At 32.9% G+C, this 57,200-nt stretch carries 72 protein-coding genes and 1 riboswitch (1 of these 73 running past the window's edge); of the genes, 70 read left to right on the top strand and 2 right to left on the bottom strand.

Annotation, left to right across the window (positions count from 1 at the left end; genetic code table 11):
* The 63 genes from rpoC to RYO54_RS11350 form a co-directional block, all read left to right on the top strand.
* Window positions 1–2,293, top strand: partial view of a DNA-directed RNA polymerase subunit beta' gene (rpoC, locus tag RYO54_RS11660; protein WP_315118799.1) — the 3' portion only. Its footprint begins 1,268 nt before the window's first position; 2,293 of the gene's 3,561 nt are visible here — the last part of the coding sequence; its start codon lies off the left edge, out of view; its stop codon occupies window positions 2,291–2,293.
* A 107-nt stretch (window positions 2,294–2,400) separates the two neighbouring features.
* Window positions 2,401–2,643, top strand: coding sequence for a ribosomal L7Ae/L30e/S12e/Gadd45 family protein (locus tag RYO54_RS11655; protein ID WP_315118798.1), 243 nt, complete (start codon window positions 2,401–2,403; stop codon window positions 2,641–2,643).
* A gap of 55 nt (window positions 2,644–2,698) precedes the next feature.
* Window positions 2,699–3,076 carry a 30S ribosomal protein S12 gene (gene rpsL / locus RYO54_RS11650; RefSeq protein ID WP_315118797.1) on the top strand — a complete coding sequence of 126 codons (378 nt, stop codon included), beginning with the start codon at window positions 2,699–2,701 and terminating at the stop codon, window positions 3,074–3,076.
* A 160-nt stretch (window positions 3,077–3,236) separates the two neighbouring features.
* The gene (gene rpsG / locus RYO54_RS11645; protein ID WP_315118795.1) at window positions 3,237–3,707 is read left to right on the top strand and encodes a 30S ribosomal protein S7; all 471 of its coding nucleotides are present in this window, start codon (window positions 3,237–3,239) and stop codon (window positions 3,705–3,707) included.
* Window positions 3,708–3,792: 85 nt separating this feature from the next.
* Window positions 3,793–5,856: an elongation factor G gene (fusA, locus tag RYO54_RS11640; RefSeq protein WP_315118794.1), complete on the top strand. Its 2,064-nt coding sequence runs from the start codon at window positions 3,793–3,795 to the stop codon at window positions 5,854–5,856.
* Between the two features lie 38 nt (window positions 5,857–5,894).
* Complete coding sequence (gene tuf, locus RYO54_RS11635; RefSeq protein WP_315118793.1) at window positions 5,895–7,088, top strand: elongation factor Tu; 1,194 nt, start codon at window positions 5,895–5,897, stop codon at window positions 7,086–7,088.
* 386 nt (window positions 7,089–7,474) lie between these two features.
* Window positions 7,475–7,783 (top strand): 30S ribosomal protein S10, encoded by a 309-nt coding sequence (gene rpsJ, locus RYO54_RS11630; RefSeq protein ID WP_315118791.1) that lies wholly within the window; start codon window positions 7,475–7,477, stop codon window positions 7,781–7,783.
* A gap of 81 nt (window positions 7,784–7,864) precedes the next feature.
* Window positions 7,865–8,494, top strand: coding sequence for a 50S ribosomal protein L3 (gene rplC, locus RYO54_RS11625; RefSeq protein WP_315118789.1), 630 nt, complete (start codon window positions 7,865–7,867; stop codon window positions 8,492–8,494).
* A 25-nt stretch (window positions 8,495–8,519) separates the two neighbouring features.
* Window positions 8,520–9,140 carry a 50S ribosomal protein L4 gene (rplD, locus tag RYO54_RS11620; protein WP_315118787.1) on the top strand — a complete coding sequence of 207 codons (621 nt, stop codon included), beginning with the start codon at window positions 8,520–8,522 and terminating at the stop codon, window positions 9,138–9,140.
* Entirely contained in the window at window positions 9,140–9,433 is a 294-nt protein-coding gene (gene rplW, locus RYO54_RS11615; RefSeq protein WP_315118785.1) for a 50S ribosomal protein L23, read from the top strand. Before rplD ends, rplW begins: the two co-directional genes overlap by 1 nt.
* A gap of 65 nt (window positions 9,434–9,498) precedes the next feature.
* Window positions 9,499–10,329, top strand: a complete 831-nt coding sequence (gene rplB / locus RYO54_RS11610) for a 50S ribosomal protein L2 (RefSeq protein ID WP_315118783.1) — start codon at window positions 9,499–9,501, stop codon at window positions 10,327–10,329.
* 65 nt (window positions 10,330–10,394) lie between these two features.
* Window positions 10,395–10,679: a 30S ribosomal protein S19 gene (rpsS, locus tag RYO54_RS11605; protein WP_315118781.1), complete on the top strand. Its 285-nt coding sequence runs from the start codon at window positions 10,395–10,397 to the stop codon at window positions 10,677–10,679.
* A 22-nt stretch (window positions 10,680–10,701) separates the two neighbouring features.
* Window positions 10,702–11,037, top strand: a complete 336-nt coding sequence (gene rplV / locus RYO54_RS11600) for a 50S ribosomal protein L22 (protein ID WP_315118780.1) — start codon at window positions 10,702–10,704, stop codon at window positions 11,035–11,037.
* Between the two features lie 20 nt (window positions 11,038–11,057).
* The gene (gene rpsC / locus RYO54_RS11595) at window positions 11,058–11,723 is read left to right on the top strand and encodes a 30S ribosomal protein S3 (protein ID WP_315118778.1); all 666 of its coding nucleotides are present in this window, start codon (window positions 11,058–11,060) and stop codon (window positions 11,721–11,723) included.
* Between the two features lie 17 nt (window positions 11,724–11,740).
* On the top strand, window positions 11,741–12,184 hold the full coding sequence (gene rplP / locus RYO54_RS11590) for a 50S ribosomal protein L16 (protein ID WP_315118776.1): 444 nt from the start codon (window positions 11,741–11,743) through the stop codon (window positions 12,182–12,184).
* Window positions 12,174–12,386, top strand: a complete 213-nt coding sequence (rpmC, locus tag RYO54_RS11585; RefSeq protein ID WP_315118774.1) for a 50S ribosomal protein L29 — start codon at window positions 12,174–12,176, stop codon at window positions 12,384–12,386. The genes rplP and rpmC overlap by 11 nt, the downstream gene beginning before the upstream one ends.
* A gap of 21 nt (window positions 12,387–12,407) precedes the next feature.
* On the top strand, window positions 12,408–12,662 hold the full coding sequence (gene rpsQ, locus RYO54_RS11580; protein WP_315118772.1) for a 30S ribosomal protein S17: 255 nt from the start codon (window positions 12,408–12,410) through the stop codon (window positions 12,660–12,662).
* Between the two features lie 27 nt (window positions 12,663–12,689).
* On the top strand, window positions 12,690–13,058 hold the full coding sequence (gene rplN / locus RYO54_RS11575; RefSeq protein ID WP_315118771.1) for a 50S ribosomal protein L14: 369 nt from the start codon (window positions 12,690–12,692) through the stop codon (window positions 13,056–13,058).
* An 18-nt stretch (window positions 13,059–13,076) separates the two neighbouring features.
* The gene (gene rplX, locus RYO54_RS11570; protein WP_315118769.1) at window positions 13,077–13,397 is read left to right on the top strand and encodes a 50S ribosomal protein L24; all 321 of its coding nucleotides are present in this window, start codon (window positions 13,077–13,079) and stop codon (window positions 13,395–13,397) included.
* A 21-nt stretch (window positions 13,398–13,418) separates the two neighbouring features.
* Window positions 13,419–13,961 carry a 50S ribosomal protein L5 gene (rplE, locus tag RYO54_RS11565; RefSeq protein ID WP_315118768.1) on the top strand — a complete coding sequence of 181 codons (543 nt, stop codon included), beginning with the start codon at window positions 13,419–13,421 and terminating at the stop codon, window positions 13,959–13,961.
* A gap of 15 nt (window positions 13,962–13,976) precedes the next feature.
* Window positions 13,977–14,162 carry a type Z 30S ribosomal protein S14 gene (locus tag RYO54_RS11560; RefSeq protein ID WP_315118766.1) on the top strand — a complete coding sequence of 62 codons (186 nt, stop codon included), beginning with the start codon at window positions 13,977–13,979 and terminating at the stop codon, window positions 14,160–14,162.
* A 27-nt stretch (window positions 14,163–14,189) separates the two neighbouring features.
* A complete protein-coding gene (gene rpsH, locus RYO54_RS11555) occupies window positions 14,190–14,588 on the top strand; it encodes a 30S ribosomal protein S8 (RefSeq protein ID WP_315118764.1) in 399 nt (132 codons plus the stop codon).
* 22 nt (window positions 14,589–14,610) lie between these two features.
* Window positions 14,611–15,153: a 50S ribosomal protein L6 gene (gene rplF / locus RYO54_RS11550; protein ID WP_315118762.1), complete on the top strand. Its 543-nt coding sequence runs from the start codon at window positions 14,611–14,613 to the stop codon at window positions 15,151–15,153.
* Window positions 15,154–15,175: 22 nt separating this feature from the next.
* A complete protein-coding gene (gene rplR, locus RYO54_RS11545) occupies window positions 15,176–15,535 on the top strand; it encodes a 50S ribosomal protein L18 (protein WP_315118760.1) in 360 nt (119 codons plus the stop codon).
* An 18-nt stretch (window positions 15,536–15,553) separates the two neighbouring features.
* A complete protein-coding gene (gene rpsE, locus RYO54_RS11540) occupies window positions 15,554–16,051 on the top strand; it encodes a 30S ribosomal protein S5 (RefSeq protein WP_315118758.1) in 498 nt (165 codons plus the stop codon).
* 11 nt (window positions 16,052–16,062) lie between these two features.
* Entirely contained in the window at window positions 16,063–16,245 is a 183-nt protein-coding gene (rpmD, locus tag RYO54_RS11535; protein WP_216439624.1) for a 50S ribosomal protein L30, read from the top strand.
* A 16-nt stretch (window positions 16,246–16,261) separates the two neighbouring features.
* Complete coding sequence (gene rplO, locus RYO54_RS11530) at window positions 16,262–16,702, top strand: 50S ribosomal protein L15 (protein ID WP_315118756.1); 441 nt, start codon at window positions 16,262–16,264, stop codon at window positions 16,700–16,702.
* Window position 16,703: 1 nt separating this feature from the next.
* On the top strand, window positions 16,704–17,981 hold the full coding sequence (secY, locus tag RYO54_RS11525; RefSeq protein WP_315118754.1) for a preprotein translocase subunit SecY: 1,278 nt from the start codon (window positions 16,704–16,706) through the stop codon (window positions 17,979–17,981).
* Window positions 17,982–18,004: 23 nt separating this feature from the next.
* On the top strand, window positions 18,005–18,655 hold the full coding sequence (locus tag RYO54_RS11520) for an adenylate kinase (protein WP_315118752.1): 651 nt from the start codon (window positions 18,005–18,007) through the stop codon (window positions 18,653–18,655).
* Window positions 18,655–19,407 carry a type I methionyl aminopeptidase gene (map, locus tag RYO54_RS11515; protein ID WP_315118750.1) on the top strand — a complete coding sequence of 251 codons (753 nt, stop codon included), beginning with the start codon at window positions 18,655–18,657 and terminating at the stop codon, window positions 19,405–19,407. The genes RYO54_RS11520 and map overlap by 1 nt, the downstream gene beginning before the upstream one ends.
* 11 nt (window positions 19,408–19,418) lie before the next feature.
* Complete coding sequence (locus tag RYO54_RS11510) at window positions 19,419–19,700, top strand: KOW domain-containing RNA-binding protein (protein WP_315118748.1); 282 nt, start codon at window positions 19,419–19,421, stop codon at window positions 19,698–19,700.
* Window positions 19,701–19,706: 6 nt separating this feature from the next.
* Entirely contained in the window at window positions 19,707–19,925 is a 219-nt protein-coding gene (gene infA, locus RYO54_RS11505) for a translation initiation factor IF-1 (RefSeq protein ID WP_035306489.1), read from the top strand.
* A gap of 15 nt (window positions 19,926–19,940) precedes the next feature.
* Window positions 19,941–20,054 (top strand): 50S ribosomal protein L36, encoded by a 114-nt coding sequence (gene rpmJ, locus RYO54_RS11500; protein WP_021122033.1) that lies wholly within the window; start codon window positions 19,941–19,943, stop codon window positions 20,052–20,054.
* A 126-nt stretch (window positions 20,055–20,180) separates the two neighbouring features.
* A complete protein-coding gene (gene rpsM, locus RYO54_RS11495; protein ID WP_315118743.1) occupies window positions 20,181–20,552 on the top strand; it encodes a 30S ribosomal protein S13 in 372 nt (123 codons plus the stop codon).
* Between the two features lie 43 nt (window positions 20,553–20,595).
* Window positions 20,596–20,991, top strand: a complete 396-nt coding sequence (gene rpsK, locus RYO54_RS11490) for a 30S ribosomal protein S11 (protein ID WP_315118742.1) — start codon at window positions 20,596–20,598, stop codon at window positions 20,989–20,991.
* A 27-nt stretch (window positions 20,992–21,018) separates the two neighbouring features.
* A complete protein-coding gene (gene rpsD, locus RYO54_RS11485) occupies window positions 21,019–21,639 on the top strand; it encodes a 30S ribosomal protein S4 (RefSeq protein ID WP_315118740.1) in 621 nt (206 codons plus the stop codon).
* 78 nt (window positions 21,640–21,717) lie between these two features.
* Window positions 21,718–22,665 (top strand): DNA-directed RNA polymerase subunit alpha, encoded by a 948-nt coding sequence (locus RYO54_RS11480; protein ID WP_315118738.1) that lies wholly within the window; start codon window positions 21,718–21,720, stop codon window positions 22,663–22,665.
* 30 nt (window positions 22,666–22,695) lie between these two features.
* Window positions 22,696–23,037 carry a 50S ribosomal protein L17 gene (rplQ, locus tag RYO54_RS11475; protein ID WP_315118737.1) on the top strand — a complete coding sequence of 114 codons (342 nt, stop codon included), beginning with the start codon at window positions 22,696–22,698 and terminating at the stop codon, window positions 23,035–23,037.
* A 76-nt stretch (window positions 23,038–23,113) separates the two neighbouring features.
* Window positions 23,114–23,959, top strand: a complete 846-nt coding sequence (locus tag RYO54_RS11470) for an energy-coupling factor transporter ATPase (protein ID WP_315118735.1) — start codon at window positions 23,114–23,116, stop codon at window positions 23,957–23,959.
* Entirely contained in the window at window positions 23,944–24,807 is an 864-nt protein-coding gene (locus RYO54_RS11465; RefSeq protein ID WP_315118733.1) for an energy-coupling factor transporter ATPase, read from the top strand. The genes RYO54_RS11470 and RYO54_RS11465 overlap by 16 nt, the downstream gene beginning before the upstream one ends.
* A 19-nt stretch (window positions 24,808–24,826) precedes the next feature.
* Window positions 24,827–25,624: an energy-coupling factor transporter transmembrane component T gene (locus tag RYO54_RS11460; protein WP_315118731.1), complete on the top strand. Its 798-nt coding sequence runs from the start codon at window positions 24,827–24,829 to the stop codon at window positions 25,622–25,624.
* Entirely contained in the window at window positions 25,625–26,365 is a 741-nt protein-coding gene (gene truA, locus RYO54_RS11455; protein WP_315118729.1) for a tRNA pseudouridine(38-40) synthase TruA, read from the top strand.
* Window positions 26,366–26,503: 138 nt separating this feature from the next.
* Entirely contained in the window at window positions 26,504–26,938 is a 435-nt protein-coding gene (gene rplM, locus RYO54_RS11450) for a 50S ribosomal protein L13 (RefSeq protein WP_315118727.1), read from the top strand.
* Window positions 26,939–26,969: 31 nt separating this feature from the next.
* A complete protein-coding gene (gene rpsI, locus RYO54_RS11445) occupies window positions 26,970–27,362 on the top strand; it encodes a 30S ribosomal protein S9 (RefSeq protein WP_315118725.1) in 393 nt (130 codons plus the stop codon).
* A gap of 115 nt (window positions 27,363–27,477) precedes the next feature.
* Window positions 27,478–28,170, top strand: a complete 693-nt coding sequence (gene cwlD, locus RYO54_RS11440) for an N-acetylmuramoyl-L-alanine amidase CwlD (RefSeq protein WP_315118723.1) — start codon at window positions 27,478–27,480, stop codon at window positions 28,168–28,170.
* A gap of 126 nt (window positions 28,171–28,296) precedes the next feature.
* A complete protein-coding gene (locus tag RYO54_RS11435; protein ID WP_315118868.1) occupies window positions 28,297–29,274 on the top strand; it encodes a GntR family transcriptional regulator in 978 nt (325 codons plus the stop codon).
* Between the two features lie 51 nt (window positions 29,275–29,325).
* Window positions 29,326–29,736: a methylaspartate mutase subunit S gene (gene mamA, locus RYO54_RS11430; RefSeq protein WP_315118722.1), complete on the top strand. Its 411-nt coding sequence runs from the start codon at window positions 29,326–29,328 to the stop codon at window positions 29,734–29,736.
* 47 nt (window positions 29,737–29,783) lie between these two features.
* Complete coding sequence (gene glmL, locus RYO54_RS11425; RefSeq protein ID WP_315118720.1) at window positions 29,784–31,172, top strand: methylaspartate mutase accessory protein GlmL; 1,389 nt, start codon at window positions 29,784–29,786, stop codon at window positions 31,170–31,172.
* Between the two features lie 23 nt (window positions 31,173–31,195).
* Complete coding sequence (locus tag RYO54_RS11420) at window positions 31,196–32,644, top strand: methylaspartate mutase subunit E (RefSeq protein ID WP_315118718.1); 1,449 nt, start codon at window positions 31,196–31,198, stop codon at window positions 32,642–32,644.
* A gap of 126 nt (window positions 32,645–32,770) precedes the next feature.
* Complete coding sequence (locus RYO54_RS11415; protein WP_315118717.1) at window positions 32,771–34,033, top strand: methylaspartate ammonia-lyase; 1,263 nt, start codon at window positions 32,771–32,773, stop codon at window positions 34,031–34,033.
* Window positions 34,034–34,179: 146 nt separating this feature from the next.
* Window positions 34,180–35,022, top strand: a complete 843-nt coding sequence (locus tag RYO54_RS11410; protein WP_315118715.1) for a fumarate hydratase — start codon at window positions 34,180–34,182, stop codon at window positions 35,020–35,022.
* Between the two features lie 14 nt (window positions 35,023–35,036).
* Complete coding sequence (locus tag RYO54_RS11405; protein ID WP_315118714.1) at window positions 35,037–35,594, top strand: Fe-S-containing hydro-lyase; 558 nt, start codon at window positions 35,037–35,039, stop codon at window positions 35,592–35,594.
* Window positions 35,595–35,678: 84 nt separating this feature from the next.
* Window positions 35,679–35,942: a citrate lyase acyl carrier protein gene (gene citD / locus RYO54_RS11400; protein ID WP_216439649.1), complete on the top strand. Its 264-nt coding sequence runs from the start codon at window positions 35,679–35,681 to the stop codon at window positions 35,940–35,942.
* A 27-nt stretch (window positions 35,943–35,969) separates the two neighbouring features.
* Entirely contained in the window at window positions 35,970–36,845 is an 876-nt protein-coding gene (locus tag RYO54_RS11395) for an aldolase/citrate lyase family protein (protein ID WP_315118708.1), read from the top strand.
* A 40-nt stretch (window positions 36,846–36,885) separates the two neighbouring features.
* Window positions 36,886–38,427: a citrate lyase subunit alpha gene (gene citF / locus RYO54_RS11390; RefSeq protein WP_315118706.1), complete on the top strand. Its 1,542-nt coding sequence runs from the start codon at window positions 36,886–36,888 to the stop codon at window positions 38,425–38,427.
* 103 nt (window positions 38,428–38,530) lie between these two features.
* Complete coding sequence (gene citC, locus RYO54_RS11385; RefSeq protein WP_315118704.1) at window positions 38,531–39,574, top strand: [citrate (pro-3S)-lyase] ligase; 1,044 nt, start codon at window positions 38,531–38,533, stop codon at window positions 39,572–39,574.
* A gap of 1 nt (window position 39,575) precedes the next feature.
* Window positions 39,576–40,091 (top strand): citrate lyase holo-[acyl-carrier protein] synthase, encoded by a 516-nt coding sequence (gene citX / locus RYO54_RS11380; protein WP_315118702.1) that lies wholly within the window; start codon window positions 39,576–39,578, stop codon window positions 40,089–40,091.
* A 14-nt stretch (window positions 40,092–40,105) separates the two neighbouring features.
* Window positions 40,106–41,011 (top strand): triphosphoribosyl-dephospho-CoA synthase CitG, encoded by a 906-nt coding sequence (citG, locus tag RYO54_RS11375; protein ID WP_315118700.1) that lies wholly within the window; start codon window positions 40,106–40,108, stop codon window positions 41,009–41,011.
* Between the two features lie 113 nt (window positions 41,012–41,124).
* Window positions 41,125–41,682, top strand: coding sequence for a sigma-70 family RNA polymerase sigma factor (locus tag RYO54_RS11370; RefSeq protein WP_315118698.1), 558 nt, complete (start codon window positions 41,125–41,127; stop codon window positions 41,680–41,682).
* Window positions 41,679–42,701 (top strand): DUF4652 domain-containing protein, encoded by a 1,023-nt coding sequence (locus RYO54_RS11365; RefSeq protein ID WP_315118696.1) that lies wholly within the window; start codon window positions 41,679–41,681, stop codon window positions 42,699–42,701. Before RYO54_RS11370 ends, RYO54_RS11365 begins: the two co-directional genes overlap by 4 nt.
* Window positions 42,702–42,773: 72 nt before the next feature.
* A complete protein-coding gene (locus RYO54_RS11360; protein ID WP_315118694.1) occupies window positions 42,774–44,009 on the top strand; it encodes a tetratricopeptide repeat protein in 1,236 nt (411 codons plus the stop codon).
* Window positions 44,010–44,090: 81 nt separating this feature from the next.
* A complete protein-coding gene (gene trxA / locus RYO54_RS11355; RefSeq protein ID WP_315118692.1) occupies window positions 44,091–44,408 on the top strand; it encodes a thioredoxin in 318 nt (105 codons plus the stop codon).
* A gap of 70 nt (window positions 44,409–44,478) precedes the next feature.
* Entirely contained in the window at window positions 44,479–45,339 is an 861-nt protein-coding gene (locus tag RYO54_RS11350) for an NAD(P)/FAD-dependent oxidoreductase (protein ID WP_315118689.1), read from the top strand.
* A 42-nt stretch (window positions 45,340–45,381) separates the two neighbouring features.
* Here the strand turns inward: RYO54_RS11350 and RYO54_RS11345 are convergent, their stop codons facing one another.
* Window positions 45,382–45,906, bottom strand: a complete 525-nt coding sequence (locus RYO54_RS11345; protein WP_315118688.1) for a cell wall hydrolase — start codon at window positions 45,904–45,906, stop codon at window positions 45,382–45,384.
* A gap of 5 nt (window positions 45,907–45,911) precedes the next feature.
* A riboswitch (cyclic di-AMP (ydaO/yuaA leader) is annotated at window positions 45,912–46,034 on the bottom strand.
* Window positions 46,035–46,069: 35 nt separating this feature from the next.
* A complete protein-coding gene (locus tag RYO54_RS11340) occupies window positions 46,070–47,020 on the bottom strand; it encodes a hypothetical protein (protein ID WP_315118686.1) in 951 nt (316 codons plus the stop codon).
* Between the two features lie 174 nt (window positions 47,021–47,194).
* Here RYO54_RS11340 and cdaA point away from each other — a divergent pair, with 174 nt between their 5' ends.
* The 7 genes from cdaA to glmS all read left to right on the top strand — a co-directional run bounded on the left by cdaA (window position 47,195) and on the right by glmS (window position 56,826).
* Window positions 47,195–48,046, top strand: a complete 852-nt coding sequence (cdaA, locus tag RYO54_RS11335; protein WP_315118865.1) for a diadenylate cyclase CdaA — start codon at window positions 47,195–47,197, stop codon at window positions 48,044–48,046.
* Complete coding sequence (locus tag RYO54_RS11330) at window positions 48,013–49,275, top strand: CdaR family protein (protein WP_315118684.1); 1,263 nt, start codon at window positions 48,013–48,015, stop codon at window positions 49,273–49,275. Before cdaA ends, RYO54_RS11330 begins: the two co-directional genes overlap by 34 nt.
* The gene (locus RYO54_RS11325) at window positions 49,265–50,863 is read left to right on the top strand and encodes an FAD-dependent protein (protein ID WP_315118681.1); all 1,599 of its coding nucleotides are present in this window, start codon (window positions 49,265–49,267) and stop codon (window positions 50,861–50,863) included. Before RYO54_RS11330 ends, RYO54_RS11325 begins: the two co-directional genes overlap by 11 nt.
* 124 nt (window positions 50,864–50,987) lie before the next feature.
* Window positions 50,988–51,905 (top strand): phosphate butyryltransferase, encoded by a 918-nt coding sequence (gene ptb, locus RYO54_RS11320; protein ID WP_315118680.1) that lies wholly within the window; start codon window positions 50,988–50,990, stop codon window positions 51,903–51,905.
* A 21-nt stretch (window positions 51,906–51,926) separates the two neighbouring features.
* Complete coding sequence (gene buk / locus RYO54_RS11315; RefSeq protein WP_315118678.1) at window positions 51,927–52,997, top strand: butyrate kinase; 1,071 nt, start codon at window positions 51,927–51,929, stop codon at window positions 52,995–52,997.
* A 222-nt stretch (window positions 52,998–53,219) separates the two neighbouring features.
* Window positions 53,220–54,581, top strand: a complete 1,362-nt coding sequence (glmM, locus tag RYO54_RS11310; RefSeq protein ID WP_315118676.1) for a phosphoglucosamine mutase — start codon at window positions 53,220–53,222, stop codon at window positions 54,579–54,581.
* A gap of 418 nt (window positions 54,582–54,999) precedes the next feature.
* Window positions 55,000–56,826 (top strand): glutamine--fructose-6-phosphate transaminase (isomerizing), encoded by a 1,827-nt coding sequence (gene glmS / locus RYO54_RS11305; protein ID WP_315118674.1) that lies wholly within the window; start codon window positions 55,000–55,002, stop codon window positions 56,824–56,826.
* Window positions 56,827–57,200: the final 374 nt, after the last annotated feature.

Genomic DNA, 57,200 nt, shown 5'->3' with positions numbered 1-57,200 from the left:
AATTCAAGCCTTCCAACCCGTATTGGTTGAAGGTAGAGCTATAAAGCTTCATCCATTATCATGTACTGCATATAACGCAGATTTTGATGGTGACCAGATGGCGGTACACGTACCACTATCCGTTGAAGCTCAAGCTGAAGCTAGATTTTTAATGCTAGCAGCTCACAATATTTTAAAGCCTTCGGATGGTAAGCCGGTTGTAGTTCCTACCCAGGATATGGTTTTGGGATCCTATTACTTAACCTTAGGTAAAGAATCAAATCCAGGGGAAAGAATTCCCGTATTTTCATCATCTGATGAAGCTATAATGGCATATCAAGTTGGTGCAGTTGCAATACATTCAAATATAAAAGTAAAAATTGTAAAAGAAAAAGATGGGGAAACTATATATGGAATAATTGATACTACCCCAGGAAAATTAATATTTAATGAATCAATACCTCAGGATTTAGGGTTTGTAGATAGAAGTAAACCTGAAAATGAATTTAAATTAGAAGTAGATTTTCTAGCTAACAAGTCAGCTTTAGGTAAGATAATTAACAAATGTTATATGAAACACGGTCCGACTAAGACATCTGTTATGTTGGATAATATAAAAGCTAAAGGATACCATTATTCTACGATAGGAGCTATAACAGTTGCTACTGAGGATATGGTAGTTCCGGAAGATAAAAAGAGATTATTATCAGAAGCTGATGAGGCAGTAAATAAAATTGAAAAGATGTATAGAAGAGGCTTTATTTCTGAAGATGAAAGATATGAAAGAGTTATAGAAAAATGGACTAAAACAACAGATGAAATTGCAGATGCGCTTATGACTAGTCTAGATAACTATAACCCAATATTTATGATGGCAGACTCTGGAGCCAGAGGTTCTAAGAGTCAGATTAAGCAGCTGGCAGGTATGAGAGGACTTATGGCAAATCCTTCTGGTAAAATTATAGAGTTGCCAATAAGATCATCCTTTAGAGAAGGTCTTGACGTTTTAGAGTACTTTATATCAACTCACGGAGCTAGAAAAGGAAATGCTGATACAGCGTTAAAGACTGCTGACTCTGGTTACTTAACAAGAAGACTAGTTGATGTTAGCCAAGATGTTATAGTTAGGGAAGAAGATTGTGGAACTAAAGATGGCTATGAAGTTTCTGTAATTAAAGAAGGAAATGAAGTTATTGAAACATTAGCTGAAAGATTACATGGAAGATATTCTGGAGAGGATATATTAAATCCTTCTACAGGAGAAGTTATTATAGAGAGAGATAAATATATTGATTCTAAGACAGCAGATGCTATAGAAGAAGCTGGCGTAACAAAAGTTTGGATAAGATCCGTGTTTACATGCAAATCTAAACATGGTGTTTGTTCTAAATGTTATGGAATGAATATGGCTAGTGCTGAAAAGATTAATATAGGAGAGTCTGTTGGTATAATAGCAGCACAAAGTATAGGAGAGCCTGGTACTCAGCTTACAATGAGAACTTTCCATACAGGGGGAGTTGCAGGTGCGGATATAACTCAAGGTCTTCCAAGAGTTGAAGAATTATTTGAAGCAAGAAAACCAAAAGGATTGGCTATAGTTTCAGAAATCGCAGGAACAGCGAGAATTGAAGAAACTAAGAAAAAGAGAACTGTAGTTGTAACTGGGGAATCAGGTGAAGAGGTAAGTTATGATATCCCATTTGGTTCAAGACTTAAGGTATCTAATGGAGACGTGATAAATGCTGGTGATGAAGTAACAGAAGGATCAGTTAATCCTCATGATATCATAAGAATAAAGGGAGTAAAGGGTGTTAAAAATTATCTTTTATCCGAGGTTCAAAAGGTTTATAGATTACAGGGTGTTGATATAAATGATAAGCATCTTGAAGTAGTTATAAGACAAATGACAAGAAAAGTTAAGATAGAAGAATCTGGTGATACTGATTTATTACCAGGAACTATGATTGATATTTTCGATTTTAATGAGGAAAATGAAAAAGTAGAAGCTATGGGTGGAGAATTGGCTAAAGGAAGAATAGCGTTGTTAGGAATAACGAAAGCTGCTTTAGCTACAGATTCTTTCTTATCCGCAGCATCTTTCCAAGAAACAACAAGAGTATTAACAGATGCAGCAATAAAAGGAAAAATTGATCCTTTATTAGGACTAAAAGAGAATGTAATCATAGGTAAACTGATTCCAGCAGGAACAGGTATGACTAGATATAGATCAATAAGGATTAACACAGAAAAAGATGAAGAAGTAGAAAATATTGAATCCTTAAATGCAGAATTAGATGAAGAAATAGAAGTTTAATTTATTGACAGGATAGCGTTAAGGTGATAAAATACTTCTGGGTGTTTATAAAATGAGACAGAGCCTTTGGCTTTGTCTCTCCACAATATTTATAGGGGGGAACAGAAGTGCTCGACAGACTTGAAGGAAAAAAGGTTGTGGGATTGAAGCAATCTTTAAAGGCTATAAAGAGTGGCAGTGGTAAAACTGTTTACATAGCAAAAGATGCAGATATAAAGATATATGACCAAATAAAAAGTGCTGCCGAAGAAAATTCCCTTGAAATTATATTTATAGATACCATGAAGGAATTAGGAAGACTTTGCGGTATTGATGTGGGATCAGCAACAGCTGTCATCATAAATGAATAAGCTTACAACAAATTTTATCAATAGATTTTTTATATTATACTGAGGAGGTGTAAATATGCCAACTATTAGCCAATTAGTAAGAAAAGGCAGAAAGACAATTAAGGAGCAATCCACAGCACCAGCATTAAAACAGTGTCCTCAAAAAAGAGGAGTATGTACAGTAGTAAAAACTAGTACACCAAAGAAGCCAAACTCTGCGTTAAGAAAAGTTGCCAGAGTAAGACTTACAAATGGTTACGAAGTATCTGCGTACATTCCAGGTATAGGACACAACTTACAAGAACATAGTGTTGTTCTAATAAGAGGTGGAAGAGTTAAAGACCTTCCAGGTGTTAGATATCACATCGTTAGAGGTGCGTTAGACTCAGCTGGAGTAGCTAACAGAATGCAGAGCAGATCAAAGTACGGTGCTAAGAGACCAAAGAAAAAATAATTAACTAATAATTTAACTTAAGGTTTGAAAATGGTGCTGTGTCTTCGGCATTTATATATATTCACTAGTATAATATTTTGCAGAAGTACAAAGCGCTTTGCGGTTGAAAAACCGAGTACCGATGAACTTAAATTTCAATTATGTTAAGGAGGGAAGAAAAGTGCCAAGAAAAGGACATATAGGTAAAAGAGATGTATTACCAGATCCAGTGTACAATAGTATAGTTGTAACTAAATTTATAAACAGTTTAATGATCGATGGTAAAAAAGGTGTAGCTCAAAAAGTTTGCTACAGCGCTTTTGACATAATATCAGAAAAGACTGGCAAAGATGCAATAGAAGTATTCGAAGAAGCTATGAACAATGTAATGCCATTACTTGAAGTAAAAGCAAGAAGAATTGGTGGTGCTACATATCAGGTGCCAATCGAAGTAAGACCAGAAAGAAGACAGACTCTTGGTATTAGATGGATGCTAGACGCTGCAAGAAAAAGAGGCGAAAAATACATGAGAGAAAGACTTGCAGGTGAACTCATGGATGCAGCCAATAATACAGGAACAGCTGTTAAGAAAAGAGAAGATACTCATAAGATGGCTGAAGCAAACAAAGCTTTTGCACATTACAGATATTAATATTAAAACTGTTTTGGTGTGTACCAAAACAGTTTTCTCAAATTTTATAATTAAACTATTCGTAGTTTGAGAGGAGGAAACATTAGTGGCAAGACAATATCCGTTAGAGAAGTTCCGTAATATAGGAATAATGGCACATATAGACGCAGGTAAAACTACTACAACAGAACGTATTCTATTCTATACAGGTAAAACGCACAAATTAGGAGAAGTGCATGAAGGTGCTGCTACAATGGACTGGATGGTTCAGGAACAAGAGAGAGGTATAACAATTACTTCAGCAGCAACAACATGTATGTGGAAAGATCACGTAATAAACGTTATCGACACGCCAGGACACGTAGACTTTACAGTTGAAGTTGAAAGATCACTAAGAGTATTAGATGGTGCTGTAACAGTATTAACAGCAAAAGGTGGGGTTGAACCTCAGACTGAAACAGTTTGGAGACAGGCAGACAAATACGGAGTTCCAAGAATGGCTTATGTAAATAAGATGGATATAGTAGGAGCTGACTTCTTCAGAGTTGTTAATATGATGAGAGAAAGATTAAAGACCAATGCAGTTCCAATTCAACTTCCTATAGGTAAAGAAGATTACTTCAAAGGATACGTTGATTTAATAAAAAATGAAGCAGTAATTTATGTAGATGATCTTGGAACTTCAACTAAAGCAACAGATATTCCAGAAGATATGGTAGATCAAGTTGAAGAATATAGAGCTGCTATGATAGAAGCTATAGTTGAATTAGACGAAGAATTAATGATGAAATATTTAGAAGGTGAAGAAATCACAGTTGATGAGCTAGATGCTGCATTAAGAAAAGGTGTTATAGCTAACAAAATAGTTCCAGTAATTTGTGGTTCCTCATATAAAAATAAAGGTGTTCAGGCAATGATTGATTCTATAATAAAATACATGCCATCACCAATAGATATTCCTCCAGTAAAGGGTACTGACCCCGATAGCGGAGAGAATTTAGAAAGAAAATCATCAGATGATGAAGCTATGTCAACATTAGCATTCAAAATTGCTACTGACCCATTCATAGGAAAACTTGCTTTCGTAAGAGTATACTCAGGAGTTATCAAGAGTGGTACTTATGTTTATAACTCTACAAAAGGTAAGAAAGAAAGAGTTGGTAGAATAGTAAGAATGCATGCTAACCACAGAGAAGAAATTGAAGAATTATGTGCAGGAGACTTAGGTGCAGTTGTTGGATTAAAAGATACTACAACTGGTGACACTTTATGTGACGAAAAGGATCCAATAATTCTTGAAAACATGGAATTCCCAGAACCAGTTATCCATGTTGCTATAGAGCCAAAATCTAAAGCTGGTCAAGAAAAAATGGGTATCGCTTTAGCTAAACTTGCTGAAGAGGATCCAACATTCAAGACATATACAGATCACGAAACTGGTCAAACAATTATAGCAGGTATGGGAGAACTTCACCTTGAAATCATTGTAGATAGACTTATAAGAGAATTTAAGGTTGAATGTAACGTAGGTGAGCCACAGGTTGCTTACAAAGAAACAATTAAGAAAGCTGTTAAAGCTGAAGGTAAGTATGTTAGACAGTCTGGTGGACGTGGACAATACGGACACTGCTGGATCGAACTTATGCCACACGAAGGAGAATATGTATTCGAAAATGGTATTGTTGGTGGGGTTGTTCCAAGAGAATATATACCAGCTATCGACAATGGTATTCAAGAAGCTTCAAAGAGTGGTATAGTTGCAGGATACGAAACTATCAACTTTAAAGTTAGATTATTTGATGGATCATACCATGACGTTGACTCATCAGAAATGTCCTTCAAAATTGCAGGTTCCATGGCCTTTAAAAATGCTATGGCTAAAGCAGACCCAGTATTGCTTGAACCTATGATGAAAGTTGAAGTAACTGTTCCAGAAGAGTACATGGGTGACGTAATGGGTGACGTTAACTCAAGAAGAGGTAGAATTGAAGGAATGGAAGCGCAAGCAGGAGCACAGGTTATAAGAGCATTTGTACCGCTTTCACAAATGTTTGGTTACGCCACTGTATTAAGATCCAATACTCAAGGTAGAGGAACTTACTCAATGCAGTTCGACCACTATGAAGAAGTGCCAAAGAGCATTCAAGAAAAAATAATTGGAAATAAATAAATTTAAATAATAAACTTAAAATAAAGGAGGAACAAAAAATGGCAAAAGCAAAATTTGAGAGAAATAAGCCACACGTAAATATAGGAACAATAGGACACGTAGACCACGGTAAGACAACATTAACAGCAGCAATCACAACAGTATTAGCAAGCAAGGGATTCGCAGATGCATTCGACTATGACCAAATAGATAAGGCACCAGAAGAAAAAGAAAGAGGAATCACAATCAGCACATCCCACGTAGAATACGAAACAGAAAACAGACACTATGCACACGTTGACTGCCCAGGACACGCGGACTATGTAAAGAACATGATAACAGGAGCAGCACAGATGGATGGAGCGATCTTAGTTGTAAGTGCAGCAGACGGTCCAATGCCACAAACAAGAGAACACATACTACTAGCATCAAGAGTTGGAGTTGAATACATAGTAGTATTCTTAAACAAAGCAGATATGGTAGACGATCCAGAACTAATAGAATTAGTTGAAATGGAAGTAAGAGAATTATTAAGTGAATATGGTTTCCCAGGAGACGATGCACCAATAGTTGTAGGATCAGCATTAAAAGCATTAGAAAACCCAACAGATGATGCAGCAACAGAACCTATAATGAACTTAATGGCAGCAATAGATAGCTATATCCCAACACCAGAAAGAGCAACTGACAAACCATTCTTAATGCCAGTAGAAGACGTATTTACAATCACAGGAAGAGGAACAGTTGCAACTGGAAGAGTTGAAAGAGGAATCCTAAAAGTAGGAGACGAAGTAGAAATCGTAGGATTAAGCGAAGAAAAGAAAAAGACAGTTTGTACAGGAATAGAAATGTTCAGAAAGTTACTAGACAGTGCAATGGCTGGAGATAATATCGGAGCTCTATTAAGAGGAGTACAAAGAGATGACATCCAAAGAGGTCAAGTATTATCAGCAACAAACACAGTAAAGCCACACCAAAAATTCGTAGGTCAAGTATACGTATTAAAGAAAGAAGAAGGTGGAAGACACACTCCATTCTTTAACGGATATAGACCACAATTCTACTTCAGAACAACAGACGTAACAGGATCAATCAAATTACCAGAAGGAGTAGAAATGGTAATGCCAGGAGACCACATTGACATGGACGTAGAATTAATCACTCAGATAGCAATGGATGAAGGATTAAGATTCGCGATCAGAGAAGGTGGAAGAACAGTAGGTTCAGGAGTTGTTACTACTATAATTGAATAATTAATTATAGTTTTAGCGAGTGTTGATTATAAAAAAAGAAGAGTGAAAGCACTCTTCTTTTTTATAAAACAATGCGTCATAATGTATTATTTTTATGAATTATAGTGAAATGAATCAACATAAAAGTTAAGTAAAAAAACACTTGTCAAATTTAAAGAAATATTGTATACTATAGAAGTTGTAATGTAATAACAGCGATGAGGCAAGAGGTTGCCGGGCTTCCGGGTAATTCTTAGCTGAGTTAGCAATGGTCTTGAACCAGGCGACGGTTATTCTGTGTGGGTGCCATTATGAATAAGATTATGCAACACCCGGAACAGTTTACAGAATATATCCGCTGTTGTACGTATGAAGTAAAGCGTGCAAGAAAAAGGAGGGAAATTAAAATGGCAAAACAAAAAATAAGAATAAGATTAAAAGCATTTGATCACACAATTCTTGATCAATCTGCTGAAAAAATTGTAGAAACTGCTAAAGCATCAGGAGCAAAGGTAGCTGGTCCAGTTCCACTACCAACAGAAAAAGATGTTATTACAGTATTAAGAGCTCCTCATAAATATAAAGATTCTAGAGAGCAGTTCGAAATTAGAACACATAAAAGACTAATTGATATACTTAGTCCATCACCAAAAACTGTTGATTCATTAATGAGATTGGATTTACCAGCAGGAGTGGACATTGAAATAAAATTATAATTATAATGTAATAGAGTGCCTATTACAGACTATTATGACCGCAATTGTGTGGTCCGCTAATTAGTTGAGGAGGTGTAGATAATGAATAAAGCAATAATAGGTAAAAAACTTGGTATGACTCAAATATTCGATGAGAATAATAGAGTAGTTCCAGTGACAGTAGTTGAGGCAGGTCCATGTGTAGTGGTTCAAAAGAAAACAACTGAAAAAGATGGTTATGAAGCAATACAGGTTGGATTTGGAGAAATAAGAGAAAAATTAGTTAACAAACCACTAAAAGGACATTTTGCAAAAGCAGGTGTTCAATTTAAAAGAGTTCTTAAGGAATTCAAGCTTGAAAACTCAAGTGAATATGAAGTAGGTCAGGAAATAAAAGCTGATGCTTTCCAGGCTGGAGAAAAAGTTGACATATCAGGGGTTTCAAAAGGTAAGGGATTCCAAGGTACAATAAAGAGATGGAATGCACATAGAGGACCAATGTCCCACGGGTCCAAATTCCATAGAGCAGTTGGTTCAATGGGAGCATCTTCAGATCCATCAAGAACATTTAAAAATAAGAAACTGCCAGGACATATGGGAAATGTGAATACAACAGTATTAAACTTAGAAGTTGTAAAAATCATTCCGGAAAAGAATTTAATTTTAATAAAAGGTGGAGTACCAGGACCAAATAAAGGTTTAGTGGTAATCAGAAATACAGTAAAAGCTTAATTTTGTATGGAAAGGAGGATACAGGATGCCTACAGTAGGATTATTTAATAAAGAAGGAAAGAAAGTTGGAGATATTCAACTTGCAGATAGCGTATTTGGTGTTGAAGTTAATCAATATGCTTTACATCAAGTAGTTGTAGCTCAATTAGCTAACAAGAGACAAGGAACACAATCAAGTAAAACAAGAGCTGAAGTTTCTGGTGGTGGAATAAAACCATGGAGACAGAAAGGAACTGGTAGAGCTAGACAGGGTTCAACAAGATCACCTCAATGGATACACGGTGGTGTTGTCTTTGCACCAAAGCCAAGAGAGTATAGAGTTTCAGTTCCAAAATCAATGAGAAGAGTTGCTATGAAATCAGCTCTTACTTCAAAAGTTCAAGATAATCAGATAATAGTATTAGAAAATCTTGAATTAGAAGCTCCAAAAACTAAAGAAATAGTTAAAATGTTAGGAGCACTTAATGCTAACAAGACATTAATTGTTACAGCTGAATCAAATGAAAATGTATATAAATCAGCGAGAAATATTGAAGGAGTAGAAGTACTTCCTGCCAATAATTTAAATGTTTATGATATATTGAAATATGAAAATTTCATTATAACTAAGGATGCTGTATCAAAAATTGAGGAGGTGTATGCATAATGAAGCTAACTAGTTATGATATTATAAGAAGACCTGTTGTAACAGAAAAAAGTATGGCTTCTATGGGAGACAAAAAATACACCTTTATAGTTGATAAGCATGCAAATAAATGTCAAATAAAAAGAGCTATAGAAGAAGTATTTGGTGTAGAGGTTGAAGAAGTTAAAACAGCTAACTATTTAGGAAAAGAAAAAAGGGTTGGCGTACACTTAGGAAGAAGACCAAACTACAAAAAAGCAATTGTTAAATTGACTGAAAAGAGCAAGGGAATTGAATTCTTCGAAGGAATGTAATAATTGTTTTGATTAAAGCGGGTTATTGGCTAGAGGCCAGATAAGCTAGGTTAGGAGGTAAAAAAATGGCTGTAAAAGGATTTAAGCCTACCACTCCTGCTAGAAGACAGATGACAGTACCTACTTTCAGTGAAATTACAACTGATAGTCCAGAGAAATCACTTCTAGTTTCATTAAACAAGAGTGGCGGTAGAAATAATCACGGAAAAATTACAGTACGTCACAGAGGTGGCGGAGCTAAAAGAAAATATAGAATAATTGATTTTAAGAGAGACAAGGATGGGATTCCAGCAAAGGTATCCACAATTGAATACGATCCAAACAGAACAGCATTTATAGCATTAGTTACATATGCTGATGGAGAAAAGAGATATATAATCGCTCCAGACGGATTAAAGGTTGGAGATAAAATTGAATCAGGGTCAGAAGCAGATATCAAAGTTGGAAACTGTCTTCCATTAAAGAACATGCCTGTTGGTACATTCGTACACAATATTGAGTTATCAAAAGGAAAAGGTGCTCAGTTAGTAAGATCAGCAGGAAGTTCAGCTCAGTTAATGGCTAAGGAAGGAAATTATGCTACATTAAGACTTCCAAGCGGTGAAATGAGATATGTAAGAATTGAATGTAAAGCTACTATAGGAACAGTTTCAAACTTAACACATGAAATAATGAACTTAGGTAAAGCTGGAAGAAAGAGACATATGGGATTCAGACCTACAGTTAGAGGTTCTGTAATGAACCCAGTTGATCACCCACACGGTGGTGGAGAAGGTAGAACTCCAATAGGACGTCCAGGTCCACTTACTCCATGGGGTAAACCAGCTCTTGGATTAAAGACAAGAAAAACTAAAAAGTACTCAGATAGATTAATTGTTAAGAGAAGAAGCAAGTAATTTGAAGAGAATATTATATTCTCTTCAAAAGTTATTAATAAGGTTAATGAAGGGAGGCCAATCAAGTGAGTAGATCCGTAAAGAAAGGACCTTTTGTTCATGAAGGACTTTTAAAGAAAATAAATGAGATGAATAAAAACGGTGAGAAAAAAGTTATAAAGACATGGTCAAGAAGTTCAACAATATTCCCACAAATGATAGGTCACACAGTAGCAGTTCATGATGGAAGAAAACATGTTCCAGTATATGTTACTGAAGATATGGTTGGACATAAATTTGGAGAATTTGTTTTAACAAGAACATACAGAGGCCACGTAGATAAGACAGAAAAGTCATCTAAGGTAAGATAGTACAGGAAGGAGGTAAAAATCAATGCAGGCTAAAGCAATAGCTAAGTATGTGAGAATGTCCTCAACGAAGATAGGAATAGTTCTTGATTTAGTAAGAGGTAAAAATGTAAATGAAGCTTTTGCAATATTACAGTATACTCCAAAGGATGCAGCTGTAGTAGTAAATAAAGTTTTAAAATCAGCAGTATCAAATGCTGAAAATAATTTAAATCTAGATGTAAATAACTTATATGTTTCTGAAGCATATGTAGGTGAAGGTGCAATATTAAAGAGATATAGACCACACGCTCAAGGTAGAGCATTTAGAATAAAGAAAAGAACTAGCAATATAACTCTAGTTGTTAAGGAAAGAGCTTAATAGAAGAAGGAGGGAAAAAGATGGGACAGAAAGTAAATCCACACGGGTTGAGAGTTGGAGTTATTAAAGATTGGGATGCTAAATGGTATGCTGATAAAAGAAACTTTGCTGACTATTTAGTTGAAGATAACTTAATAAGAGAATACATTAAGAACAAATCTTACTCAGCTGGAATTTCAAAGATTGAAATCGAAAGAGCAGCTAAAAGAGTAAAGTTAAATATATATACTGCTAAACCAGGAATGGTAATTGGTAAAGGCGGATCAGGAATTGAAGTGTTAAAATCAGGAGTTAAGAAATTAGTTAAAGAAGATAAGAATATATTAATAAATATTATAGAAGTTAAATCTTCAGAAACTGATGCACAGTTAATGGCTGAAAATATAGCTCAACAGTTAGAAAAGAGAATTTCTTTTAGAAGAGCTATGAAACAAACAATTCAAAGAGCAATGAAAGCTGGAGTTAAAGGAGTTAAAACTTCTTGTGCAGGAAGACTTGGTGGAGCAGATATTGCAAGAACAGAAAATTATCACGAAGGAACAATTCCTCTACAAACATTAAGAGCTGATATAGATTATGGATTTGCAGAAGCAGATACTACATACGGAAAAATAGGTGTAAAAGTATGGGTATATAGAGGTGAAGTTCTTCCAGCTAAAAAAGAAATAAAGGAAGTTAATGCATAAGGAAGGAGGAATATGACATGTTAATGCCTAAAAGAGTTAAACATCGTAAGGTACAGCGTGGCAGAATGAAAGGTAAAGCTACAAGAGGTAACTTTATTGCTTATGGTGATTTTGCATTACAAGCTACAGAATGTGGATGGATTACAAGCAATCAAATAGAATCTGCCAGAATAGCTATTAATAGATACATTAAAAGAGGTGGAAAACTTTGGATAAAGATTTTCCCAGATAAGCCTGTGACTGAAAAGCCAGCTGAAACACGTATGGGTTCCGGTAAAGGATCACCAGAATACTGGGTAGCTGTAGTTAAGCCAGGTAGAATTTTATTCGAATTAACAGGTGTTGATGAAAAGGTTGCTAGAGAGGCGATGAGACTTGCTTCACATAAGCTTCCAGTTAGCACTAAATTTGTTATGAGATCAGACTTTGAAGAAATGGGTGGTGAAATCAATGAAGGCTAAAGAATTAAAAGATTTAAGAAATAGCAGTCCTCAAGACCTACAAGGTAAGCTTAATGATCTTAAGGGCGAATTATTTAACCTTAGATTTCAGTTAGCTACTGGTCAGTTAGAAAACCCAATGAGAATAAGAGAAGTAAAAAAATCTATAGCCCAGATTAAGACCATCCTTAGAGAAGAAGAACTAAGGAACTTTGAGCAGTAATTGTGAAAGGAGGCTTGTCCTGTGGAAAGAGCAAATAGGAAGACAAGAGTTGGTAGAGTTGTTTCAGATAAAATGGATAAAACTGTCGTTGTAGCAGTTGAAACAAAAGTACGTCATCCATTATATGGCAAGACTATAAATAGAACTACTAAATTTAAGGCTCATGATGAAAATAATGAAGCTAAATTTAATGATAAAGTTTTAATTATGGAAACAAGACCATTATCTAAAGACAAGAGATGGAGAATAGTAGAAATAATTGAAAAAGCTAAATAATCCAAAAGGCTGAAAGGAGGTATTTTAATGATTCAGCAGCAATCTTTATTAAGAGTTGCAGATAACTCTGGTGCTAAGGAAATAATGTGTATAAGAGTACTAGGCGGTTCAAATAGAAGATATGGCAACATCGGAGATATAATCGTTGCTAGCGTTAAAAGTGCAACACCAGGCGGGGTTGTTAAAAAAGGTGACGTTATAAAAGCAGTTATCGTAAGATCAAGAAAAGGTGTTAGAAGAGTAGATGGTTCCTATATAAAATTTGATGAAAATGCAGCTGTTGTTATAAAAGATGATAAACAGCCAAAAGGAACACGTATCTTCGGACCTGTTGCTAGGGAGCTAAGAGATAAAGAGTTTACTAAAATACTATCATTAGCACCTGAAGTTCTGTAGGATAGGGAGGTGGCTTAAATGACAAATAGAGTACACGTAAGAAAGAAAGACACAGTTATGGTTATATCCGGTAAGGATAAGGGAAAAATAGGTGAAGTTTTAAGCGTATTCCCTAAGAATGGTAAAGTGTTAGTAAAGGATGTTAATGTAGTTACAAAACACCAGAAACCAAGTAGAGAAAATATGCAAGGTGGAATTATTCACAAGGAAGCACCTATATTTAGTTCAAAAGTTATGTTATACTGCACAAAATGTAAATCAGTGACTAGAATAAGTCATAAAATATTAGATGATGGCACAAAAGTAAGAGTTTGTAAAAAGTGCGGAGAGACATTCTAATCTTGAAAGGAGGTTCACTTAATGATTCCAAGATTACAGGAAAAATATGAAAAAGAAGTTGTTCCAGCTTTAATGGAAAAGTTCGGATATAAAAATATAATGGAAGTTCCAAAGCTTGAAAAAATAGTTATCAACATGGGTGTTGGTGAAGCTAAGGAAAACCCAAAATCACTAGAATCAGCAGTAAGTGATTTATCAATAATTGCAGGTCAAAAACCTATATTAACAAGAGCAAAGAAGTCAATAGCTAACTTTAAACTAAGAGAAAATATGGCTATTGGATGTAAGGTTACTTTAAGAAAAGTAAAAATGTATGAGTTCGCAGATAGATTAATGAATGTTGCATTACCAAGAGTTAGAGACTTTAGAGGAATTTCTGATAAGTCTTTCGATGGTAGAGGAAACTACTCATTAGGAATTAAAGAGCAACTTATATTCCCTGAAATTGAATACGATAAGATAGATAAGTTAAGAGGTATGGATATAGTATTTGTTACAAATGCAAAGACTGACGAGGAAGCTAGAGAACTATTAAGATTCCTTGGAATGCCTTTTGCACAATAGTAAGGAGGGAAGATTGTGGCACGTAAGGCTTTAATTGAAAAGTGGAATAAAGAACCTAAATATAAAACTAGAGCTTATACTAGATGTAGAATATGTGGAAGACCACATTCTGTATTAAAGAAATTTGGTGTATGCCGTATTTGTTTTAGAGAACTTGCATACAAAGGTCAGATACCTGGTTGTAAAAAAGCAAGTTGGTAATTGTTATACGAAAGGAGGCACATTAATATGGGAATGACTGACCCAATCGCAGATCTACTAACACGTATCAGAAATGCTAATGTTGTTAGACACGAAGTGGTTGAGATACCTTCTTCAAATATAAAGAAGGCTATTGCTAATATAATGTTAAATGAAGGATATATAAGAGAAGTTGAGGAATATAATGACGGATCAGTTCCAATGCTTAAGATAACTATGAAATATGGTTATAATAAAGAAAGAGTTATTACTGGTTTAAAGAGAATATCAAAGCCAGGATTAAGAGTATATTGTAGAAAAGAAGAAGTTCCTAAGGTTTTAAACGGATTAGGAGTTGCTGTAATATCAACATCTAAAGGAATAATAACAGATAAAGAAGCAACAAAGTTAGCAGTTGGTGGAGAAGTACTTTGCTACATCTGGTAATTAATGAACAGGAGGTGTAATTATGTCAAGAATAGGAAGACTTCCAATAGCTATATCAAACGGTGTGACTGTGACTGTGACTCCAGAGAATGTTGTTACAGTTAAAGGACCAAAAGGTCAGCTTACAAAAGCTATGCATCCAGCTATAACTATAGCTATTGAGAACAATTCTATAGTTGTAACTAGAAGTAATGATGAAAAGCAAAACAGAGCTCTTCATGGATTAACAAGATCTTTAATAAACAACATGGTTGTAGGAGTAACTGAAGGATACAAGAAAACTTTAGAATTAGTTGGAGTTGGCTACAGAGCTCAGTTACAAGGAAAGAAATTAGTATTAAATCTTGGATTCTCACATCCAGTTGAAATAAATGCAGTTGAAGGAATAGATTTCCAATTAGAAGGAGCTAATAAGATAATAGTTTCCGGTATCGATAAAGAATTAGTTGGAGATGTTGCTGCAGATATAAGAACGTGGAGAAAACCAGAGCCTTACAAAGGAAAAGGTATCAAGTATGATAACGAAGTTGTAAGACGTAAGGAAGGTAAGACTGGTAAGAAGTAAAATAAGAAAGGAGTGAGTCTCTATGTTTAAGAAAGAAAATAGAAACGAATCTAGAGTTAGACGTCATTTAAGAGTTCGTAAAAAAATATCCGGAACTCAAGAGATGCCAAGACTTTCAGTATATAGAAGTGAAAAAAATATTTATGCTCAAATAATAGATGACACTAAAGGAATAACTTTAGTTTCAGCTTCTAGCGTAGATAAAGAATTTGATTGTGCAGGAAGCAACAAAGAAGGAGCTAAGTTAGTTGGAGAAACTATTGCTAAAAAAGCAATGGAAAAAGGAATTAACAAAGTTGTTTTTGATAGAGGCGGATATATTTATCACGGAAGAGTAAAAGAACTTGCTGAAGGTGCAAGAGAAGCTGGCTTGCAGTTCTAAAAAGAGGGAGGGAAATAAATGAGAATAGATCCTAGCACTTTAGAGTTAAAGGAAAAGGTAGTTTATATAAATAGAGTTGCTAAGGTTGTTAAAGGTGGTAGAAACTTCAGATTCAGCGCTCTTGTTGTTGTTGGTGATGAAAATGGCCACGTAGGAGTTGGAATTGGTAAGTCTATAGAAATACCAGAAGCAATCAGAAAAGGAATCGAAGATGCAAGAAAGAACTTAGTAGAGGTTCCAATAGTTGGTACAACAGTGCCACACCAAATTCAAGGTGAATTTGGAACAGGTAGCGTTCTTATAATGCCTGCAAGTGAAGGTACAGGAGTTATAGCTGGAGGTCCAGTTAGAGCGGTTCTTGAACTAGCAGGATTAAAAGACGTAAGAGCTAAATCTTTAGGTTCTAACAATGCAAGAAACATGGTTAATGCTACAATTAACGGTTTATCAAGACTAAGAACAGTTGAGCAAATTGCTAAACTTAGAGGTAAAACCGTTGAAGAGATTTTAGGTTAGGAGGGATTGCCTTGGCTAAACTTAAAATAACTTTAAAAAAGAGTTTAATAGGTAGAAAAAAAGACCAAATTGCTACAGTTAACGCTCTTGGATTAAAGAAGATAGGTAAGTTTGTTGAACATAATGATACTCCTCAGATCAGAGGTATGATTAATAAAGTATGTTATCTTTTAGAAGTAGAAGAATTACAATAAAAGAGGAGGTGCGAGTATGAAACTTCATGAATTAAAACCAGCAGAAGGAGCTAGAAAGTCTCCAAAGAGACTAGGAAGAGGAACAGGTTCAGGCTTAGGTAAGACTTCAGGTAAAGGTGAAAAAGGCCAAAACGCTAGATCGGGCGGTGGCGTAAGACCAGGCTTTGAAGGCGGACAGATGCCATTATATAGAAGAATTCCTAAAAGAGGATTCACTAATATATTTGCAAAAAGATATGCAGCTATAAATGTAGATAGATTAAATATATTTGAAGATGGAACAGTTGTAACTCCAGAATTATTAATAGAAAAAGGCGTAATAGGTAAAGTTTATGATGGAGTTAAAATATTAGGAAACGGCGAACTAGAAAAAAACTTAACAGTTAAAGCTACAAAGTTTTCTAAAGCAGCAGCTGAAAAGATAGAAGCAGCTGGAGGAAAAGTTGAGGTGATATAAGATGATATCAACCCTACGTAATGCTTGGAAGGTTCCTGATTTGAAGAAAAGGATATTATTTACATTCTTTATGCTTATTCTTTATAGGATGGGAAATTTCATTTTAGTTCCAGGAATCAATCAAGAACAACTTAAAAATCTTGCCCAAGGCGGAGGCTTATTTAGCCTTTATGATTTGTTATCCGGTGGTGCTTTCAGCAGTTTTAGTATATTTGCTATGGGGGTAGTCCCTTATATTAACTCATCTATAATATTTCAGCTTCTTACCATAGCAATTCCATCTTTAGAGCAATTATCTAAAGAAGGAGAAGAAGGTAGAAAGAAAATACAAGAATATACTAGATATGGTGCTATAGTTTTTGGGGTAATCCAAGGACTTAGTACATATGCTATTATAGCTAGAGCTGGAGCATTACGAGATGGCTCGAAATTTAATATGTTTTTGATTATACTTACATTATTAGCTGCATCAACATTTTTGATGTGGTTTGGTGATAAGATAACAGAAAAAGGTATAGGAAACGGAGTTTCGCTTATAATATTTGTAAATATTATATCTAGATTCCCAACTACTATCTATCAAGTTGCAGCTCTTCAGAAAGCTGAAGAAGTTAACTTTGTTCAGGTAATTATGTTAATTTCGGTAATAGCTGCATTATTTTTGGTAACTGTAGTTGTGAGTTTAGCAGAAAGAAGAATTCCAGTTCAATATGCTGGTAAGACTATAAATGGAAGAGTATATAAAGGACAATCAACACATATTCCAATAAATATTGCTTCATCAGCAGTTATAGCTATTATATTTGCAATGTCTGTTATGGCTTTCCCAGCTACTTTAGGTCAATTTTGGCCTGAGTCAAAGGTATTTATGTTCATAACGGCTAACAAGTATAGTCCTTTTAAAGAAGGAAGCTGGTTATACGTTCTACTATTTTCTGTATTGATAATATTCTTCACATGGTTTTATACAGAAGTTACTATGAAGCCAGAAGAGATGGCAGAAAATATGAATAAATCTTCAGGATTTATTCCAGGAATTAGGCCAGGGGAACCAACAGCAAATTTCATTCAAAAAGTATTGAATAGAACATCATTTATGGGTGGTATATTTGCAGCAATGATTGCGGTAATTCCGATTATTGTAGCTGCTAAAACTCCTTTTAGTGGTATTCATTTTGGTGGTACTAGTGTGATGATTATGGTTAGCTCAGCCTTAGAAGCTGTAAGACAGATAGAATCTCAATTAGTTATGAGACACTATCAAGGATTCTTGAAATAAATATATTGTTGGAGATGGTTTAGTTGAAAATAATATTACTAGGTCCTCCCGGTGCGGGAAAAGGAACTCAGGCTAAGTTAATTAGCAATGAGTATTCTATACCACATATATCTACCGGGGATATATTTAGAAAAAATATTTCAGAACAAACTCCCCTAGGAGTAAAAGCAAAAAGCTATATGGATAAGGGGCAGTTAGTTCCAGATGAATTAACTATAGAAATTGTTAACGATAGATTACAAGAAGATGATTGTAAAAATGGATTTTTACTTGACGGTTTTCCTAGAACAGTATCACAAGCTGAGGCACTAGATAACTTTTTACAAGGGAAGAGCACAAAAATTGATAAAGCTTTATTAATTGAAGTTCCACATGAGTTTATTCTGGAAAGAATGACAGGAAGAAGAGTATGCAAAGATTGTGGTGCTAGCTATCATGTAAAGTTTAATCCTCCTAAGGTTGAAAGTATATGTGATTTATGCGGCGGAGAATTGATTCAGAGGAAAGACGATAGTGAAGAAACTGTAAAAGAAAGATTAGAAGTTTATTCTAATCAAACTGCACCATTAGTAAAGTATTATAATGAAAAGAACAATCTATGCAAGGTAGATGGAACCCTTGAGATAGAAGAAGTGTTCCAGAACATTTGTGATATCCTAGGGAGCGATAAATAATGATAATATTGAAAAATAATATTGAAATTGAATACATGAGGCAGGCAGGTAAAGTTGTAGCAGAAACCCTTGCAAAACTTGAAGAGGTAGTAAAACCGGGAATAAGTACTGCTGAATTGGATAGAATCGCAGAAGAGCTTATTGTTAAAAGAGGTGCTAAGCCATCTTTTAAAGGTTATTATGGCTTTCCGGCTTCTATATGCGCATCAGTAAATAATGAAGTTGTTCATGGTATTCCATCACGAGATAGAGTTCTACAAGAAGGAGACATAATAAGTGTAGATTGTGGAGCTATTTTAAATGGATACCATGGTGATGCAGCTAGGACTTTGCCAGTTGGCAAAGTATCAGAAGAAGCTGAAAAGTTGATAAATGTTACTAAAGATAGCTTTTTTAAAGGTGTTGAAAAGGCTATGGTAGGAAACAGACTTACGGATATTTCTTTTGCAATACAGCAGTATGTTGAAAGTTTTGGATATTCTGTTGTTAGAGACTACGTTGGTCATGGTATCGGAAGAGATATGCATGAAGAACCTGAAATTCCTAACTTTGGAAGGGCAGGAAGAGGCCCAAAACTTATGAATGGAATTGTATTAGCTATTGAACCAATGGTTAATATTGGTGATTATCATGTAGATGTAAAACCAGATAACTGGACAGTTGTGACCAAGGATGATAGCTTATCAGCTCATTATGAAAATACTGTGGCAGTTTTAAATAATGGTCCTGAAATATTAACATTAATTCAGTAGAGGTGAAAAGTTTGGAAGATAACGACCAGATAGGTAAAGTAGTCTACTCTAAAGCAGGAAGGGATAAAGATAAGTTTTTCATAGTTACAGGTGTATTAGATGAACAATATGTTTCCATTGCTGATGGCAGTTTGAGGCCTATAGAAAAGCCTAAGAAAAAGAAAATAAGGCATCTAGTTTTTACTAATACAATAGCTGATGAATTAAAAAATTTATTATTATCAGGCGATAAGGTTAGTAATTCAATGATCAGAAAAATTTTACAGTCTCACGACATGAATAAGGAGGTTTGAGACCTTATGTCAAAAGAGGATGTTATAGAAATGCAAGGTACTGTCTTAGAAGCTTTACCTAATGCTATGTTTGAAGTGGAGCTAGAAAGTGGGCATAAAATATTAGCACATATTTCTGGAAAGCTTAGAATGAATTTTATTAAAATTTTACCAGGTGATAAAGTTACTGTGGAACTTTCTCCATACGATTTAACTCGTGGAAGAATAACTTGGAGAGCAAAGTAATAAGGAGGGTTAGCTATGAAAGTAAGACCATCAGTTAAACCTATGTGCGAAAAGTGCAAAGTCATTAAAAGAAAAGGAAGAGTAATGGTTATTTGCGAAAACCCAAAGCATAAACAAAAACAAGGTTAATAACGTTTTAGGAGCGGCTGACGTTAGGAAGTAGAATATCTAATGGCCTAGAACTTTATATATATTTTTTAAAATAAGTCTATGAAAGATTACCTTATTTATATTTACCAGGAGGTGTAATGATTAATGGCAAGAATATCTGGAGTTGACCTACCAAGAGAAAAGAGAGTTGAAATAGGTCTAACTTATATATTTGGTATAGGATTACCAAGTGCACAAAAAATTCTTAAAGAAACAGGAGTAAATCCTGATGTAAGAGTTAAGGATTTATCAGAAGATGAAGTAAATGCTTTAAGAGATTATATAAATAAATATCTTAAAGTTGAAGGTGACTTAAAAAGAGAGATAGCTCTTGATATAAAGAGATTAGTTGAAATTGGATGTTATAGAGGAATAAGACATAGAAGAGGACTTCCAGTTAGAGGTCAAAAAACAAAAACTAATGCTAGAACTAGAAAAGGACCAAAGAAACTAGTTTCAGGTAAGAAAAAGAAATAAGCAGTATTGAATTATTGAATTACTGAATTAAGGAGGGAAAACGATGGCAGCAGCAAAAGTTAAAAAAACAAGAAGAAGAAAAGAAAGAAAAAATGTTGAGCATGGCTGTGCACATATAAAATCAACTTTTAACAATTCAATTGTTACATTAACTGATGCCGTTGGTAACGCACTTTCATGGGCAAGTGCCGGCGGATTAGGATTTAGAGGATCAAGAAAGAGTACTCCATTTGCAGCGCAGATGGCAGCTGAAACAGCAGCAAAAACAGCAATGGAACATGGTCTAAAAAGCGTAGAAGTTTACGTAAAAGGACCTGGAGCGGGTAGAGAAGCTGCAATAAGATCATTACAAGCAGCGGGATTAGAAGTTACTTTAATAAAAGATGTTACACCAATACCACACAACGGTTGTAGACCGCCAAAAAGAAGAAGAGTGTAATCTAAGCAATAGGAGGTGGAATAATAAATGGCAAGATACACTGGAGCAACTTGTAGATTATGTAGAAGAGAAGGATTAAAGCTATTCCTTAAGGGGGATAGATGTTATACAGATAAATGTGCTTTCGCAAGAAGAGGTTATGCACCAGGACAGCACGGACAAAGCAGAAAGAAAATTTCAAACTATGGATTGCAGTTGAGAGAAAAACAGAAAGCTAAGAGAATATACGGAGTATTAGAAAATCAGTTTAGAGCTTATTATGTTAAAGCTGATAAAAAGAGAGGAATAACAGGTGAAAACTTGTTAAGACTTCTTGAAACTAGACTTGATAACGTAGTATTCAGATTAGGATACGGTGAATCAAGAAAAGAAGCTAGACAGTTAGTAACTCATGGTCATTTCTTAATAAATGGCAAGAAAGTTGATATTGCATCATATACAGTATCAGTTGGTGATGTTATAGCTGTTTCAGAAAAGAGCAGAGCTACTGAAAAATTTAAGGGATTTGCTGAAAATCCAAAGACTTTACCAAACTGGTTATCAGCTACTCCTGAAAACTTTGAAGGAAGAGTAGTAAGTGAGCCTGCTAGAGAAGACGTTGATGTTCCTGTAAATGAAACATTAATCGTTGAGTTATATAGTAAATAATAGTATATAATAGTATATAGTGGAAGAATCAGTTGCCCTCAGATTAGATTAATTATTATATAAAAGGAGGGTTTGTAAATGTTAGAAATTGAAAAGCCAAAAATTGAATGTGTTGAAATGGCCGAAGATGGTTCTTATGGTAGATTTGCAGTAGAACCACTAGAGAGAGGATACGGAATAACTTTAGGAAATGCACTAAGAAGAATTCTTCTTTCATCATTACCTGGAGTTGCCGTTAATTCTATCAGAGTTGAAAATGTATTACATGAATTTACAACTGTTAAGGGTGTAAAAGAAGATGTTACTGAATTAATATTAAATATTAAACAACTAGCATTAAAAATGGTTGGAGATGGTCCTAAGACTATATATATTGACGTTAAGGGAGCAGGAAAAGTAACAGCTGGTGATATACAGACTGATGGAGATGTAGAAATTATCAACAAAGATTTACATATAGCTACATTAGATGATGATGCAAAGCTTTATATGGAAATGGTAGTTGATAGAGGAAGAGGTTATGTATCACAAAATAGAAATAAAGCAGAGGGTATGCCAATAGGAACTATCCCTGTAGATTCTATATACACTCCAGTTAAAAGGGTAAATTTCAATGTTGAAAATACAAGAGTGGGACAGATTACTGACTATGATAAGCTAACACTTGAAGTATGGACCAATGGAACTATTATGCCTGATGAAGCTATTAGCTTATCGGCAAAGATATTAATTGAACACTTTAAATTATTCATGAGCTTGACTGATCATGTTAATAATGTAGAAATAATGGTAGAAAAAGAAGAAGATAAAAAAGAAAAAGTTCTAGAAATGACAATTGAAGAACTTGATCTTTCGGTTAGAAGCTACAATTGCTTAAAGAGAGCGGGAATAAACACTGTTCAAGAATTAACTGAGAGAACCATTGATGATATGATGAAAGTTAGAAATCTAGGTAAAAAATCTCTAGAAGAAGTTGAGCAAAAGCTTGAAGCACTAGGATTAGGCCTAAAACAAGCTGATGAGTAATCATACAATGTAACGTAAGGAGGTATAGAGATGGCAGGATATCGTAAGTTAGGTCGTCCAACTGACCAAAGAAGAGCGATGCTTAGAAGCTTAGTTACTAGCTTTTTAAAACACGGAAAAATCGAAACAACTGCTACAAGAGCAAAAGAAGCTAGAAACTTAGCAGAAAAAATGATAACTCTTGGAAAAAGAGGAGATCTTCATGCAAGAAGACAAGTGCTTGCATTTGTAACTGAAGAGGAAGTAGTTAAAAACTTATTTGACAATATAGCTCCTAAATATGCTGAAAGAAATGGTGGATATACTAGAATGTATAAAGTAGGTCCTAGAAGAGGCGATGGAGCAGAAATGGTTATACTAGAATTAGTATAAAATTCCAGGGGATTAAGTATAAAATTAGCTTAGTCCCCATTTTAATATAGTGTTAGCCATTATGAGGTGTTTTAAAATGAGTAACAAGATGATAGAATGTAGAAACGTAGTATATAAGTATGAAGATGTAGCTAATGATACTTTTAGACTAGCAGTAGACAATGTTTCTATAGAAGTAGACAAAGGTGAATTTGTTGTTATATTAGGAAGAAATGGTTCAGGTAAATCTACTATAGCTAAACATATGAACGCACTTTTATTGCCTTCAGAAGGTAAGATCCTTGTTGATGGAATAGATACATCTATTTCTGAAAATGTTTGGGAAGTAAGAAAAAGAGCGGGAATGGTATTTCAAAATCCAGATAATCAAATAGTAGCTACCATAGTAGAAGAGGATGTTGCTTTTGGCCCTGAAAATATAGGAATAGAATCTAAGGAAATAAGAAAAAGAGTAGATGACTCTTTAAAAAGAGTTAACATGTATGAGTATAGAAAACATGCTCCTCATTTGCTCTCAGGTGGGCAAAAGCAAAGAGTGGCTATAGCTGGGGTTTTATCCATGATGCCTGAGTGTATTATATTTGATGAACCTACAGCAATGTTAGATCCATCTGGTAGAAAAGAAGTAGTAAAAACAATAAAAGATTTAAATAAAAATTATGGTATTACAATACTGCTTATAACGCATTATATGGAAGAAGCTGTTGAGGCTGACAGGATAATAGTTATGGATTCAGGTAAGGTGATTTCACAAGGTTCTCCTAGGGAAATATTTAGTGATGTAAAGACGATGAAAGAAACAGGGTTAGATGTACCACAAGTAACTGAATTAGCCTATGAATTAAGAAAAGAAGGTATAAAACTAGATTCTGATATATTAACTATAGATGAGATGGTGAATGCATTATGTCAATTAAAATAGAGAATTTAACGCATGTCTACATGAAGGGTACACCTTTTGAGAAAAAGGCATTAGATGATGTATCCATAGAAATACAAGATGGAGAGTTTGTGGCGTTAATAGGACATACAGGCTCTGGCAAATCTACACTTATTCAGCATATAAATGGATTATTAAAGCCTCATTCAGGTAAAATTTTAATCGATGGGTTAGATATAACCAAGAAAAATGTAAAACTAAGTTCGATAAGAAAAAAGGTAGGATTAGTCTTTCAATATCCAGAATATCAGCTTTTTGAAGAAACTATTGAAAAGGATATAGCTTTTGGTCCTAAAAATTTAGGCTTAAATGATGAAGATACTAATAAAAGGATAAAAAGAGCTATGAAAATAGTAGGGTTAGATTATAATGAGTATAAAGACAAATCACCTTTTGAACTTAGCGGAGGTCAGAAAAGAAGAGTGGCGATTGCTGGAGTAGTGGCTATGGAACCACAAGTACTTATATTAGATGAACCAACTGCAGGTCTAGATCCTAAAGGTAGGGACGATATTTTATGCAATATAGCTAATTTACACAGAGAGTATAATATGACTATCATTTTAGTTTCTCATAGTATGGAGGATGTTGCTAAGTTAGCAGACAGAATATTAGTAATGCATAAAGGTAGCTGTATATTAGATGGTAATCCATCATCTATATTTAAGGAAATAGATACACTAGAGAATGTAGGATTAGCTGTTCCACAGGTAACCTATTTATCAAGGGAACTCAGAAAAAAAGGGTTCGATATATCAGATGAAATATTTACTATTGATCAGGCTAAGGAAGAGTTACTTAGAATATTTAAACGTAAAACTAAAAGGTAGTCGTTAGGAGAGCAAATACATGATTAAGGATATAACATTAGGACAATATATTCCTGGTGAATCTTTTGTTCATAAACTAGATCCTAGAACTAAAATTTTAATATCTTTAATATTTATAATAAATTTATTTATTGTTAATAACTTTAAAGGATATATATTTATTATACTTTTTACGTCATTATGTATAGCAGTTTCAAAAGTGCCATTTAAGTTTATATATAAAGGTTTAAAACCTATATTTGTCCTTATAATAATTACAGCCCTACTAAATGTTTTTATGACAACTGGAGGGAAGGTAATTTATGAGGGGAAATTCATAACAATATATGAAGAAGGGCTAAAATTAGCAGCTTTTATGGTATTAAGGCTAGTGTTGTTAATTATGGGAACATCTCTTTTGACATTAACAACATCTCCAATAGAATTAACAGATGGTATAGAAAAACTATTAAATCCATTGAGAAAAATTGGAGTTCCAGCCCATGAATTAGCTATGATGATGACTATAGCATTAAGATTTATTCCTACATTAATCGATGAAACAGATAAGATTATGAAAGCTCAAATGGCAAGAGGAGCTGATTTTGAATCAGGAAATATACTTCAAAGAGCTAAGAGCTTAATACCGCTATTAGTACCATTGTTTATTAGCTCATTTAGAAGAGCGGATGAATTATCTATGGCAATGGAAGCTAGATGTTATAAAGGTGGCGAAGGGAGAACTAGAATGAAACAATTAAAGTTTTCATATAGAGATCTTATCGCTTGTATAATAATAGTTCTATTAATTGCCTTGTCTATATGGAGTAGATTTTAAATGAATAGAAATATAAAATTGCTTATAGAATACGATGGAACAAACTATTCAGGATGGCAAAAACAAAAAAATAATTCAAACACTATACAAGAAGCTATTGAGAGAAGCATCAAAAAAATTACTAAAGAAGATTTAGAATTAATAGGATGCAGCAGAACGGATGCAGGAGTTCATGCTAAAGGTTTCGTGGCTAATTTTTTTACAAGCAGCAACATTTCAGGAGAAAAGTTTAAGTATGCAATAAATAGTAAATTGCCAGAAGATATTATTATAATAGATTCAGAAGAAGTGGATTTACAATTTCATTCTAGATATAGCTGTAAAAGCAAAAAATATATATACAAGATACTAAACAGACAATGCCCTTCTCCTATAGAAAGAAATTATGCACACCATGTGAGAAATGAACTAAATATAGTAAGCATGAATGAAGCTGCTAAATATTTTATAGGAACCCATGACTTTACTTCATTTAAGAATATAGGAAGTAGTGTTAAAACTTCTGTCAGAACTATTATGGATGCTCAAGTATTCAAACAAGAAGAAAATATTATATTTAGTATTACGGGAGATGGGTTTTTATATAACATGATTAGAATTATAACTGGCACTTTGATACAGGTTGGAATGGGTAAAAAAAATCCTCAAGATATCATTGATATCTTAGCTTCAAAGGATAGGCAAAAGGCTGGGAAAGCAGCTCCAGCTAATGGATTATACTTAGATAAAGTTTTTTACTAAAGAAGCGAATTTAATTGACACGCCAGGTCGATTGTATTATAATATAAATGTTTGTATTTAGATTATAAGAGATCCACTAGCCCCGGATCTTTATATAGAACGAATGTGTTTATGTAATTAGTTCAAGGAGGGAAAAAGATGAAATCATACATTGCAAAACCACTAGAAGTTGAGAGAAAATGGTATGTCGTTGATGCTGCTGGAAAACCACTAGGAAGAGTAGCAAGCCAAGTTGCATCAATATTAAGAGGAAAAAATAAACCAACATTTACACCACATGTAGATACTGGAGATTATGTTATCATTATAAATGCTGAGAAAGTTGTTTTAACTGGAAAGAAATTAGATCAAAAAATGTTAAGACATCACTCATTATATCCAGGTGGATTAAAAGAAGTTCCATATAAGGAAGCAATAGCTAAGAAACCTGAATTTGTATTTGAAGAAGCTGTTAGGAGAATGCTTCCAAAAGGACCACTTGGAAGACAAATGGCTAAGAAATTAAAGGTATATAGAGGAACAGAACATAACCACGAAGCTCAAAAACCAGAAGTATTAGAATTAAAATACTAATTAAGAAGAGCTGGAAGAAGGAGGAATGGAAATGGCAAAGGTTCAGTATTTAGGAACTGGAAGAAGAAAGCAAGCTATAGCTAGAGTAAGACTTGTACCTGGTGAAGGTAAAGTAACAATAAATAAAAGAGACATAGAAAATTATTTTGGGTTAGAAACTTTAAGAGTTATAGTAAATCAACCATTAGTTTTAACTGGAAACAAAGAAAAATTTGACGTTATAGTAAATGTTTATGGTGGTGGATTTACAGGTCAGGCTGGAGCAATAAGACATGGCATAACAAGAGCTTTAATTAAATCTGATGAAACTTTAAAACCAGAGTTAAAGAAAGCTGGATTCGTAACAAGAGACCCAAGAATGAAGGAAAGAAAGAAATATGGTCTTAAGGGAGCAAGAAGATCACCACAGTTCTCAAAGAGATAATTTTGGAAAATGGAGAGGTTTATACCTCTCTTTTTTTATGCCTTCAATAATAAATTTATATAATAAAAAAATATATAAATGAGAACACTATTTAGTATTATTGGAGGTGGCTAAAATGTTTGTAAAAAATAAAAAAATAGTATTTGTAACGATAATAATTGTATTTACAATAATGTTAGCTTACAATATGCAAGCTAAAACAAAGGTTATAGACCAAGAAGAACGTATAATATTAATAGACCCAGGTCACGGAGGAATTGATGGAGGTGCAGTATCACCCAATGGAACTATAGAAAAAGATATAAATTTAAGTATAAGTTTGATGTTAAAAGAAGAACTTCAAAAGCGTGGATATAAAGTTGCCATGACAAGAGAAGAAGATAATGGATTGAATGGAGAAAAAGGAACAGTAAGGGAAAAAAAGATTGAGGATTTAAATAACAGATGTAAAATGAAAAAAGAAAGCAATTGTAGTATGTTTATCAGTGTTCATCTAAATATTTTTCCTCAAAGTAAATATTATGGTGCTCAAGTTTGGTATTCAGGCAATGATAACAGCAAAAAATTGGCCTCATTGATTCAGTCCAATTTTAAACAGAATTTAGATCAAACTAATAACAGAATGGAGAAGGCTGCAAACAATGATTATAAAATATTACGCGGAGTGGATGAGATTCCATCTGTAATAGTAGAATGTGGTTTTTTATCCAACTATGAAGAAGAAAAGAAGCTAAAAGATAGAGATTATCAGCTTAAAATAGCGCAAATAATTGCAGATTCCGTCAATGAATACTATAATAATAACTAAATAAACAAAAAATTAAAAAAAATTTATCTTTTTTAAAAATATATTGATATTGGATGAAGGTTATGTTATTATTAATTTGGTTAATGGATTAGTCCATTAGGCAACTTTACTTATAAGCTTTTGGGAGTGATTTATATTCAGATTTCGATAGATAAAGGAAATAAAGTACCTTTATATTTACAGGTTAAAAAGCAGATAATGGACTTAATTAAAGATGGAGCCTTAAAAGTAGGATTTAAAATGCCAACAGAGAGAGAACTATCTGAAAAGCTTCAAATAAGTAGAAATACAGTAAGTACGGCTTATAGAGAGTTAGAAGGAGAGGGCGTTCTTAAATCATATCAAGGAAGAGGTACATTTGTAGCTGAAGAAGTTAAGCTATGGAAAGATGAAGATATTAAAGAGAAAATTAATAAATTTGTAGATTTAGCCTTTGAGGAAGCCATTGAATATGGTATAGATGCAGAAGAATTTATTGAGATAGTAACAGACAGAATAGAAGAGAAAAGAAAGTTAATCGACGAAATAAGCGGGTTATATGTGGAATGCAATATAGAACAATCTAAAATTTTTGCCAAACAGTTAAAAGAAAGAACCAATATAGATTTTAAACCAGTTACAGTAAACGATTTAAAATCTATGGCGCAAAAAACTGAAGAGTTATTAGAAAAGTGTCAGATTATTATTACGACATTTAACCATGTAAACGAAGTCAGAAGATTTACTAGAAATTATAATAAAAAAGTATTGGGTGTTGCTATTACTCCAAACTTAGAAACTATAGTTAGAATCGCAAGATTCCCAATTGGAACTAAGTTTGCTTTTATCTGTATATCAGAAGAATTTAAGTTTAAAGTTAGAGATGCATTGGAAAAGGCTGGATTATCAAATATAAATATTGAATACACTAATTCAGTAGACAAGAAAGAATTAGCCGGAATTGTAAAAGATTCTGACGTAATAATAGTTTCTCCTGGGAGATACAAAGATGTTTATGAATTAGATTATGAAGAAAAAGAAATAATAGATTTTTTATATAATTTAGACGATGGATCTGTAAAAGCACTAAAATCAAAGTTGCTAGAAATTAAATACTCAAAATAAGCTTGTGATAAAATATATAATATATATTAATTTATCTAGGAGGTTTTAGAGATGGAAAAAAAGACAATTGTCCTTGGAGTAATTGGTTCAGACTGTCATGCAGTTGGTAACAAAATATTAGACCACTCATTTACAAATGCAGGCTTCAATGTTATTAACATAGGAGTTTTATCAGCACAGGAAGACTTTATCAATGCTGCTATAGAAACTAAAGCAGAAGCTATTTTAGTATCATCCCTATATGGACAGGGAGAAATTGACTGTAAAGGTTTAAGACAGAAATGCGATGAAGCAGGATTAAAAGACATAATCCTTTATGTAGGTGGAAACATAGTTGTTGGAAAACAAAACTGGCCAGACGTTGAACAAAGATTCTTAGACATGGGATTCAACAGAGTATATGCGCCAGGAACAGCTCCAGAAGTTGGAATTGAACATTTAAAAGAAGATTTTAGACTATAATAAAAATTTAAGAGCTGTATTTTGCAGTTGTTTAGGAGTTGATTAAGGTGGATGCTTATTTGCTTTTAGACTTTGGTAGCACCTACACAAAACTTACTGCAGTTGATATCGAAAATGAAGAAATATTAGCTACAGCAAAAGACATAACAACTATTGAAAGCGACATAATGGTTGGATTTAACAATGCATATGGAGCGCTAATGAAGCAATTAGAAGGCAATGAAGTTAATTTTGTTAAAAAATTAGCATGCTCTTCTGCTGCTGGTGGATTAAAGATGATAGCTGTTGGACTAGTTCCAGATTTGACTGCTGAAGCTGCAAAAAGGGCTGCCCTTGGAGCAGGAGCAAGAGTATTAAATGTTTATAGTTATGAATTAACTAATAAAGAAGTTGAGGAAATTAAAAACTCAAATCTTGATATAATACTTTTAGCTGGTGGTACAGATGGTGGAAACAAAGAATGTATAATTCACAATGCAAAAATGTTAGCCAAACATGGCGTTAACCTGCCAATTGTAGTTGCTGGAAATAAAATAGCAAATGATGAAATAACTGAAATATTTGACGAAGCTGGTATGTTTTACAGGATTACTGATAATGTAATGCCAAAGCTAAACGTTTTAAATGTAGAACCTGCAAGGGAAGAAATTAGACAAATATTTATGAAAAGAATAGTAGAAGCAAAAGGTATGGGTAATGCTGAAAGTTTTATTAGCGGAATTCTTATGCCAACTCCAGCGGCAGTGTTAAAAGCAGCTAGAGTGCTTTCAGAAGGTACTGATAAGGAAGACGGTGTAGGAGACTTAGTGGTAGTAGACATTGGAGGTGCTACTACAGATATACACTCAATTGCTGATGGTGAGCCATCGAAACCAGGTGTTACGCTAAGAGGACTTGAAGAACCTTTTGCAAAAAGAACTGTTGAAGGAGACCTTGGAATGAGATATTCTGCAGTTTCACTATGGGAAGCTGCAGGAACAAGAAAAGTTCAAAAATACTTATGTGACCCATCAATAGATGTGGAAGCAAGTTGTAAATTTAGAGCTGAGAATATAAGAATGGTTCCTCAATCAGAAGAAGAAATAAAATTTGATGAGACTATGGCGAAGATTGCTACTGATATGGCTATGGAAAGACATGTAGGATATATAGAAAGTATGTATACCCCAATGGGAGTCCTTTATAGTCAAATTGGTAAGGACTTATTGAATGTGAAGTGCTTAATTGGTACTGGTGGAGTGTTAATACACAGTAAAACACCAGGAGATATATTGAAAGCTGGAACATTTGATATGACTAACCCTACTCATTTAAAACCACAGAATCCTGATTGTTTAATAGACAAAACTTATATTTTGTCTGCTATGGGGCTTTTAGCTGAGGACCATCCAGAAAAAGCTATTAGAATAATGAAAAAATACTTAATTAAGGTTTAAAGTTTGATAGGAGGGAATTTCAAGTGGAACTTAAGAATAAAAAATGGACAGATGAGCAGTTTTTTAAAGAAAGAGAAGAAGTATTAAAACAGTGGCCAACAGGTAAAGACGTAGACTTACAGGAAGCTGTAGATTACTTAAAGAAAATACCTACAGAAAAGAATTTTGCTGAAAAATTAGTAAGAGCAAAAGAAGCGGGAATAACTTTAGCTCAGCCAAGAGCAGGTGTTGCATTACTTGATGAACATATTACATTATTAAAACATTTACAAGATGAAGGTGGAGCAGATTTACTACCTTCAACAATCGATGCATACACAAGACAAAATAGATATGAAGAATGTGAAATAGGTATTCAAGAAAGTATAAAAGCTGGAAGATCCTTATTAAATGGTTTCCCAGGGGTTAACCACGGTGTTCAAGGTTGTAGAAAGGTTTTAGAAGCAGTTGACTTACCACTACAAATAAGACACGGCACACCAGATGCAAGATTACTTGCTGAAATAATGACTGCTGGTGGATACACTTCAAATGAAGGTGGCGGTATCTCCTACAATATTCCATACGCTAAGTCAGTTCCAATAGATAAATGTTTAAGAGATTGGCAGTATTGTGATAGACTTGTTGGTTTCTATGAAGAACAAGGAGTTCACATTAACAGAGAACCATTTGGACCATTAACTGGAACATTAGTACCACCATCAATGTCAAATGCAGTAGGAATTACAGAAGCATTACTTGCTGCTGAGCAGGGAGTTAAAAACATCACTGTTGGATACGGTGAATGTGGAAATATGATTCAAGATATAGCTGCATTAAGATGTTTAGAAGAACAAACTAATGAATACTTAAAAGCTTACGGATACAACGATGTAATCGTAACAACAGTATTCCATCAGTGGATGGGTGGATTCCCACAAGATGAAAGTAAGGCATTTGGAGTTATCGTAACAGCTACAACAATAGCTTCATTAGCAGGAGCTACTAAAGTTATAGTTAAGACTCCACACGAAGCTATCGGTATACCAACAAAAGAAGCTAATGCTTCTGGAATCAAGGCTACAAAGATGGCATTAAACATGTTAGAAGGACAAAGAATGCCAATGTCAAAAGAATTAGAAACTGAAATGGCTTTAATTAAAGCAGAAACTAAGTGCATACTTGACAAAGTATATGAATTAGGAAAAGGCGATTTAGCTGTTGGTGTTGTTAAGGCATTTGAAACTGGTGTTATGGATATACCATTCGGACCAAGCAAATACAATGCAGGTAAAATGTTACCAGTAAGAGATAACCTAGGTTGCGTTAGATACTTAGAATTTGGTAATATTCCATTTACTGAAGAATTAAAGAACTACAACAGAGAAAGATTAGCTGAAAGAGCTAAAGTTGAAGGAAGAGAAGTAAGCTTCCAAATGGTTATAGATGATATCTTCGCTGTTGGTAAGGGAAGACTTATAGGAAGACCATAATATAAAATTCTCTGAATATAAATAGATTGCAATCACATTTATTGTTGAATATTAATTTAACAATAAATGTGATTCATATATGTATAATAAATACATTAAAATTTAAAAAAGGACAGGTGAAAAATTATGAAAATTGTTGACGTTATTTGTAGCGCAGGCTATACTGGATTCTATTTTGACGACCAGAGAGCAATCAAAAAAGGCGCAGGACATGATGGTTTTGCTTACGTTGGAGAAGCTGTAACAGAAGGATTTACTCAAATAAGACAAAAAGGTGAATCAATATCTGTTCAATTCATTCTTGAAGATGGTCAGGCTGCTTTTGGTGATTGTGCAGCTGTTCAGTACTCAGGAGCAGGCGGAAGAGACCCATTATTCTTAGCTGCTGATTTTATACCTGTTATAGAAAAAGAAATAGCTCCAAAATTAATTGGAAGAGAATTAACTAGCTTTAAAGAATTAGCTGAAGAATTTGATAAAATGACTATTAATGGCAAGAGATTACACACTGCTATTAGATATGGTATAACACAAGCTATACTTGATGCAGTATCTAAAGCTAGAAAAGTTACTATGGCTGAAGTTATAAGAGACGAATACAATGCAGGTGGAGAAATCTCTTACATTCCAGTATTCACTCAGTCAGGTGATGATAGATATGATAATGCTGATAAAATGATAATCAAAGAAGCAGAAGTACTACCACACGCATTAATCAATAACGTTGAAGAAAAGTTAGGATTAAAGGGAGAAAAACTTCTTGAATACGTTAAATGGTTAAGAGACAGAATATTAAAATTAAGAGTTAGAGAAGACTACAGCCCAATATTCCACATAGACGTTTATGGAACAATTGGAGCAGCATTCAATGTTGATATAAAAGCTATGGCTGATTACCTTCAGACATTAGAAGAAGCAGCTAAACCATTCCACTTAAGAATCGAAGGACCAATGGACGTTGAAGAAAGACAGAAGCAAATGGAAGCTATGAGAGACCTAAGAGCTGAATTAGACGGAAGAGGAATAAACGTTGAATTAGTTGCTGACGAATGGTGCAACACTGTTGACGATATTAAATTCTTCACAGACAATAAAGCTGGTCACATGGTTCAAATTAAGACTCCAGACCTTGGTGGAGTTAACAACGTAGCAGACGCTATAATGTACTGTAAAGCTAACGGAATTGGAGCTTACTGTGGTGGAACTTGTAACGAAACTAATAGATCCGCTGAAGTTACAACTAACATAGCTATGGCTTGTGGAGCTAAACAAGTTCTTGCAAAACCAGGTATGGGTGTTGACGAAGGATACATGATCGTTAAGAATGAAATGAACAGAGTATTAGCTAGAGTAAACAGAGCAAAGAAATCTAAGTGCTGTTGCTGCTAATAATTAGTTTGGCATAAACTTTGAAAAGGCGGTTTAATTTATAAACTGCCTTTTCCACTATAATTACTTAATTATTAAAATTATGAAGGGAGGTATTTATCTTACAAGTGAGGAGTAGGGTCACTTTTAAGGTAAATAATGAGTCTATGAAAGAAGTACATGTTTCAGATATAACAAAGTCAATAAGAGAACTATGTATAGAAGCAAACTATAGACTACCAGCTGACGTTAAAACTAAATTAGAAGAATACACAAACAAAGAAAGCTGGGGAATGGCTAAAGGCATAATGGAAAAAATATTAGTTAACGTTGATATAGCTAATAAAGAAGATATGCCAGCATGTCAGGACACAGGAGTAGCATGTGTATTTGTTGAAATAGGTCAGGACGTTCACGTTGTTGGTGGAAACCTTGAAGATGCAATTAATGAAGGTGTAAGACAGGGCTATGCAGATGGATACTTAAGAAAGTCCGTTGTTGGAGATCCAATAGAGAGAGTAAATACTAAAGATAACACTCCAGCTATAATATACTATGACATAGTGCCAGGAGATAAATTAAAAATAACTGTTGCTCCAAAAGGATTCGGTTCAGAAAATATGAGCCAGTTAAAAATGTTAAAACCAGCTGATGGATTACAAGGCGTTAAAGATTTCGTTTTAAAGGTTGTAAAAGATGCTGGTCCTAACCCATGTCCACCAATAGTTGTTGGAGTTGGTATAGGAGGAACTTTTGACAAGTCAGCTAATTTAGCAAAAAAGGCATTAATGAGATCATTAGATGAGAGAAATTCTAACCCATTCTATGCAGAACTAGAAGCAGAATTATTAGAAATGATAAACGCAACAGGAATAGGACCACAGGGATTCGGAGGGCTTACTACAGCATTAGCTGTAAATGTTGAAACATACGCTACTCATATAGCGGGACTTCCAGTAGCTGTTAATATTAACTGTCACGTTACTAGACATAAGAGTGTAGAATTTTAGGGGGGTGCCATGTAATGGAAAAAAGAATTACTACTCCATTAACTGCTGAAAAAGTTAAAGATTTAAAAGCAGGAGATTCAGTATTACTATCAGGAGTTATATATACATCAAGAGATGCTGGCCATAAAAGACTAGTTGATTTATTAGATAAGGGAGAAGAACTTCCAGTAGATTTAAAAGATCAAATAATATACTATGTTGGACCATCACCAGCAAAACCAGGTCAGCCAATCGGATCAGCAGGTCCAACTACAAGTTATAGAATGGATCCATATGCTCCAAGACTTCTTGATATTGGATTAAAAGGAATGATAGGAAAAGGATTAAGATCAAAAGAAGTTATAGATGCAATAAAGAGAAACACAGGTGTTTACTTTGCTGCAATCGGCGGAGCTGCTGCTTTGATGGGGAAATCTGTTAAAAAAGCTGAAATAGTTTGCTATGAAGATCTAGGAGCTGAAGCCTTAAGAAGATTAGAAGTTGAAGACCTACCAGTAGTTGTTGTTATAGATTCAGAAGGAAACAACTTATATGAAATTGGTCAAAAGCAGTATTTAGATAGTTTAAAGTAATAACTTATAGTAAATATTAATAATTGAAACTGAAGATACCTATCTTCAGTTTTCAGTTGTTAATTACGGAAAGGAAGGTTAAAGATGAAAGTTAATAAAATAGCTAAAGCTGGAACTCTAGAATCAAATGACATACTTATTATGGTAATGCCAAAAGATGAGCCAGGAGTAGAGTTAGAACTTGAAAGTATCGTTATGAAACAATTTGGAGCTCAAATAAAGAAAGTATTATTAGAAAGTGCAAAAGAATTAGAACTTGATGGAGTAAAAATTCAAGCACAGGATAAAGGAGCTCTTGACTATACTATAAAAGCAAGATTAGAAACAGCTGTTAAAAGAGCACAATAATAATGTAAAATTGAGGTGAGATTATTCATGAAAAAGTTAAGAAGAACTATGCTATTTATGCCTGGTAACAATCCAGGAATGCTTCAAAATGCACCAATACTTGGGGCAGACGCTGTAATACTAGACTTAGAAGATGCTGTTAGTTTAACAGAAAAAGACGCCGCAAGGGCATTAGTTAGCGGTGCTATAAAAAATATAGATTATTCACAAGTAGAATTAGTTGTAAGAATTAACCCACTAGACACTGAATTTGGTCCAACAGATTTAGAAACAATAGCTAGAGTTAAGCCTGACACAATATTAGTACCAAAAGCTACAAAAGAACAAATGCAGCAAGCAAATGAAGTAATAACAAAAGTTGAAGAAGAAGAAGGATTTGAAAAAGGAAGTATAAAACTATTTGGACTTATTGAAACAGCTTATGGATTAGAAACTGTTTACGATGTTGCCACATCAACAGATAGATTAGTTGGATTACTTCTAGGTGCAGAAGATTTAACTTCTGATTTTGGAATAAAGAGAACTAAAGAAAGCGATGAAATTTACTATGCTAGATGCAGATTTGCGGCAGCTTGTAGAGCAGCTAGAGTAGATGCTATAGATACACCATTTACTGATACAAATGACTATGAAGGATTAAGACTTGATACAATGAAAGCTAAGAAAATAGGATTTACAGGAAAAGCTTCTATAAATCCTAGACAGGTTGAAACTATTCACTCAGTATACAATCCAACTGAAAATGAAATTAAATATGCTATCAGAGTACTTGAAGCGAGAGATGAAGCTTTTGCTAAAGGAATAGGAGTATTCTCCTTAGATGGAAAAATGATTGATGCTCCTGTAATAAACAGAGCTATAACAACTGTTGATTTAGCTAAAAATTTAGGACTTATTAAATAATCAATAATTGTAAATTAAATTTATAAAGCGAGGGATTAGGATGAAAAACATTCTTGGCAGAGAAATACCAGAAGTTATAGAGGGCTACGGTAAAGTAAAGCCATTTGAAGGCGCTTTTGCTAATTGTGGCATAGCAGAAAAAAAATCCGTTAAGGTTAAAAGTGTAATACCAGGAGATAACAAGGTATTAACAAATATAGAAGAAGCTTTAGATAAAGTAGAATTAAAAGATGGAATGACAATTTCTTTCCATCATCATTTAAGAAATGGTGACTATGTATTAAACATGGTTATGGAAACAATAGCTAAAAAGGGAATAAAAGATATTACAATTGCAGCAAGTTCTATATTCCCAATCCATGAACCACTTGTAGAATACATGAAAAAAGGAATAGTTACAGGTATATATGCAAACTATATGTCTGGTCCAGTAGCTGAAGCAATTTCAAAAGGAGCTTTAAAGAAACCAGCAGTTATGATGACTCATGGTGGAAGACCAAGAGCGATTGAAAGTGGAGATCTTCATATTGATGTTGCTTTTGTTGCAGCTCCAACAGCTGATACATACGGAAACTTAAATGGAACAGAAGGAAAATCAGCATGTGGTGCACTAGGATATGCAGAATCTGATGCTGAATACGCAGATAAGGTTGTAGCAATCACTGATAATTTAGTACCATATCCAGCTTCACCAATACAAATTAGTCAAATTTTTGTTGACTATGTTGTAAAAGTTGATTCTATAGGAAACCCAGCTGGAATAGTTTCAGGAACAACAAAAATAACAAAGGATCCAGTAGGACTAAAGATAGCTAAAATGGCTACTGAGGTAATTGAAGCTTCAGGATTAGTAAAAGACGGATTATCTTTCCAAACTGGTGCAGGTGGAACATCACTTGCTGTTGCAGCTGAATTAAAAGAAATAATGAAAGAAAAAGGTGTTGTAGGAAGCTTTGCTGCAGGTGGAGTAACTGGATACATCGTTGATATGTTTGAAGAAGGATTATTTAAAGCTATATTCGACGTACAATGCTTTGACCTTCAGGCAGCAGAATCCTTTAAGAAGAATGTTGCTCATATGGCAATGTCATCTTCCATGTATGGTAACCCACACAATAAAGGAGCAGTTGTAAATAATCTTGATGTTATGATACTTGGTGCTACAGAAATAGATACCAACTTCAACGTTAACGTAACAACTGGTTCTGATGGTGTTATCATGGGTGGTTCCGGTGGACACAGTGATACAGCAGCAGGATCAAAACTTGCAATAATTGTTACTAACCTTGTGAAAGCAAGATTGCCAATCATAAAGGATAGAGTAACTACAGTTACTACTCCAGGTGAAAGCATAGACGTATTAGTAACTGAAAGAGGTATAGCTGTTAACCCAAGAAGAACAGATCTAATTGAAAAATTAAAAGAAACAAATCTTCCTGTATATACAATAGAAGAATTAAAAGCTATAGCTGAAAATATGACAGGAAAGCCAGAATCAATAGAATTATCAGATGAAATTGTTGCAGTAATTGAATATAGAGATGGTACTGTAATTGACGTTGTAAAAAAATCATTAGAATAATATATCTAGAAAATATGGACTGTTTATTCATCTACAGTCCATATTTTTTATTTGAATATAATGAGTTATAATAAATTATAGTATGAAAAAGAAGGTGAATAATATGTTTGGTATACAAGTAAACAAAATAAATCTAAAAAATTCAGAAGAGAGATTAGAAGTTCATAATTTCTTAGAGGAGTTTGGGCTAAAGTTAGACGATGACGTGGATTATACAGTAGTAATTAGACAAGAGGGAAAAATCAAGGCTACCTGTTCAAAGGCTAAAAACATATTTAAATGTTTTGCGGTTTCCGACGATTTGAGAGGTGAAAATGTAACTTCCACATTAATATCTAATTTAATAGATAAACTTTTTGAAGAGGATATTTATCATAGTTTCATATTTACAAAACCAGATAAGATTAAAATATTTACGTCACTTAATTTTAAAGTAATATATGAAGCTGAAGATGCAGTATTTTTAGAGTATGGTCTTTATGATATAAATAAAGCTTTAGATAAAATGATTAAGGAAAATAATATAGATTTAAACACTTCTAAAGGGGCTTTAGTGATGAATTGTAATCCTTTTACATTAGGGCATAGATACTTAATTGAACAGGCATCCAAGACATGTGAAGAAGTATTAGTATTCATAGTTGAAGAAGATAAATCCTTATTTCCATTTAAGGAAAGGTATAGCCTTGTAAAAGAAGGGACAAAGGATCTGAAAAATGTTAAAGTTATACCTGGTGGAGAATATATAATATCCTCTGCAACCTTTCCAACTTACTTTATAAGACAAGAAGATGTAAGATTAAAGGCTTATGCAGAAATAGATGCAGGAATATTCGGAAAATATTTTGGTAGCAAGCTTAATATTAAAAAAAGGCTAGTTGGGGAAGAACCTTATTGTAATGTAACTAATGCCTATAATCAAACATTGAAGGAAGTATTGCCTAAATGGGGTATGGACTTAGAAATAATAGAACGAAAAGAATATGAAGGAAGTTTTATTAGCGCTTCAAAGGTAAGAAATTATATAAAAGAAGGTAAAATAGAAGTAGCAAAAAATATGATACCAGAAGTAACATGGAACTTTTTAAATACAGAAAAGGGAAAGGAGATAGTGGAGAAAATCAAAAACAGTAATTCTCCCCATTGATATGAAAAAATATAAACCTGAAGATGTACTTATTGCTAGAGAAGAAAGAGCAGAATTTCAACAGAAATTGATAGAAGAGTATAATTTACCTTTAATTTCACTAAGGGTGAATTATCCAGGTGCAGAAAAGGATAACTCTTTGACAAGAAATATTGTTGAGGTAATAAAAAAGGAAATAATTGATAGATTTATAGACCAAATTGTATATGAAAACCATGAAATTACTGGTGAAGGGCCTGTAGTCACAATGATTATAGAAGATATTGCCGAGGAAATAAAAATTAAAACAATAGATGTAGAAGAAAATCACATACTTGGTAGGTGTGTAGATATAGATGTATATGACAATCTTGGAAATGGTGTAAGCAGAAAACAATTAGGATATAATGGCAGGAAATGTTTTTTATGTGGAGATAATGCTCAAAATTGTGTAAGGTCAAGGAAACATAAAATTGAGGATGTAATAAACTTTATTAATAAAAGATATGATGAATACGTTAAAAAAATTATTTTATAGTTTGGAGAGATTATATGTTTAAAGCCCACAATATACATGAGGTATCCTTTGATATAAGTAGCTTAGCAGCTCAGTCAATGTTATATGAAGTAGCTTGTCATCCATCTCCAGGATTAGTATCTACTGTATCCACTGGTGCTCATAAAGACATGGATCACTATACTTTTATAGAAAGTACTTGTGCACTAATAAAATACTTAACCCTATGTACAGAGGCAGGATTTTCAAAACATTCCCCAGAAGAATTACTAAAGGCTGCTAGAATAGTTGGAATAGAAGGGGAAAAGGCTATGTTCCAAAAGACAGAAGGAGTAAACACTCATAAAGGAATGTTATTTTTAATGGGTATTTCCTGTGTAGCAGCTGGAAATGTAATTTATAATAAAAAGGATTTTAAGGAAATAAGAAATACAATAATTCATATGTGTGATGGATTAGTAGAAAAGGAACTCTTGCCACTTAGAAAGAACTTTGAAGGAAGTATTTTAAATGAGGAAATGCTACAAGATAAAAAACTGTCCTACGGTGAAAAATTGTATCTTCTTCATGGAATAGAGGGAGTTAGGGGTGAAATTGAAAAAGGTTTACCCATAGTTTTTGAATTTGCATTAGACTTTTACAAAGAAAGTATAGATTTAAATAAAAATGATAGATCAGTGCACACTTTATTAGGTATTATGCAATACTCTGAGGATTCAAATATTTTGCATAGACATTCATTAACTACTTTAAAAGAGATTAATGAAAAAGCTAAAAATATAATAAGCATGGGTGGGGTAAGGACAGAAGAAGGAAGAAGAGCTATATATAACTTAGATAAAGATTTTGTAAAAAGAAGAATAAGTCCAGGTGGAAGTGCAGATCTTTTAGCTCTTACAGTGTTTTTTTATCTAGTGGAAGAATATATGAATAATTTATAAAAATTGCGAAGCAAATTTATACAGTGAAAAGTTAAAAATTGCTTCGCAATTTTTATAAGGTGAACTAATCAATTTAATATACGTATTAAATAGTAGAAAAGGAGGAGTTGATTGTGGAAGATGATTTAAAGCTTGTGCAAGAAGTTTTAAATGGGAATATAGATAGCTTTAATATTATAGTAAACAAATACGAGTTACCTATATTAAAATTTATATATAATATGGTTAAGAACAAAGAAACTGCGGAAGATATAACACAAGAAGTTTTTATAACCTTATATAACAAACTTTACATGTATAAGGATCAATATAAATTTTCTAATTGGATTTTTCAAATAGCTAAAAATAAGTCTATTGATTATATGAGAAAATACAAAAGAGTTCATGAGTCAAACATAGAAGAGATTAAGGATATAGCTTCAAAAGAGGTAAGCCCCGAAGAAGCAGCTCAGTTCAAAGAAACAAAGAAAAAAGTTGAAGCTTTTATAAATAGTTTAGAAGAAATAGATAGACAGATAATATTATTACGGTACTCTAGAGAAGAGATGACATTTTCAGATATATCCCAAATATTAAATATAAGCGAATCCTCTGTAAAAAGAAGATACTATAAAGCAAGAGATAAATATAAACAATATAGTTCAAATAATGAAGAGAGGTGTAGGATATGAACTGCGATATAGTTAGAAAGAGGTTATTTGATTTTATTGAAGGCAGCGTATCCAATGATTTACATGAGGCAATAGAAAATCATTTAAATACATGTGATAACTGTAGAAAGTTATATGAAGAAGAAAAAGAATTAGATGAACTTATAAAAGCATCATTAAATACTGAACATATAGAGTTTAAAAGTTCAAGAGCAGAAATAATGAAAAGCATAGATAAAAATAGATATAGTAAAAGCCCATGGAACAAATTACGATTTCATTTTAAAAGATATAATAAGCAATATTTAGCCTCTGCTGCCTGCTTGATATTTTTTCTAGTGATTTCGCCATTAGTAAAAAATGAATTTAATAAGTTAGATAAGCCAGAGGGAGCATCTGAAGAATTTAAAATGGAAAAGAGGACACTAGAAACTGAAAATATTAGAAGTTTTAGTGCTGATACAAGAGAATTATCAGAGGAAAAAGAAGATTTACAGAAAGAAAAAAATGAACCAACTGTATTTTTTGATAAAAAAGTTCAATTTATAAAAGAAGAAGTCAAAGATGAAAAACAAATAGAATTTAACACTCCTTGGCAGGACTCACCGAATAAAAAATTTAAAGCAACCATAGAAGGCAAGGGGTTATATGCTATAGAAGAAGGTATTGCTACAGTTGTTATTAAAGAAATGGAAAATAATAAAATGATCAAATATTCCATAATACCTGATGAGAAACAACTTACGCCAAAATATATACAATGGTTAGATGATGATAATTTATTATTAATAATTGGATTCTCTTATGGAACTGTCACTAAGGGAGGAAATTTATATATGCTAAATATACAATCTAACAATAATTATTTAGTATATGATACAAAGGATAAGAAGAAGGAAGTAACAAGTTTACAGAAGATAAATAGAGATGGAAAATTAGATTTAAAATTAGATTTAAATGTATATGATGACGATGAATTCAACAAATCTCATAAGGAAACTATCACCATGGAAAATTTTAGAGTTATAGTTGACAAATAAAGGGTTAAATACCCTTTATTTTTTGTTATAATAAACTATATAATATCTATAATAATTTTAAGGGAGAAATATATGGATAATAGTCAGAGAATATACAATAGAGCATTAGAAAAATATAATAAAGGATATATCAATGATTCCATAGATCTATGCGAAAAAAGCATATCTCTAAATTTGAATAATTCGTCAGCTATAAACTTAAAGGGATTGCTGTATTATATAAATGGAGATTTACAAGAGAGCAAAAATCTTTGGAAAATGAATGTACATGTGAATAAAGATACTGTAGCTAAAAAATACTTAGAAGACAGCGAAAAAGATGACAAGCTGTTAAGTATATATAATACCTCCATATTATTAATCAAAGAAATGAAAATTAACGAAGCACTCATAATGCTTAAGGAATGTAGCAACAGCCATTTTAACTACATAAACGTAAATAACTATTTATCATTATGTTATATGAAAAAAGGAGATTATTTAAAGGCTTTAGAACATATAAATAATGTATTGGAGACTGATAAAAATAATAAATTCGCTCTACAAAGTAAAAAGGAGATAAGAAAAACTGGAATAGTCAAAAGGGATAAGATGAAAATGCTTCCGTTAATTTTTTTACTGGTGATTTTATTATCTATAACCTCAATAGTTTTAATTATAAAAAATAATAGGAGCAAAACAGTTAGCCATAATGAAAACAATTTAAATAAAAACGAAATAGAAAATATGGTAGAAATTGAAGTAAAAGAAGAAGTAAAAGAAGAAATACCTAAAGAGAAATCCGTTGAAAAGTTTCCATATGAAGAATTTAAAAATTATATTGATAATAGAAATTACGATAAGGTATACGAAATAGTAAAAAAATGGGATAAAAAGGATTTGACCGTAGATGAAAAATCAATCATTGGAAAGGGAAAAGAAATACTAATTATGGAGGGAAGGGAGGTTTTTTATAGAACAGGATGTAACTATTTTGAAAAGATGGAATATAATAATGCTAAGGACTATTTAGCAATGGCATATGAGTATGGAGCAGATACTTGGTACTATTCTCATTCTATATATATATTAGCATTATGCTATGAAGAGATTGGAAATGCTAAGGAGGCAATAAAATATTATACAATATATGATGAGAAATTTAATGAAGGTGAATATAAAGAAATTGTGTTGTATAATTTATGTCTTTTGTATAAAAATATAGATATGGATAAGTCTAAGCATTATGGAAATAGAGTAATTGAAGAGTATCCTAACTCAATTTATAATAACTCTAAAGTTCAAGACATAATAAATAATAATTATTAAAAAGTATTGACTTTATATAATTTATAATATAAAATTAAATTAATTAATACCCGTGAGGGGTATAACGTGGAGGTAAATAAAATGGCAAGAGAAGTAAAGGATAGTGTATTTAAACAGGAAGTGTTAAATTCTGATAAAACAGTTGTAGTTGATTTCTGGGCTGCTTGGTGTGGTCCATGTAGAATGCTAGCTCCAGTGATTGATGAACTTTCAGAAGAATTAAAAGGAAAAGCTGAATTTGTAAAAGTTAATGTTGATGAAAATCCAGTTACATCTAATCAGTTTAAAGTAGCAAGTATTCCAACTTTATTAGTATTTAAAGAGGGAAAAGTGGTAGAAACATTAGTTGGATTTAGACCAAAGCAAGCATTAAAAATGGCTATTGAAAAGCATGTTTAAATCTATTAATTAAAATAAGTTAACACTTATAGTGTTAACTTATTTCCTTATTGTGAAAGGAGTAGAATATATGAGTGAAAGATATGATATTGCAATAATTGGCAGTGGACCAGCAGGACTCTCGGCAGCTATAAACGGAAAAATAAGAAACAAGAATGTAATTTTGTTCGGACATAAGCAATTAAGTAATAAATTGATCAAAGCACCAAAGATAAATAATTATTTAGGATACTCAGGAGTAACAGGAGAAGAATTAAAAGAAGCATTTTCCAATCACATTGGAGAGATGGGCATAGAAATAACTCAGGAAAGAGTAAATGCAATTTATGCCATGGGAGATTTTTTTGCTTTAATGGTAAATGATAAGACATATGAAGCAAAAACTGTAATAATAGCTACCGGAATGGAATTTACTAAACCTCTTAAAGGGGAAGAAGAATTTTTAGGAAGAGGGGTAGGCTACTGTGCAACTTGTGATGCACCATTATACAAAGGCAAGAAAGTAACTATAGTTGGTTATAATAAGGAAGCGGAAGAAGAAGCGAATTTTGTAAGCGAATTGGCTTCTAAACTATATTATATACCTATGTATAAAGGGGATTATAATTTAAATTTAAGTGTAGAAGTTATAAGAGATAGACCAGTAGAGATAATTGGTAGTTCTATGGTGAATAAAATACGTTTAAATAAAACGGAGTTGGATACAGATGGTGTATTTATATTGAAGGATAGTATATCTCCGGGTCAATTGGTTCCTGGATTGGAATTAGAAGATGAGCATATTAAGGTAGATAGAGACATGACTACAAATATAGAAGGCTGTTTTGCAGCAGGAGATTGTACAGGGAAACCATATCAATATTTAAAAGCTGCCGGCGAGGGTCAAGTGGCGGCTTTAAATGCTGTAACTTATATTGATTCTAAAAAATAAACATAGAATTTAAAAATAAATAGGTCTCCTAATATAGGAGACCTATTTAGCTATAAAGAAAACATGGTTACCAATAGATTTAACATTATCTTTCTTTACATTTTTCATCCAGGTAGAAGTTGCAATTTCAGGATTATAGAAAAACAATGCATTACTTGTAGGATCTTTTCCATTTAGGGCGTCTATTACTGCCCTATAACAATGTTCGTTTGGCTCAGCCTTGATTTCTCCATTTATAACACATGAGAATGCTCTAGGTTGTTTTATTACTTCTTCAATGGATTTTGGAAAGCCTGGATTTTTAAGTCTATTTAAAATTACAGATGCTACAGCAACTTTGCCTTCATAAGGTTCACCAACGCTTTCTGCATGAACTACCTTAGCCATCAAATGAATATCACTTTCTGTAACATGAAACTGTTTATTACCATAACTTAATACTTGAACTGTTTTTCCTTGCTCTCTAAATAAATCCTTTTCTTCATCGAGTAAATTATAAGCATTAACCTTAGAAGGAAATAGTAAGATTAATGTTATAAAGAAAACAATAAGGTTTTTTTTGTACATTAGTTAAATCCTCTCCTTTTACCTACGGGGTTAGCTGACGGGTTCGGCAAAGGTTAGCCTACGTACTAAACGATTCACCCCAAAATTTGGTTCCCCCGCGTTTATAATAACTTAGGTTAACCATATTGTTCCCTATAATAGTGAAAAAATACATATTTTTTTATTAGCTCTCATTTTCTTTTTTGAAGTCTAAATAAATTTTAATAAAATCATTATAATTTGAAGTCATAAGTTTATAATTCAGACTTGATTCAACATATAAATGATTAAAATTTGATACTTCTATAGAAGAATCATCTTTTATAGTTTCTAATTCTTTATTTATAGCATAATTAAAGCTTTTTAAGTATGAATTGTAATAATCTAAGACTTTTGAAAACAACTTATAATATTCCAACCCTTGGTTAGGAACAGATATTTTAGAGAAGTCGCTTTTAATATCTTCAAATTCATCGGTCACATAATCTAAGGTGTGTATAACTTCATCATAGGTAAGTTTATCATCATTAATATCATCTCTATATGATAAAAAATCTATTTTTACTTCTATAAAGGAGCTCAAAATGCTATCAATGTTATCGATGAAATCTGTATAATGGCTGTGATGAATTTCCTTATCCTTATTTTCTCTAATTAATCCTTCTATATAATAAATTGAAACGTCTATATATTTTAATGCTTTTTCCTCTAAAGTATAATATTTTAGACATTCATTTTTGTACTTTTTTACATCTTCACAAGACTTATCTATATCCTTACCTTTTGGATTATTAAAAATTGATAATAACTGTTCATATATATGTATATTATTATTAACTCCTTTAATAATATCATTCTTCAATTTTACTTCGTTATCTGAAGGAGTTAGAGAATTTAAGTTATTTTTTACTAGTATTAACTCGGAAATTATTTTTGGCAATTCCTCTTTGGATTTATCGATGTTAGTGTTATCATCTTTTATTAAAGAATTAGTATTGTTATTTATTTCATTAATTTTTTTAGTGTAATATTTTAAAGAGTGTTCATTACCCACATAATTTTTATGTATAAAAAAATATGTACACACTAATATTACTATGACAACAGGAACTGTAAACAATATTTTCTTTTTCATAAGAAGCTACCCCCTTTTTCAATTACTCTATTCTTTACTTATATATATTAATATTTTATAAAATTAGTCTAAAAATCTTATAAAAACTTTATAAGATAGTGTATAATTGTAAATATGAAATGACCATAATTTCTTTAGGGAGGTGAGTGTATGAACGTTATTAATATTCAGCTTATGGACATTATTAATATTGTCATTAACTCAGTGAAAAATATAAGTATTTTTTCAGTATTGGATATATTAGCGGTTTCATATATCTTCTACAAATGCTATAGCCTTATAAAAGAAACTAGAGCAGAGCAACTTTTAAAAGGAATTATTTATATTATTATTTTTATACCTATAAGTAAATTATTAAATTTAGATACTCTATATTGGATTTTAAGCAATACTATAACTATAGGGGTTCTTTCATTTGTTATCATATTTCAACCTGAAATACGAAGAGCACTTGAACATATAGGAAGAAGCGCCTTTAGTGATAAACATATATTAGAAGATGAAGAGACTATGGAGAAGGTTATTAATGAAATAATAGATGCCATTGATAATTTATCTAAATCTAAAACTGGAGCTCTCATAGTAATTGAAAGATTGACAGGTTTAGGTGAGACAATAAATACGGGAGTGAAAATAGATGCAATAGTTTCTGCCGCTTTATTGGAAAACATATTTGTAGTAAATACACCTCTTCACGACGGAGCAACTATAATAAGAAATGATAGGATAATATCTGCTGGATGTTTTTTACCACTAACCAGCAATAATGAGTTAAATAAATCTATTGGTACGAGGCATAGGGCTGCTATTGGACTATCTGAAAACTCAGATTCTATTGTGCTAATAGTATCTGAAGAGACGGGAACTATATCTCTTGCCTTTAATGGTAAGCTTACGAGAAATTATGATAAAGATAGATTGAAATTAGTTCTAACCAAAATAATTCAAAAAAATAAAGAAAAGAAGTTAAATTTTAGAGAGAAGGTGGTAGCATGGACGAAAAAAGTAGAAAGCAACAAGCGATAGTAAAGATTTGTTGTGTGATTGCTGCCTTTGGATTGTGGTTATATATTACTAGTGTAATGAATCCAATAAAAACCTACAAAAAAAATATTCCTGTTACAATCGTAAACGAAGAAGGATTGGAACAGTTTAAATTATCCTTGTTACCAGATCAAAAACCATATGTATCATTAACGCTGAGAGGAAGCATAAATGATATATACTCAATTACTGAGGAACAATTTAAAGTAGTAGTAGATTTAAATGCTTATGTTCTGAAAAAAGGAGAAAATAATATACCTGTTCAAATTCAAAGCAGTCCTGATAATATAAATATAATGAATAGTGATAATCTTTGGGCCACAGTATCGTTAGATGATTTAATTGAAAAAACAGTACCTTTAAGGATTAATACACTTGGAAATGTAAAAGAAGGATATTATCCACTTGATGTAACATCAAGTATAAAGGAAGTAACAGTAAAGGGAGCGGCTAAATTTGTTAACTCAGTGGATAGAGGAGAAGTGAAATGTGATTTAAGCAATGCTTATAGGGATATATCAATGGTGCTTCCTATAGAAGCTTTGGATAAGGATGGAAATGTTGTAAACCATGTAAATATAAAGCCTGTAGCAACAGAAATCAAAGTTCCAATTAGAAGGGTTAAAACTGTAAATGTAAATGTAAAAACTTCAGGTCAATTAGGAGAAGATAAATTATTAGATAAAATAGCTGTAACTCCTGAGAAAGTTGATATAACAGGAGATGAAAATATACTGAATAGTATTGATTATTTAGATACAGAAAATATTGACTTATCAAGCATAACGGGGAATGAAGTGACTGCTAAATTAATTCTGCCTAAGGGAGTAGAGTTAGTAAAGAAAGACACAGTAGTAAAAGTAAAAATATATTCGAACGCTATAATAGATAAAGAAGTGTCTTTGGCTATTAAAACCATGAACTTAGAAAGTAATCATACAATGGAAATGGATAAAGATAAGATAACTATTGTAATATCAGGATTACATGATGTTATAAATAACATAAAATCCGAAGATATTGAATGCTATGTAGATTTACTATCCTTAAAAGAAGGACAGCATAACTTACCAGTTAAAGTAAACTTGCCTAGTGGGCTGAATATAATTTCTATTAATCCAAATACTATAAATGTTACTATAAAAAGTACACAAGAAGAAGAAAATAAAGAAGAAGATAAAAAAGATCCGGAGGTACAGAATGCCAATTAGAGTAAATAATATAATATTAGATATAGAAGAGGATATGTTTAATTTAAAAGAAAAGGTATGTAAAAAACTTAAGTTATCTCAAGATAAAATAAAAGACATCAAGATACTTAAGGAATCAATAGATGCAAGGAGAAAAGATAATATTAAATTTAACTATGCTTTAGAAGTTTTTTGTGATAATGAAAAGAAAGTAATCTCTAAAGTAAGAGATAAGGATGTAAAACTTGAAGAAATAAACCATGAAGATGAATTTAAATTTGGTGATAAAAAATTTCAATATAATCCAGTAATTGTAGGTATGGGGCCAGCAGGGTTATTTGCAGGCCTCATATTAGCACAAAATGGATATAAGCCAATAATAATAGAAAGAGGAGAAAAAGTAGAGGATAGGAACAAGAGTGTAGAGAGTTTTTGGCAAAATGGCAATTTTAATAAGGAATCTAACGTGCAATTTGGAGAAGGTGGAGCTGGAACTTTTTCCGATGGTAAGCTTACTACTAGAATAAAAGATACTAGGTGTGATTTTGTTTTAAATGAATTTATTAAAGGTGGAGCGCCAAAAGAAATAATGTATATGGGTAAACCTCATATAGGAACTGATATACTTAAAGACGTGGTTAAAAATATTAGAAATGAGATTATATCTTTAGGTGGAGAAGTACATTTTAGTAGTAAACTTGAAGATATAAATATAAAAGATGGAAAGTTAAAATCTATAATTGTTAGTGGAAATGAAATTCCTTGTGAAGTCTTAATATTGGCTATAGGCCATAGTTCAAGAGATACCTATGAAATGCTATATAAAAAGAATGTATTTATGGAGCCTAAGCCATTTGCTATTGGGGTAAGGGCTGAGCATCTCCAAAGTTTAATTGATGAAAATCAGTATGGTAAGTATGCAGGACATCCAAAATTAAGGGCAGCGGATTATAGGTTAGTATATAATAGTAAGGATAATAGAGGAGTATATAGCTTTTGTATGTGTCCTGGAGGTTATGTGGTAGCTGCAGCATCTGAAGAAAATATGATAGTTACTAATGGTATGAGCTATCATAAAAGAGATGGGAAAAATGCTAATGCAGCTATAGTAGTATCTGTAACTCCAAAAGATTTTGCAAGTAGCGATCCTCTTGCTGGAATGGAATTTCAGAGACACTATGAAAAATTAGCCTTTAAATTAGGAGGGGGAAATTATTTTGCCCCAGTACAACTTTTAGGAGATTTTTTTGAAAATAGAGCTAGTGATAAAATAGGGGATATAGAACCTACATATACTCCGGGGTATTCATTAAAGGACTTAAATAATTGCTTGCCCAAGTTTGTTTCAGATTCTTTAAAAGAGGGATTCATAGAATTTGATAAAAAAATAAAGGGCTTTGGGGACAAAAATGTAGTTTTAACTGGTATAGAAACGAGAACATCAGCTCCTTTGAGAATTGTAAGAAACGAAAAACTTGAGAGCATATCTGTAAAAGGATTATTTCCAGCAGGGGAAGGCGCAGGATATGCAGGCGGAATAATGTCAGCTGCAGTAGATGGTTTAAAGATAGCGGAAACCATAATGAAAGAATGGTGCCCATTAATTTAATTTTCTGAAAAACTTTGTTTTAACAAAAGTTTCTGTTAGAATATAATAGATAGGATATATTCATTTTTATTAGTTAAAAATTTGACAAATGCCTATATTAAATTCTTAAGAAGAGGTGTTTATAGTGTTAAAAAATTTTGATGAAATACTAGAGAGAGTAAAAAATCAAAAGACAAAAAAAGTAGCTGTAGCGGTAGCACAAGATAAGCCTGTGCTTGAAGCTATAAGAGATGCAAAGGATAAGGGTCTTGCTGATGCAGTGCTTGTAGGAGATAAAGATGAAATAGAAGCCATAGGAAAAGAAATAGGTATGGATTTAACAAAGTTTGAGATAGTCCATGAAAGCGATACGAAAAAAGCTGCATTAAAAGCAGTTGAGCTTGTATCAACAGGAAAAGCTGATATGGTTATGAAGGGGTTAGTTGATACATCTAACTTTTTAAGAGCCGTTTTAAATAAAGAAATTGGATTAAGAACAGGCAAATTAATGTCTCATGTTGCTGTATTCGAAACAGAAAAGTTTGATAGATTACTGTTTTTAACAGACGTTGCCTTTAATATGTATCCTGAACTTAAAGATAAGGTTGATATTGTAGGTAATGCAGCATCCGTTGCTCATGCTATGGGAATAGAAAAGCCAAAAGTTGCAGCGGTATGTGCTGTTGAAGTTGTTAATCCAAGCATGCCTGAGACAATAGATGCATCTATTTTAGCAAAAATGAGTGATAGAGGACAGATAAAAGGATGCATTGTTGATGGACCATTTGCATTGGACAACGCTTTATCAGAAGAAGCTGCTAAACATAAAAAAGTTGGTGGAGAAGTAGCGGGACAAGCTGATATATTATTACTTCCAAATATTCAAGCGGGCAACATAATGTATAAAACTTTAACTTATACAACAGACTCTAAAAATGGTTGTTTATTAGTGGGAACAGCAGCACCTGTTGTGTTAACATCTAGAAACGATAGTCATGAAACAAAAATGTATTCAATCGCATTAGCAGCTTTAGTAGCTGAAAATATGCAAAAAAATAAATAGTATTAAGATGGGGGAAGATTTATGTCTTATAAATTATTAATAATAAATCCAGGTTCAACTTCAACTAAAATAGGTGTTTTTGAAGATGAAAATTTACTTTTAGAAGAAACTTTGAGACATTCCTCAGAGGAAATAGGAAAATACGCTAATGTATATAATCAATTTCAATTTAGAAAAGAAGTAATATTAAATGTATTAAAGGAAAAAAACTTTGATATAAATACATTAAATGCTATAGTAGGTAGAGGCGGCTTGTTAAAACCACTTGAAGGTGGTACATATGATGTAAATGAAGCTATGCTTGAAGATTTAAAGACAAGTGTAAGAGGAGAGCATGCTTCAAACCTTGGAGGAATAATAGGAAATGAAATAGGAAAATCATTAAATATACCAGCATTCATAGTGGATCCTATTGTTGTAGATGAATTAGAAGAAGTGGCTAGAATTTCTGGTATGCCAGAAGTAGAAAGAAAAAGCATATTTCACGCACTAAATCAAAAGGCTGTAGCAAGAAGATATGCAAAAGAAAATGGAAAAGCATATGAGGATGTAAGATTGATAGTGACTCATATGGGTGGAGGAGCTTCAGTAGGAGCACATAAAGATGGAAGAATAGTAGATGTTAACAATGCCTTAGACGGAGAAGGACCATTCTCACCAGAAAGATCTGGAGGAGTTCCAATAGGAGATCTAGTAAGACTTTGTTATTCAGGAAAATACACTCTTGAAGAAATAATGAAGAAGATCAACGGAAAAGGCGGAGTTGTTGCATATTTAGGAACTAACGACTTTAGAGAAGTTGAAGAGAAAGCATTAGCAGGAGATGAAAAATACAAATTAATACTTGACGCTTTTATATATCAAGTAGCTAAAGAAATAGGAAAGTGTGCAGCAGTGTTAGAAGGAAAAGTTGATGCAATAATATTAACAGGTGGAATAGCATATAGTAAATATGTAACATCTGAAATAGAAAGAAAAGTTTCCTTTGCAGGTCCTATTGTTAAATATCCAGGAGAAGATGAATTATTAGCATTAGCTCAAGGTGGATTAAGAGTATTAAAGGGAGAAGAAAAAGCTAGGGAATATAAATAAAAGATAAGTAAAATATTGCGGAGTGATTTTTAAAATTGCTCCGCATTCTTTATTTTATTAACATTCTGAGAACACTAATATTTACATGTTTCCTTGAGGTTGTTAGTATTAGAGAATTATATTATAATATTTTTATGGCTTGTTGAAAAAAATTAACATAACATAGAAAAGATATTAATTTGAAGGAAAAATTTAAATATGTAAAAAGAGAGGTATTTATCTATGGGTAGAATGTTTGGTACAGATGGAGTAAGAGGGATAGCTAATAAGGAATTGACAGCTAGTCTTGCATATAACCTTGGTAAAGCGGGTGCTTATGTACTAACTAATGGAACGCATAAACCTAAAATATTAGTGGGAATGGACACGAGAGTTTCTGGTCATATGTTAGAAAGTGCATTAGTAGCAGGGATACTTTCTGTAGGTGCAGAAGCAGTATGTTTAGGGGTAGTTCCGACACCAGCAATAGCACATTTAACAAGAAAATATGGAGCAGATGCTGGAGTAGTTATATCAGCTTCTCATAATCCAGTAGAGTATAATGGAATAAAGTTTTTTGATGGACAAGGCTATAAACTTTCTGATGAATTAGAAGATAAAATACAAATGTTAATAGAAAGTAATTTTGAAGGAGTACCATGTCCAATAGGAGAAGGTATAGGAAGAAGAGTAATTGAAGAAGGAACAGCTTTAAAAGATTATATAAACTACGCAGTATCAACTGTAAATACAGATCTAAAAGGTATGAAAATTGCTTTAGATTGTGCTAATGGAGCGGCATACAAAGCAGCAGTTGAAGGTTTTAAAGAATTAGGGGCAGAAATCTATGCTATAAATAATAACCCTAATGGAATAAATATAAATAAAAACTGTGGATCCACTCATCCAGAAGATTTAATGAAATTCGTAGTGAATAAGGGATGTGATTTAGGACTAGCTTTCGATGGAGATGCGGATAGATGCTTAGCTGTTGACGAAAAGGGTAATCTAGTAAACGGAGACTTCATAATGGCTATTTGTGGAAAACATATGAAAGAGCAAGGTAAGCTAGATAGAAATACTGTAGTTGTCACTGTTATGAGCAATATGGGACTATTTATTGCTATGGATAAAGAAGAAATAGACCTTGTAAAGACAAAGGTCGGAGATAGATATGTTTTAGAAGAGATGTTAAAAGAAGGATATAAAATTGGAGGAGAGCAATCAGGACATATTATATTCTTAGAACATAATACTACAGGAGACGGATTGGTAACTGCTCTTCAACTTTCAGCAATAGTTAAGAAAAGTGGGAAAAAATTATCAGAATTAGCCTCAATAATGAGAGAATTACCACAGGTTTTAGTAAATGCTAAAGTTCCAAATGACAAAAAGAAAATATATATAGAAGATAAAGAAATAGCGGAAGAAATAGAGAAGATAGAAGAAAAAATGAATGGCAAGGGAAGAGTATTAATAAGACCTTCAGGTACTGAACCTCTAGTTAGAGTTATGCTTGAGGGAGAAGACCAAGAAGAAATAGATGTAATAGCTCACAATTTGGCGAAATTAATAGAAGAAAAGGCAGCTATTCCATTGCAATAATGGAATAGCCTTTGGCTACTTCTAAAATTTGTTATTGACCAAATTGACTATATAAAAATATAATATATAAGTGACCTATTTTAAGAATTTTTAGGGGGTGATAGGGAAGAACAGTATTAAATAAAGCGCCAGAACTTAAGTGATATAACTAGGAAACTCAGCTACAGCTGAGTAAGTTCGACTTAGCTAAATCAAAGATTTAGAGTGTATAAGGAAGCTCAGCTTAGAGCTGAGTAAGTTCGGCTGACTAAATCAAAGATTTAGAGCCTCACTTAAGTTGACGAGGATGGGGAGTATCGAATCTTCGGCGGGTGCCCCACGGTATCGCACTACCGTTAAAGATTGACAAAACCAGAAAGTGATTTTTGGCACAAATCAATCAGGTGTTAAAACCTTAAAAATAGAAAGGAAGATTATTATGTGCGGAATAGTAGGTTATATTGGAAAGAAAGAAGCATCTCCAATATTAGTAGAAGGATTATCAAAGCTTGAGTATAGAGGATATGACTCAGCAGGAGTTTCTATAATTGAAAATGATGGGATAAAAACAATTAAATGTAAGGGAAGGCTATTAAATCTAGAAGAAAAACTATCCAATAGTCCTATTAAAGGTAATATTGGAATAGGACATACAAGATGGGCCACTCATGGAGAGCCATCAGATAAGAATTCACATCCTCACACCAATGAAAATGAAACCATAAGCGTTGTTCACAACGGTATAATAGAAAACTATCTTCAATTAAGAGAATGGTTAACTTCAAAGGGATATAAATTTGTTTCAGAAACTGATACAGAAGTTATTCCTCATTTAGTAGATTATTATTATAAAGGTGATTTATTAAAAGCTGTTATGGCTGCAACCTCAAAAATGGAGGGAAGTTATGCTATAGGAGTAGTATGCAGTAAAGAACCTGATAAGGTAGTTGCAGTAAGAAAAGATAGCCCATTGATAGTAGGAATCGGAGAAGATGAATACTTTATTGCATCAGATATACCAGCAGTATTAAATCATACAAGAAATGTATATCTTTTGAACGATAAAGAGTTTGTTCTTATGACTAATGATGGAGTTAAGTTATTCCATGAAGATGGAGAAGAAATAAATAAAGAAGTTTATCATGTAACTTGGAATGCAGATGCAGCAGAAAAGGGTGGATATGAACATTTCATGTTAAAAGAAATACATGAACAGCCTAAGGTAATGAGAGATACAATGACTTCAAGAGTAATGTTAGGTAAAAATATAACCCTTGATGATATAAAAATGACCAAGGAAGAAATAGACAATATAAATAAAGTATATATAGTTGCCTGCGGAACTGCATACCACGCCGGAATAGTTGGAAAATATGTAATAGAAAAATTAGCTAGAATACCTGTAGAGGTTGATATAGCTTCAGAATTTAGATATAGAAACCCAATAATAGATAAAAACACTTTAATGATAGTAATAAGCCAAAGTGGAGAAACAGCAGATACACTAGCTGCTCTAAGAGAAGCAAAAGCCCAAGGAGCTAGGGTCATAGCAGTAACAAATGTGGTTGGAAGCTCGGTTTCTAGAGAAGCTGATGATATACTATACACCTGGGCAGGGCCAGAAATAGCTGTTGCATCAACTAAAGCTTATGAAACACAGCTTGTAGCCATGTATATAATAGGTTTATTCTTTGCAGAAAACAAAGGAACATTAAGCAAAGAAAAAATGGAAGAGTTAAAAGCAGAAATGTTAGCTCTGCCAGAAAAAGCAGAAGAATGTTTAAAACAAGAGGAAGCAGTTCAGAAGCTTGCATCAAAGACATACATGCATAAAGATATGTTCTTTTTAGGAAGAGGACTAGATTATGCAGTAGCTATGGAAGGATCATTAAAGCTTAAGGAAATATCCTATATTCATTCAGAAGCCTATGCTGGAGGAGAATTAAAACATGGTCCTATCGCTCTAATTGAACAAGGAACTATTGTAATAGCTCTTGCAACACAGGAAGATTTATTTGAGAAAATGGTAAGTAATATAAAGGAAGTAACGACAAGAGGAGCGGAGGTATTAGCTTTAGCTCTAGAAGGACATGAAGATATAGAAAAAACAGTAGACTCCACTATTTACTTGCCAAAGGTAAATTCATTGTTTACGCCATTGCTATCAGTAATCCCATTACAGCTATATTCATATTACGTTGCGATGCAAAAAGGCTGTGACGTTGATAAGCCAAGGAATTTAGCCAAGTCAGTTACAGTAGAATAGTTGTCCACATTAATTTAAAGAATTTTGTAGTTTTTAAAAAAAGTTGAATCGAAATCATCTCTTTATGGTAACATATACCATAGAGAGATGATTTTTTTGTCTAAAAGAAAAAGAAATATAAATGAGGATAAAATAAAAAAATATATAATTGATAAAACGTTAGCTAAGAATATAAGCTATGTACATAATTACTACGAGTTAAATGATATTATAGTTACGAGGGGGTTTATTAATGAAAATGAATGAAAAAACATATCTAAGTATAGAAGAGGCTATTTCACTACCAACCTTATCAGGTACAAACATAAGTGATGATGGTAAAAACGTAGCATTTGTCAAGAAGACAGCTAACTGGAAAGACAATAAATATGGGA

The organism is uncultured Clostridium sp. (assembly GCF_963515715.1).
Classification (GTDB): Bacteria; Bacillota; Clostridia; order Clostridiales; family Clostridiaceae; genus Clostridium_AW.
The sequence above is the reverse complement of the archived record's forward strand: the minus strand, read 5'-3'. Positions and strand labels throughout refer to the sequence as shown.

Excerpts from the sequence above, each read along its gene's own strand:
- rplO (WP_315118756.1), top strand. The coding sequence starts at position 16,262 with ATGAAACTTCATGAATTAAAACCAGCAGAAGGAGCTAGAAAGTCTCCA.
- rplN (WP_315118771.1), top strand. The coding sequence starts at position 12,690 with ATGATTCAGCAGCAATCTTTATTAAGAGTTGCAGATAACTCTGGTGCT.
- citG (WP_315118700.1), top strand. The coding sequence starts at position 40,106 with ATGTTTAAAGCCCACAATATACATGAGGTATCCTTTGATATAAGTAGC.
- rpsC (WP_315118778.1), top strand. The coding sequence starts at position 11,058 with ATGGGACAGAAAGTAAATCCACACGGGTTGAGAGTTGGAGTTATTAAA.
- map (WP_315118750.1), top strand. The coding sequence starts at position 18,655 with ATGATAATATTGAAAAATAATATTGAAATTGAATACATGAGGCAGGCA.
- rpsH (WP_315118764.1), top strand. The coding sequence starts at position 14,190 with ATGGGAATGACTGACCCAATCGCAGATCTACTAACACGTATCAGAAAT.
- rplD (WP_315118787.1), top strand. The coding sequence starts at position 8,520 with ATGCCTACAGTAGGATTATTTAATAAAGAAGGAAAGAAAGTTGGAGAT.
- tuf (WP_315118793.1), top strand. The coding sequence starts at position 5,895 with ATGGCAAAAGCAAAATTTGAGAGAAATAAGCCACACGTAAATATAGGA.
- RYO54_RS11470 (WP_315118735.1), top strand. The coding sequence starts at position 23,114 with ATGAGTAACAAGATGATAGAATGTAGAAACGTAGTATATAAGTATGAA.
- rplF (WP_315118762.1), top strand. The coding sequence starts at position 14,611 with ATGTCAAGAATAGGAAGACTTCCAATAGCTATATCAAACGGTGTGACT.
- RYO54_RS11460 (WP_315118731.1), top strand. The coding sequence starts at position 24,827 with ATGATTAAGGATATAACATTAGGACAATATATTCCTGGTGAATCTTTT.
- RYO54_RS11415 (WP_315118717.1), top strand. The coding sequence starts at position 32,771 with ATGAAAATTGTTGACGTTATTTGTAGCGCAGGCTATACTGGATTCTAT.
- rplE (WP_315118768.1), top strand. The coding sequence starts at position 13,419 with ATGATTCCAAGATTACAGGAAAAATATGAAAAAGAAGTTGTTCCAGCT.
- rpsE (WP_315118758.1), top strand. The coding sequence starts at position 15,554 with ATGAGAATAGATCCTAGCACTTTAGAGTTAAAGGAAAAGGTAGTTTAT.
- buk (WP_315118678.1), top strand. The coding sequence starts at position 51,927 with ATGTCTTATAAATTATTAATAATAAATCCAGGTTCAACTTCAACTAAA.
- rplP (WP_315118776.1), top strand. The coding sequence starts at position 11,741 with ATGTTAATGCCTAAAAGAGTTAAACATCGTAAGGTACAGCGTGGCAGA.
- citC (WP_315118704.1), top strand. The coding sequence starts at position 38,531 with ATGTTTGGTATACAAGTAAACAAAATAAATCTAAAAAATTCAGAAGAG.
- rpsL (WP_315118797.1), top strand. The coding sequence starts at position 2,699 with ATGCCAACTATTAGCCAATTAGTAAGAAAAGGCAGAAAGACAATTAAG.
- RYO54_RS11480 (WP_315118738.1), top strand. The coding sequence starts at position 21,718 with ATGTTAGAAATTGAAAAGCCAAAAATTGAATGTGTTGAAATGGCCGAA.
- rplR (WP_315118760.1), top strand. The coding sequence starts at position 15,176 with ATGTTTAAGAAAGAAAATAGAAACGAATCTAGAGTTAGACGTCATTTA.
- infA (WP_035306489.1), top strand. The coding sequence starts at position 19,707 with ATGTCAAAAGAGGATGTTATAGAAATGCAAGGTACTGTCTTAGAAGCT.
- citX (WP_315118702.1), top strand. The coding sequence starts at position 39,576 with ATGAAAAAATATAAACCTGAAGATGTACTTATTGCTAGAGAAGAAAGA.
- rpsJ (WP_315118791.1), top strand. The coding sequence starts at position 7,475 with ATGGCAAAACAAAAAATAAGAATAAGATTAAAAGCATTTGATCACACA.
- citD (WP_216439649.1), top strand. The coding sequence starts at position 35,679 with ATGAAAGTTAATAAAATAGCTAAAGCTGGAACTCTAGAATCAAATGAC.
- rplW (WP_315118785.1), top strand. The coding sequence starts at position 9,140 with ATGAAGCTAACTAGTTATGATATTATAAGAAGACCTGTTGTAACAGAA.
- RYO54_RS11405 (WP_315118714.1), top strand. The coding sequence starts at position 35,037 with ATGGAAAAAAGAATTACTACTCCATTAACTGCTGAAAAAGTTAAAGAT.
- secY (WP_315118754.1), top strand. The coding sequence starts at position 16,704 with ATGATATCAACCCTACGTAATGCTTGGAAGGTTCCTGATTTGAAGAAA.
- rpmC (WP_315118774.1), top strand. The coding sequence starts at position 12,174 with ATGAAGGCTAAAGAATTAAAAGATTTAAGAAATAGCAGTCCTCAAGAC.
- RYO54_RS11465 (WP_315118733.1), top strand. The coding sequence starts at position 23,944 with ATGTCAATTAAAATAGAGAATTTAACGCATGTCTACATGAAGGGTACA.
- rpsK (WP_315118742.1), top strand. The coding sequence starts at position 20,596 with ATGGCAGCAGCAAAAGTTAAAAAAACAAGAAGAAGAAAAGAAAGAAAA.
- rplX (WP_315118769.1), top strand. The coding sequence starts at position 13,077 with ATGACAAATAGAGTACACGTAAGAAAGAAAGACACAGTTATGGTTATA.
- RYO54_RS11410 (WP_315118715.1), top strand. The coding sequence starts at position 34,180 with ATGAAAGAAGTACATGTTTCAGATATAACAAAGTCAATAAGAGAACTA.
- trxA (WP_315118692.1), top strand. The coding sequence starts at position 44,091 with ATGGCAAGAGAAGTAAAGGATAGTGTATTTAAACAGGAAGTGTTAAAT.
- RYO54_RS11395 (WP_315118708.1), top strand. The coding sequence starts at position 35,970 with ATGAAAAAGTTAAGAAGAACTATGCTATTTATGCCTGGTAACAATCCA.
- RYO54_RS11340 (WP_315118686.1), bottom strand. The coding sequence starts at position 47,020 with ATGAAAAAGAAAATATTGTTTACAGTTCCTGTTGTCATAGTAATATTA.
- rplM (WP_315118727.1), top strand. The coding sequence starts at position 26,504 with ATGAAATCATACATTGCAAAACCACTAGAAGTTGAGAGAAAATGGTAT.
- RYO54_RS11330 (WP_315118684.1), top strand. The coding sequence starts at position 48,013 with ATGGACGAAAAAAGTAGAAAGCAACAAGCGATAGTAAAGATTTGTTGT.
- glmM (WP_315118676.1), top strand. The coding sequence starts at position 53,220 with ATGGGTAGAATGTTTGGTACAGATGGAGTAAGAGGGATAGCTAATAAG.
- rpmJ (WP_021122033.1), top strand. The coding sequence starts at position 19,941 with ATGAAAGTAAGACCATCAGTTAAACCTATGTGCGAAAAGTGCAAAGTC.
- rpsI (WP_315118725.1), top strand. The coding sequence starts at position 26,970 with ATGGCAAAGGTTCAGTATTTAGGAACTGGAAGAAGAAAGCAAGCTATA.
- rplQ (WP_315118737.1), top strand. The coding sequence starts at position 22,696 with ATGGCAGGATATCGTAAGTTAGGTCGTCCAACTGACCAAAGAAGAGCG.
- cdaA (WP_315118865.1), top strand. The coding sequence starts at position 47,195 with ATGGACATTATTAATATTGTCATTAACTCAGTGAAAAATATAAGTATT.
- citF (WP_315118706.1), top strand. The coding sequence starts at position 36,886 with ATGAAAAACATTCTTGGCAGAGAAATACCAGAAGTTATAGAGGGCTAC.
- truA (WP_315118729.1), top strand. The coding sequence starts at position 25,625 with ATGAATAGAAATATAAAATTGCTTATAGAATACGATGGAACAAACTAT.
- rplC (WP_315118789.1), top strand. The coding sequence starts at position 7,865 with ATGAATAAAGCAATAATAGGTAAAAAACTTGGTATGACTCAAATATTC.
- RYO54_RS11360 (WP_315118694.1), top strand. The coding sequence starts at position 42,774 with ATGGATAATAGTCAGAGAATATACAATAGAGCATTAGAAAAATATAAT.
- glmS (WP_315118674.1), top strand. The coding sequence starts at position 55,000 with ATGTGCGGAATAGTAGGTTATATTGGAAAGAAAGAAGCATCTCCAATA.
- rpsD (WP_315118740.1), top strand. The coding sequence starts at position 21,019 with ATGGCAAGATACACTGGAGCAACTTGTAGATTATGTAGAAGAGAAGGA.
- RYO54_RS11365 (WP_315118696.1), top strand. The coding sequence starts at position 41,679 with ATGAACTGCGATATAGTTAGAAAGAGGTTATTTGATTTTATTGAAGGC.
- RYO54_RS11345 (WP_315118688.1), bottom strand. The coding sequence starts at position 45,906 with ATGTACAAAAAAAACCTTATTGTTTTCTTTATAACATTAATCTTACTA.
- rplV (WP_315118780.1), top strand. The coding sequence starts at position 10,702 with ATGCAGGCTAAAGCAATAGCTAAGTATGTGAGAATGTCCTCAACGAAG.
- rpsM (WP_315118743.1), top strand. The coding sequence starts at position 20,181 with ATGGCAAGAATATCTGGAGTTGACCTACCAAGAGAAAAGAGAGTTGAA.
- RYO54_RS11325 (WP_315118681.1), top strand. The coding sequence starts at position 49,265 with ATGCCAATTAGAGTAAATAATATAATATTAGATATAGAAGAGGATATG.
- cwlD (WP_315118723.1), top strand. The coding sequence starts at position 27,478 with ATGTTTGTAAAAAATAAAAAAATAGTATTTGTAACGATAATAATTGTA.
- rplB (WP_315118783.1), top strand. The coding sequence starts at position 9,499 with ATGGCTGTAAAAGGATTTAAGCCTACCACTCCTGCTAGAAGACAGATG.
- RYO54_RS11350 (WP_315118689.1), top strand. The coding sequence starts at position 44,479 with ATGAGTGAAAGATATGATATTGCAATAATTGGCAGTGGACCAGCAGGA.
- mamA (WP_315118722.1), top strand. The coding sequence starts at position 29,326 with ATGGAAAAAAAGACAATTGTCCTTGGAGTAATTGGTTCAGACTGTCAT.